We start from the raw sequence: 57223 nt of genomic DNA, 5'->3' as shown, positions 1-57223 counted from the left end.
CGCCCCGGTGCGGACGGCGGACCCGACGAGATCTGGGGGCGTGGCACGGTCGACATGAAGGGAGGCGTCGCGGTCCAGCTCGCGCTCGCGGCGCGGGTCACGGCCCCCACGCGCGACGTCACCTGGGTGTTCTACGACCAGGAGGAGGTCGAGGCCGAGCGCAACGGCCTGGGCCGCCTCGTGCGCACCCGGCCGGAGTGGGTGCGCGCCGACTTCGCCGTGCTGTGCGAGCCCACGCGGGCCGGGATCGAGGGCGGCTGCAACGGGACGCTGCGGGCCGAGGTGCGCACGTCCGGGGTCGCGGCGCACTCGGGGCGGGCATGGCTCGGGGTCAACGCGATCCACGCCGCGGCTCCCGTGCTCGAGCGGCTCGCGCGCTACGAGCCCCGCACGGTCGACGTCGACGGTCTGACCTACCGCGAGGGTCTCAACGCCGTCGGCATCCGTGGTGGGATCGCCGGGAACGTCATCCCGGACGAGTGCGTGGTGACCGTGAACTACCGGTTCGCCCCCGAGCTCACCCCCGAGCAGGCCGAGGCCCACGTGCGCGAGGTGTTCGCCGGTCACGACGTGCGCATCACGGACCTCGCGCCCGGGGCCCGCCCGGGCCTGGACCACCCGGCCGCGGCCGCGTTCGCCGCGGCGGTCGGGGGCGCGGGTGGGCCTGCTCCCGTCGCCAAGGAGGGGTGGACCGACGTCGCGCGGTTCTCGGCCCTCGGGGTGCCCGCGGTCAACTACGGCCCGGGCGACCCGAGCCTCGCGCACGCGGACGACGAACGGTGCCCCGTGGACCAGGTGGCGGCGTGCTTCGCCGGGCTCGAGGCGTGGTTGACCTCCTAGGCTCGCCCCATGAGTGACGAGCGAGAGACCTCCGTGCCCGCAGGCGGCGCGACCGAGCGGGCGGGCTCGGACCCGAACGGCTACCGGCGAGGGCCCGTGCTGCTGCGCCGCACGCAGGTGCCCACGACCACGAGCGACCAGCGCCTGCTCGCCAAGGACGGCACGGCGGACTGGCTGCACGCCGACCCGTGGCGGGTCATGCGCATCCAGAGCGAGTTCGTCGAGGGCTTCGGCGCGCTGGCCGAGGTCGGCCCGGCCGTGAGCGTGTTCGGCTCGGCCCGCACGAAGCCGGGCACGCCCGGCTACCGGCTGGGCGAGCAGGTGGGACGCGGTCTCGTGGAGCAGGGCTACGCGGTGATCACGGGCGGCGGCCCGGGGATCATGGAGGCGGCGAACAAGGGTGCCAACGAGGCGGGCGGGCTCTCCGTCGGCCTGGGCATCGAGCTGCCGTTCGAGCAGGGTATGAACCAGTGGGTCGACCTGGGCGTCAACTTCCGCTACTTCTTCGCGCGCAAGACGTGCTTCGTGAAGTACTCGCAGGGTTTCGTGGTGCTGCCGGGCGGGTTCGGGACCTTCGACGAGCTGTTCGAGTCGCTGACGCTGGTGCAGACCCACAAGGTCACCGAGTTCCCGATCGTCCTGGTGGGCAGCGACTACTGGCGCGGCCTGCTCGACTGGCTCGCGGGCCCGGTGGTCGACGCGGGGACCATCAGCGCACGTGACCTCGACCTCGTCGAGGTCGTCGACGACCCGGCCGAGGCCGTGCGCCTCGTGTGCGAGCGCGACGCCGAGCTGCGCGCCGAGGAGGAGGCCGCCGTCGCGGCCAACGCCGCGGCCGAGCAGGAGGCCGAGCGCGCCTCGCGACGGCGGTGATCCCGCCCGCGGGGGTGCCGCTGCGGCTGCGCGGGCGGACGGTCGCGCACGGGCGTCCGGCTGTCATGGCCGTGGTCAACCGGACGACCGACTCGTTCTGGTCGGGTGCCCGGGCGGCCGACGACGACGCCGCGCTCGCGGCCGTGGCGCGCGCGGTCGCCGAGGGTGCGGACCTCGTGGACATCGGCGGGGTGCGGGCCGGTCGCGGCCCCGCGGTCGAGGTGGACGAGGAGATCGACCGGGTCGTGCCGCTCGTGCGCGCCGTGCGCGCGGAGTTCGCCGACCTCCCGCTGAGCGTCGACACGTGGCGTGCCGAGGTCGCCGAGGAGGTCGCCCGCGCCGGGGCGGACCTGCTCAACGACACCTGGGCGGGGCACGACCCCCGGCTGGTCGAGGTCGCCGCGCGCCACGGACTGGGCGTCGTGTGCTCGCACACCGGCGGCCTGGGCCCACGCACCGACCCGCTGCGTCCCGAGTACCTGCCCCCCGCCGAGGGCGACCCTCGCGACGGCGTCCTGCACGACGTGCTCGCGACCGTCGGGGCCGCGGCCCGTCGCGCCGTCGACCTGGGCATCGACCCGGGCTCGGTGCTCGTGGACCCCACGCACGACTTCGGCAAGAGCACCTGGCACTCCCTGCACCTCACGCGGCGCACCGAGGCGCTCGTCGGCCTCGGGTTCCCCGTGCTCATGGCCCTGAGCCGCAAGGACTTCGTGGGCGAGTCGCTCGACCTGCCCGTCGACGAGCGGCTCGAGGGCACGCTCGCCGCCACCGCCGTCGCGGCGTGGCAGGGTGCGTCGGTGTTCCGGGCGCACGACGTGCGTGCCACGCGCCGCGTCGTCGAGATGGTCGCCGTCGTGCGCGGTGACCTGCCGCCCGCACGCGCGGTGCGAGGGCTCGTGTGACGTCCCCGGCCCGCTGGCCCTGGTGGGTGCAGGTGCTCGCGGTCCACGCGCTGGCGCGCCTGTTCTCGGCCGTGGTGCTGGTGGTCGTGGCCCGGAGCCAGGCGGCCACACCGTGGACCCCCGCAGGCCCCGGGTACCTCGAGTACACGGGCCTCATGTGGGACGCCAGCTGGTACCGGCAGGTGGCGGAGGTCGGGTACCCGTCGGACCTGCCGACCGGGGCGGACGGCGCGGTGGTGCAGAACGCGTGGGCGTTCCTGCCGCTCTTCCCGCTGCTGGTCCGGGCGATCATGGCGGCGACAGGTGCGCCCTGGGCGGTCGCGGGGCCGCTGACGGCGACCGTCCTGGGCGCGCTCGCGATGCTCGTGCTGCACCGTCTCGTCGTGGTCGCGACGGAGCGCGCAGGCCGGCCCCCGCGCGACGCCCGACGGCTCGCGCTCGCGACCGTCGGCCTGGTCACGACGTCGGCCGCCGCCCCTGTGCTCCAGGTGGCCTACAGCGAGTCGCTCGCGCTGCTGCTGCTCGCCGCCGTGCTGCTGTGCCTCGTGCGTGAGCGCTACCTCGCCGCCTCCGGGCTCGTGCTGCTGCTCGGACTGACCCGCCCGGTCGCGCTCGCGGTCGGCGCGGCCGTGCTCGCGCACCTCGTGGCACGCCTGCGCACACGTGCGGTCGACGCGCGTGCGTGGTCCGTGGCCGCCCCCGTGCTCGGTCTCGGCGCGGTGACGGCGGTGTCCGGTGTGCTCTGGCTGGCGGTCGCGGCCGCCGCCACCGGTGTCCCCGACGCCTACACGCGCACCCAGGCGGCCTGGCGGGGGACCGGGCAGGTGGTGCCGGTGCGTCCGTGGCTCGACGTCGCGCAGTGGCTGCTCGGCAGCTGGGGTCTCCCCGTCCTCGCCCTCCTCGTGGCCCTGGCGGTCGCCGCGGTGCTCTCGTCTCCGGTGCGACGGCTCGGCCCCGAGCTGCAGGGCTGGGCCGCGGGGTACCTCGCCTACCTGCTCGCCGTCGTCGAGCCGGGGACGAGCCTGGTGCGCTTCGGGCTGCTCGCGTTCCCGCTCGCGGCCGGCCTCGCGGCGTGGGCGCTGACGAGCCCGCGGTGGCCCGCTGCGAGGCTCGGCGCGCTGCTGGTGATCGGGCTGGTCACCCAGGTGGTCTGGGTCGCACAGCTCTGGCGACTGGTACCGCCGTCCGGGTGGCCGCCGTGAGACCGCAGGTCCGCCGGGTGAACTAGACTGATCTCGGACATCCGCTCACCTCTGCCCGGACGGCCGCAGGCCTGTGCCTGCGTCCCCCGGCCGAGAGAGCGGTTCGCGACGGACGTGGGAGGAACCCCCCGATGGCTGCGATGAAGCCGAGGACCGGTGACGGACCGCTCGAGGTCACCAAGGAGGGCCGCGGGATCGTCATGCGCGTGCCGCTCGAGGGCGGAGGGCGTCTGGTCGTCGAGCTCAACGCGACCGAGGCGAGCGAGCTCGGCGAGGCCCTGACCTCGGTCGTCAGCTGACGCCGCCGTGCCCGGGGGCAACCCACGCGGACGTGCGCTGACCGGGCGCACGAGCAGCACGGCACGGGGCCGTTCGCGCGCACAGGCGCGGCGACCCGCCCGCGACGGCCGTCCGACCGAGACGTCGGACGCGCCGTTCCTGGCCGTGCCGCCGACGAGCTTCTCCGTGGTGCGCGGCAGCGTCGCGGCCACGGCCCTGCTCGAGGACGACGGCGTGGACGCGCTCGCGGTCGCGCTGGCCCCCGCGGGTGAGGGGGACGACGGCGCGCAGCCGCGCGCCGGCGCCACCGACGCCGCGGTCCGGTACGGGATCGACCTCCCCGACCTCGCCGACCGGCACGACGCGACGGGTGCGGCGGGCGAGGTCCGCACGGTCCACCTGCCGCGCGCGCTCGCGGGCGGCGGCGCGCTGCCCTGGGCTGGGCTGCCGTCGCGGCTGCTGCTGGTGGGCATCGGCTCGGGCGGTCCCGAGGACCTGCGGCGCAGCGGCGCCGCGCTCGCACGAGCCACGCAGGGGCTGCGACGCGTGGTGACCACCGTGGGCTCGGATGCGGGGCCGGACGGTGTGCGGGCGCTGGTCGAGGGCTTCGTGCTCGGCGCCTACCGCCACCCGAGCCGCGCGACGGCTCCCTCCCCGCCCGCCCCACCGGCCGAGGTGGTGCTGCTGGGCCGCCATGCCGAGGCGGCCGTGACCGCCGCGGTCACGGCCGCGCACGCCACGTGCACGGCGCGGGCGCTCACCGTCGAGCCGTCCGACACCAAGACACCCGCGTGGCTCGCCGACCGAGCGGTCGCGCTCGCCCGCGCTGCTGGGCTCGAGACCGAGGTGCTCGACGAGGACGCGCTGCGTGCCGGGGGCTTCGGGGGCGTCCTCGCCGTCGGCGGCGGCTCGGCGAGCCCCCCACGGCTCGTGACGGTGCGATACACCCCGGCGGAGACCTCGCGGACCGCACGGCACGTCGTCGTCGTGGGCAAGGGCATCACCTACGACACGGGCGGCATCTCGATCAAGCCGCGCGAGTCGATGGTCGCGATGAAGACCGACATGGCGGGCGCCGCGGTCGCTCTCGCGACGGTGCTCGGGGCCGCCGCGGCCGGAGTGCGGCACCGCGTCACCGCCGTGCTCCCGCTCGCGGAGAACGCGGTCGGTGCCTCGGCCTACCGCCCGGGTGACGTGCTGCGCCTGTACGACGGCACGACCGTCGAGATCGGCAACACCGACGCCGAGGGGCGGATCGTCCTGGCGGACGCGCTGGCGTACGCCGACGCCCGGCTGGAGCCCGACGTGCTGGTCGACGTCGCGACGCTCACGGGCGCCGCGACCCTCGGGCTCGGCCGCCAGCACGGCGCGCTCTACACGAGCGACGACAGGCTCGCCCGTGGGCTCGAGGCCGCCGGGCTCGAGGCAGGCGAGCGCCTGTGGCGCATGCCGCTGGTGCCCGAGTACGCCGAGGCCATCCGGTCGCAGGTGGCCGACGTACGACAGGTGCCCGTCGACGGCTGGACGGGGGGTGGCTCGATCACCGCGGCCCTGTTCCTGCAGCGCTTCGCCGGTGCCCGGCGGTGGGCCCACCTCGACATCGCGGGGCCCGCACGAGCGACCGCGGCAGCGCACGAGGTTCCCGAGGGGGCCACCGGCTTCGGCGTGCGTGTGCTGATGCGCTGGCTGGGTCAGCTGCGCTGAACCCGGCCGGTACCGCGCGGTAGTCGGCCGGCGGCACGGGCCGCGGGAGACGGTCAGCGCCGAGCGGCGAGCAGCAGGCCGTCGCCCGTGGGGAGCATCGCCGGGACCAGACGCTCGTCGTCGCGCAGGCCCCGGATGACCTCGCGCACCGTCGTCGTCGTCTCGTCGCGGCGCGCCGGGTCCGGCAGCCGGTCGTGGTGCAGCGCGTGCGCGACGGCGAGCACACCGCCCGGGCGCAGCAGGCGAACGGCCTGCTCGACGTGCTGCGGGAGCTCGAGCGGGTCGCCGTCGGCGAGCACCAGGTCGTAGCCACCGTCGGTGAGGCGGGGAAGCACGTCGAGCGCCCTGCCCGTGATCGCACGCACGCGTGTGGGCCGCACGCCGTCGTCGGCGAAGGCGGTGCGGGCCGCGCGCTGGTGCTCGGCCTCGGTGTCGATCGTGGTCAGCACGCCGTCGGGCGCCATGCCGCGCAGCAGCCACAGGCCCGAGACCCCCGCACCCGTCCCGATCTCCACCACGGCCGCGGCACGCAGGGCGGCGGCCGTGGTGCGCAGCGCAGCGCCGGTCCCCGGGGAGACCGGCGGGCACCCCAGCTGCGCGGCGCGGTCGGTGGCCCGCAGCACGACGTCGTCGAGGGTCAGGAAGTCCTCGCTGTAGGCCCAGCTCGCGGACTTGTCGGTGGAGATGATGGCTCCTCGTCAGGCGTGGTGCGGTGCGTCCCACGGGGCCGGGTGCGGTGCGCCCCGGCGGTGCGTGTGCGGTGGACCGATGCTAGCGCGGCCCCCGCGGAACACAGCGGCCGCGACGTACGTTCCTCGGTGGGGAAGAATGGTCACCGACACCCCGGTGGCCGTCACCGGACAGGAGGACGACGTGACCGACGCGCCCTACCAGCCGCCTGGCTGGGAGCAGATCGTCACCGAGCACTCCGCGCGCGTGTACCGCCTCGCCTACCGCCTGACGGGCAACCGCTACGACGCCGAGGACCTCACGCAGGAGACCTTCGTCCGCGTCTTCCGCTCGCTGTCGACGTACACCCCCGGGACCTTCGAGGGCTGGCTGCACCGCATCACGACGAACCTCTTCCTCGACATGGTGCGTCGCCGCAACCGCATCCGCATGGACGCCCTCGGCGACAACGCCGAGCAGATCCCGGGGCGCGAGGGCCCGGGCAGCCCTGAGCGCGGCTTCGAGCACGCGAACCTGGACCACGACGTCCAGCGGGCCCTCGACGCCCTCTCGCCCGAGTTCCGTGCCGCCGTCGTGCTGTGCGACATCGAGGGCCTGTCCTACGAGGAGATCGCCGTCACGCTCGGCATCAAGCTCGGGACGGTGCGCTCACGCATCCACCGCGCGCGCGCCCAGCTGCGCGACGCGCTCGCCCACCGCGCTCCCGGTGAGAGCGCAGGTGAGGGCGTCACGGAGCCGGTCACCCACGCGGACGCGTCGGTGGGTGCCCGGTGACCCACCTCGGCACGCAGGTCAGCGCCCTCGCCGACGGCCAGCTGTCCCCCGCGGCCGCCGAACGGGCGCTCGCCCACGTCGCCGTCTGCCCCGAGTGCGAGGCCGAGCTCCGCGCGGCCCGCGCCGCCCACCGCGCCCTCAGGGCGGCGATGGACGTGCCCGCCGCGGACCCTGACCTCACGGCGCGGCTCCTCGCGATCGGTTGCCCGCCGCCCGGCGGCGCGGCGCGCCCGGCCGCCGAACCGTTCTCGCTCGACGGCTCCGTCCCGCTCCCGGGCACGCGCGAGCGCGTCCCTGCCGACTGCCTCGACGGGACGCTCGGACGGGGGCGCTCGGTGTCGTCGCGGGCGCTCGTCCTCACGGGCGCCGGCCTGGGCGTGGTGGTCGCAGCCCTCGTCTCGCTCGGCGACGAGCCGCTCGTCGTCCCTTCGGGGCACCCCGCCCAGGCGATGTCGGTGCTGGGCGCCGTTCCCACGGCGGCGCCGGCGGGCACCACGGCCGAGCTGGGCGACGACGAGCTGCCGCTCGACGACGACGACGGCGACGCGCTCCTCGCGTGGATGTCCGACGAGGGCTGGGCGTGCCCGACCGACCTGCCCGACGGTCTCGAGGTGACGGCGCTGCGGCTGCACGCCGACGGTGCTCTCGAGATCGACCTCGTGGGCGAGGACGCGACGCTCGTCGTCACCGAGAGGCGTGGCCGTCTCCACGCCCCCGGGCTCGAGGGCGCGACTCCGGTCGAGCTGGGCGGCCGGACCGTCCACGTGCTCTCGAGCGCCCCGTGGCACGGCGTGTGGCAGTCGGGTGACACCGTGGTCGGCGTGGTCGCGCAGGGTGAGGCCGACGCGGTCGAGGAGCTCGTCGCGGCCTATCCTGACGACCCCTACGACGACGGCCTGCCTGCCCGCCTCTCGCGCGGATGGGCCGAGCTGGCAGGAAGCTGGAGCCCGTGAGCGACTCGAACCCCTTCGCCCCGCCGTCGGTGCCACGCGCCCCCGAGCCCGTGCGGTCGCCCGACGGCGACCAGGACGGTGCCAGGGCCGCACGGCCCACGCACGAGGGTCCCGGGGCCACGTCGTCGGCGCACGAGCGCGGGCCAGGGGGCGGTTCCGAGCCGGGCGACGGGGCCGCGCAGGCCGGTGCTGCGCCCGTGGGCGGGCCGTACGCGCCCCCGCCCGCCGCCGGTGGTGCGCACGCGCCCGCGTGGGGGGCGGCTGCGGGTGGAGCGGCGTCGGCCTCGCCGACGCCTGCGGCCGAGGCGGGTGCCGCTCCACCACCCGAGGGCGCGGTCGACAGCTGGGGTCGGCCGGTGCCCGGACGTCCGTTGCGTGCCGGCATGAGCAAGGCGTGGATCGCGCCGCTCGTCGTGCTCTCCCTCGTCGCGGGCGCCGTCGGAGGCTGGGGCGTCGAGGAGCTGCTCGACGGGCGACGCCCGACGAGTGCCGACCTGCCCGCCTCGGCCGGCGGGACGTCGGGCTCGGGCGAGCCCCTCGAGGGCGTCTCGGCGATCGCCGCCGAGGTGCTTCCCTCGGTCGTGTCGATCGAGGTGCGCGGCGCCGACGGGCAGGGCACCGGCTCGGGCTTCGTGCTGCGCGAGGACGGCTACATCCTCACCAACAACCACGTGGTCTCGATGGCCGCCGACGGTGCCGCGGACGTCGCGGTGCTGTTCTCCGACGGCACCGAGGAGCCCGCAGAGCTGGTCGGTCGCACCGTGGACTACGACCTCGCGGTGCTCAAGGTCGACCGCGACGGGCTCCGGCCGCTCCCGCTCGCCGACTCCGACGCGGTCGTCGTGGGCGACACGGTGGTGGCCGTGGGCGCGCCCCTCGGCCTCCAGGGCACCGTGACGACGGGGATCGTCAGCGCCCTCAACCGTCCCGTCGCCGCCGGGGACGCGGAGCAGACGGCCTTCATCAACGCGATCCAGACCGACGCCGCGATCAACCCCGGCAACTCCGGTGGCCCGCTCGTCGACCTGTCCGGTGAGGTCGTCGGCATCAACTCGGCGATCGCCCAGCCGCCCGGGTACTCGCAGGCTGGCGGCAGCATCGGTCTCGGCTTCGCGATCCCGGCGAACCAGGCCCGCCGCACCGCCGAGGAGCTCATCGAGACCGGGACCGCGACGTACCCGGTGATCGGCGTGCTGCTCGACCAGCGCTACACCGGCGAGGGCGTGCAGGTCTCGACCGAGGCGCAGGAGGGAACGCCGGCCGTCACGCCGGGCGGACCCGCCGCGCAGGCGGGCATCGAGCCGGGCGACGTGATCACGGCGATCGACGGGCGTCCCGTCACCGAGGCCGACGAGCTCATCGTCGCGATCCGGGCCAAGGCCCCGGGGGACGCCGTCGTGCTCACGGTGCGCCGCGGCGACGCCGACCCGCGCGACGTGCGCGTCGTGCTCGACGAGCTCCCGAGCCAGTGACGCGGGCCGGCCGCGGGGCACCGGGCCGCGGATAGTCTGGACACGTGTTCGGGATCAACGGCGCCGAGGTGCTCGTGCTCCTGCTCGTCGCCCTCGTGGTGGTCGGGCCCGAGCGCCTGCCCGCGTACGCCGAGCAGCTCGGCGCCTGGACCCGCCGTCTGCGTGAGCTCGTCGGCACGGCGAAGCAGCGCGTGTCGGCCGAGCTGGGCGAGGACTCCGACGTCGACTGGGCGTCGCTCGACCCGCGACGGTACGACCCGCGCCGGATCGTGCGCGAGGCGCTCCTCGAGGAGGTCACGGCACCTCCGGTGACGGGCCGCAGCTACACCACGCGCTCGGCTGCTGCGGCCACGGGCGCGGCTGGGGCGGGCACGGCCGCTGCCGCGGCGGCGGCCTCGGGCGACGCGCGCGGCGCGGGGGTCGGGGCCCCGTTCGACGACGAGGCGACCTGAGGCCACGCGCGCCACGCGGGAACCGGTCGGCGGAGGACGTCGTCGGGCGCCGTCGTCGGGGAGGCCGCCACGGTCGCGGTCGAGCCCACCCCCTCGGGCCTGCCAGAATGCTCGTCATGTCGCCTGCGACCGCGAACCACGGACGTCCCCGCATCCTCTCGGGGATGCAGCCCACCTCCGACTCCCTGCACCTGGGGAACTACCTGGGGGCCCTGACGAGCTGGGTCGCGCTGCAGGACGACTACGACGCCCTGTACACGGTGGTCGACCTGCACGCCCTCACGGTGGCGCCCGAGCCGGCAGCGCTGCGCGAGCGCACGCGTCGCACGGCGGCCCAGTACCTCGCGGCCGGGGTCGACCCGGAGCGCTCGCTGCTCTTCGTCCAGAGCCACGTGCCCGAGCACACCGAGCTGGCGTGGGTGCTCGCGTGCCACACCGGTTTCGGTGAGGCGTCGCGCATGACCCAGTTCAAGGACAAGTCGGCCAAGCTGGGTGCGGAGGGCACGACGGTCGGTCTGTTCACGTACCCGGTGCTGATGGCGGCGGACATCCTGCTCTACGACGCCGCGTTGGTGCCCGTGGGCGAGGACCAGCGTCAGCACCTCGAGATCACGCGGGACCTCGCGCAGCGGCTCAACGCGCGGTTCGGCGACATGGTCGTGGTGCCGAAGGCGCACATCGTGCGCGAGACCGCGAAGATCTACGACCTGCAGGAGCCCACGGCGAAGATGAGCAAGAGCTCGTCGTCGCCCAACGGCCTCATCGAGCTGCTGGACGACCCGAAGGTGGTCGCCAAGCGCATCCGCTCGGCGGTGACCGACGCCGGGTCCGAGATCCGGTTCGACCCCGAGCACAAGCCGGGCGTCTCGAACCTGCTGAGCATCTACTCGGCCCTGAGCGGACGCACGATCGCCGAGCTCGAGCGGGACTACGAGGGCAAGGGCTACGGCCATCTCAAGGTCGACCTCGCCGACGTCGTGCTCGAGGTGCTGACCCCGTTCCAGGAGCGCGTGCGTGGCTACCTGGACGACCCGACGACGCTCGACGACGTGCTCGCCGACGGCGCCGAGCGTGCGCGTGAGATCGCCTCGGCCACGCTCGCGCGGGTGTACGACCGGATCGGCTTGCTGCCGCCGCGCGCGCGGGCGGGACTGCTGCGGTGAGGCTGCCGGAGCGGGTGGGCGACCAGGTGCGGATCGGGGTGGCCCTCCAGGTGCCCGCACCCTGGGGCCCGACGCTCCAGCAGGCCCGCGCCGGATTCGGGGACCCGCTCGCGCAGGACATCCCCCCGCACGTGACGCTGCTCGGCCCCACCGTGGTCGAGCCCGCGGAGCTCGAGGCCGTCGGCGACCACCTCACGGCGGTCGGCAGGTCGCACGGGCCGTTCACGCTGCACCTGCGGGGGACGGGCACGTTCCGCCCGGTCTCGGCCGTGGTGTTCGTCCAGGTGGTGCAGGGCATCGCCGAGTGCGAGCTGCTCGAGCGCGCCGTGCGCTCCGGGCCGCTCGCGCAGGACGTGCGGTTCAACTACCACCCGCACGTGACCGTCGCGCACGACGTGCCCGACGAGGACCTCGACCGCGCGTTCGACGAGCTCGCCGACTTCGAGGCCCAGTTCCTGGTCGACAGCATCCAGGTCTTCGAGCACGGCGACGACGGCGTGTGGCGCCCCGTGCGGAGCTTCCCGCTCACCGCCTCCTGACCGCCTGTCCTGGCGGCCTGCTCGGTGCCGGTGTGGAGCGTTCCCGGCCCATGTGGAGCCTTCCCGGCCCATGTGGAGCGTTCGCGGCCCATGTGGAGCCTTCCCGGCCCGTGTGGAGCGTTCCCGGCCTATGTGGAGCGTTCCCGGCCGCTTCACCGGCGTGTCGCACCCGACAACGCTCCACACCAAGCGCCACGGGCGCTCCGGAGCAGGTCTCCACAGCACGCGACAGGCGGATGCGGTCCACAGCGGCTCACGTGATCGCCACCGGCCGGAGCCGCGCGCACGGATCCTGACGCCATGATGCGTCCCTCGTCAGCGCTCATCGTGCGTGCCCGCGAGGCCGCCGCTCGCGGGGTCTCCGAGGGCGCGTGGCGCGGACCGGGGATGGTCGCCGTGCGGCGCGGCGTCCGTGTGGACTCCCTGACGGACCCGCTCAACCCGGACGTGCGCATCGCAGCCGTGGCGGGAGACCTGCCGGAGCACGCGGTGGTCGGTGGATGGGGCGCCGCACGGTTGCTCGAGGCGCGGGACGCCACGGACGACCTCGAGGTGTTCGACGGGCGTCGACGATGGGACGACGGGCAGCTCGTCCGGCAGGACTTCGCCCACGGTCAGGCGCGGGTGCTCGTCGTCGCGGCGCGCGAGAGCAGGCTGACTCTCAGGCCCGACGTGCGCGTGCTCCGCAGCGAGGCCCGGGCGCACGAACGCGTCGAGGTGGACGGGATCCGGATCACGTCCCCGGTGCGCACGGCGCTGGATCTCGCCCGCTTGCTCCCGTTGACGACCGCCGTGATCGGCCTCGACCGTCTGATCCACGTCGGTGCGGTCACGCCTGTCGAGGTGGCCGACGCGCTCGACGCATGGCCCCGAGCGCGTGGCGCGTTCGCCGCGCGTCGTGCGCTCTCGATGGTCGACGGCGCCGCCGAGTCACCGCAGGAGTCGCTGCTGCGGCTTGCCTGGGTGCAGGCAGGCCTGCCGCGCCCACGGGCGAACGCCGTCGTGCTCGATGGCGTCGGGAGGTTCGTCGCGCGGGTGGACCTGTTCGACGAGCAGGCCGGTGTGGTGGGGGAGTACGACGGCGCCTACCACGCGAGTGCCGAGCGACGAGCGCAGGACGCGGAGCGGCAGGAATGGCTCGAGGACCTGGGCCTCACGGTTGTCCGGGCGACCGCTGTCGATCTTCGCGACGGTGCCGCCGTGGCGCGGTGGCAGGGACGGCTGCGTGCGGGCTACCGACGTGCCCGGTCCCGACGTCCCGAGGAGCGACGCTGGACGACCCCACGAACGTGACGCCCGTTCCGCCGGCGCGGCGTGTGGAGCGTTCTCGGGCCGACACGCGGCGAGAAGGGTCAGCTTCGCTCCACACCGGCTGGGAATGCTCCACACGAGCTCGGAACGCTCCACGCGGGTCCGGAACGCTCCAGGCGGGTCCGGAACGCTCCGCACGTGCCCGGAGCGCTGCGCGTGGGCGGGGGAGAGGGTGGTCGGGTCAGAACGCGCGGGTGATCATCGCGCGCTTGACCTCCTGGATCGCCTTGGTGACCTCGATGCCGCGCGGGCACGCCTCGGTGCAGTTGAAGACCGTGCGGCAGCGCCACACGCCCTCCTTGTCGTTGAGGATCTCGAGGCGCTGGGCCCCGCCCTCGTCGCGGCTGTCGAAGATGAACCGGTGCGCGTTGACGATCGCGGCGGGGCCGAAGTACTGGCCGTCGGTCCAGAACACCGGGCACGACGACGTGCAGGCGGCGCACAGGATGCACTTCGTCGTGTCGTCGTAGCGCTCGCGCTGCTCGGGGGACTGGATCCGCTCGGCCGACGGCGCGTTCCCGCCCGTGATGAGGAACGGCATGATCTCCCGGTAGGACGCGAAGAACGGCTCCATGTCCACGACCAGGTCCTTGATCACGGGCAGGCCCTTGATCGGTTCGATCGTGATCGGCTTGCTCGGGTCGAGGTCCTTGAGGAGCGTCTTGCAGGCGAGCCGGTTGCGACCGTTGATGCGCATCGCATCCGAGCCGCAGATCCCGTGCGCGCACGAGCGACGGAAGGTCAGCGAGCCGTCGACCTCCCACTTGACCTTGTGCATCGCGTCGAGCACGCGGTCCGTACCGTACGCCGTGACCGTGAACTCCTCCCAGTACGCCTCGGGCTCGTCGGCGTCCGGGTCGAAGCGGCGGATCCGCAGGGTCACGTCGAAGCTGGGCACGGCGCCCGCGCCGCCGCTCGCGTCAGCGGCCTGCGGCTCGCGCTCGTCGGTGCCTCCGGGCGTGCCCTCGGCCGAGCCCGTCTCGGGTGCGATCTCGTTCGTCTGCGCCATCAGTACTTGCGCTCCATGGGCTCGTAGCGGGTCATGGTCACCGGCTTGGTGCCGAGCTCGATCGTCGTCGAGCCGTCCGCACCCCGGCGCGCGTACGCCAGGGTGTGCTGGAGGAACCTCTCGTCGTCGCGCGTCGGGAAGTCCTCACGGAAGTGCCCGCCCCGCGACTCCTCGCGCGCGAGAGCGCCCTCGACCACGACCTCGGCGAGGTCGAGCAGGAACCCGAGCTCGACCGCCTCGAGCAGGTCGGTGTTGAAGCGCCGGCCCTTGTCCTGGACGCTCACGGCCGCGTAGCGCTTCTTGAGCTCGGCGATGTCGGCGCGCGCCTGCTCGAGCGAGGTCGCGGTGCGGAACACCTGCGCGTTCGCGTCCATCGTCTCCTGCAGCGCGCGCCGTACGTCGGCCACGCGCTCGCCCGCCGCGCGATCGCGCATCCGCTCGATCTCGCCGACGACGTACGCCTCGGGCTCCTCCGGCAGGTCGACCCACTCGGCCGTGGTCGCGTAGGCCGCCGCCGCGATGCCCGCACGCTTGCCGAAGACGTTGATGTCGAGCAGCGAGTTGGTGCCGAGGCGGTTGGCGCCGTGCACCGACACGCAGGCGACCTCGCCCGCCGCGAAGAGCCCGCCGACGACGTCCGTCGCGTTGCGCAGCACCTCGGCGTCGATCGTGGTGGGCACCCCACCCATCGCGTAGTGCGCGGTGGGGTACACGGGCACGGGCTCCGTGTAGGGCTCCACACCCAGGTAGGTGCGCGCGAACTCGGTGATGTCCGGCAGCTTCGCGTCGATGTGCGCCGGCTCGAGGTGCGTGAGGTCGAGCAGCACGTAGTCCTTGTCGGGACCGCAGCCGCGGCCCTCGCGCACCTCGTTGGCCATGGCCCGCGCGACCATGTCGCGTGGAGCGAGGTCCTTGATCGTGGGCGCGTACCGCTCCATGAAGCGCTCGCCCTCGCTGTTGCGCAGGATCCCGCCCTCGCCGCGGGCGGCCTCGGACAGCAGGATCCCCAGGCCGGCGAGACCTGTCGGGTGGAACTGGAAGAACTCCATGTCCTCGAGCGGGATGCCGCGGCGCAGCGCGAGGGCCATCCCGTCACCGGTGAGGGTGTGCGCGTTCGACGTCGTCTTGAAGATCTTGCCTGCACCGCCGGTCGCGAAGACGACCGACTTGGCGCGGAACACGTGGATCTCGCCGGTCGCGAGCTCGTACGCCACGACCCCGCTCACCTTGACCTCCTCACCTGCGGGCACGTCGCCGCCGGCGAGGTCGTGGGTGAGCAGCACGTCGAGCACGTAGAACTCGTTGAAGAACGCGACGTCCTGCTTGACGCACTGCTGGTACAGGGTCTGCAGGATCATGTGGCCCGTGCGGTCGGCCGCGTAGCACGAGCGGCGTACGGCGGCCTCGCCGTGGTTGCGCGTGTGGCCACCGAACCGGCGCTGGTCGATCCGCCCCTCGGGGGTGCGGTTGAAGGGCAGGCCCATGCGCTCGAGGTCGAGGACCGCGTCGATGGCCTCCTTGGCCATGACCTCGGCGGCGTCCTGGTCGACCAGGTAGTCACCGCCCTTGACGGTGTCGAACGTGTGCCACTCCCAGTTGTCCTCCTCGACGTTGGCGAGGGCCGCGCACATGCCGCCCTGCGCCGCGCCGGTGTGCGACCGCGTCGGGTAGAGCTTGCTGATCACCGCGGTGCGGGCCCGCGTCGAGGACTCGAGCGCGGCACGCATGCCTGCGCCACCCGCGCCGACGATGACGACGTCGTACTGGTGGGTCTGCATCAGGTCTTCGTTCCTTGTCGTCGTGCGGCGTGGGGTGGTCAGGCCTCGCAGAACGAGGGCAGCAGGTCGGCGGGGGAACCCGCGGGGCACGGGTCGAAGGTGAAGATCACCAGGGTGCCGAGCACCACGACCACGACGAAGGAGAGGTACAGCGCGGACTTGAGCACCACGCGCGTGCCGGTGCGCTCGGCGTAGTCGTTGATGATCGTCCGCACGCCGTTGGTCCCGTGGATCATCGCGAGCCACAGCATCAGCAGGTCCCAGACCTGCCACAGCGGCGAGGCCCACTTGCCCGCGACGAAGCCGAAGTCGATGGCGTTGATGCCCTCGCCGTCGATGAGGTTCATGAACAGGTGGCCGAAGATCAGCACGAGCAGGACGACGCCCGAGGCGCGCATGAACACCCAGCCGTACAGCTCGTAGTTCGTGCGCGTGGTGCGGCGTGAGCGCGGGCTGCGCGGAGCCGCGACCGCGGGGGCCTGCGTGGCGAGCTGGGACATCAGTGCCCACCTCCGAAGACGTTCATGAGGTGGCGCGGGAGGAACCCGGCCATGGTCACGACGAAGAGGCCGATGACGACCCACAGCATCACGCGCTGGTAGCGCGGGCCCTGGGACCAGAAGTCGACGAGCATCACGCGGACGCCGTTGAACGCGTGGAACACGATCGCCGCGACGAGCCCCGCCTCACCGATGCCCATGATCGGGTTCTTGTACGTGCCGATGACGGCGTTGTACGCCTCCGGGGAGACCCGCACGAGGGACGTGTCGAGCACGTGGACCAGGAGGAAGAAGAAGATGAGGAAGCCGGTCACCCGGTGGGCGACCCACGACCACATCCCCTCGCGGCCGCGGTAGAGCGTGCCGGCCGGTGCCTTGGACACTTGGTGATCCTCCCGCCACGTCGACGACGACCGCCGTCGACCTCCGGCGGGTCGTCCCGGGCTCAGGCTCCGGGGACCGGCCGCGTCGCACGGTCTGTCTCACTGTACGGTCCGACTCTAGCCGCGGCCCCGGCCGTGATCGGGTCCGCGCAAGGGTCCTGGGTCCCCGTGACCGGCCCTTTGTGACCAACGCCACAGGCCCGCCACGAGCATCGGGAGGGGCTGGCAGGATCGCGGCATGAGCCGTTCCGCGCCGCCCCGACCGATCCCCGGTTTCCGTGCCGTGGTGCCGGCCGGAGGTGCCGGCACCCGTCTGTGGCCCCTCTCGCGCGCGGGTGCACCCAAGTTCCTGCACGACCTCACGGGCACGGGCCGCAGCCTGCTCCAGGCGACCGTCGACCGGCTCACCCCGCTCGCGGGGCCCGACGGCGTGCTCGTGGTCACCGGTGAGCCGCACGTCGCGGCGGTGCGTGCCCAGCTGCCCGGGGTCGCGCCCGCGGCCCTGCTCGCCGAGCCGTCGCCGCGCGACTCGATGGCGGCGATCGGCCTCGCCGCGGCCGTGCTCGCCGAGCGCGAGGGCGACGTCGTGCTCGGGTCCTTCGCGGCCGACCACGTGATCTCGGGGGACGGCTTCGCCGGCGCGGTGCGCGAGGCCGTCGAGGCCGCGCGCGCGGGAGACGTCGTCACGGTCGGGATCCGGGCGACCGGCCCCTCGACGGCCTTCGGGTACGTACGGGCGGGTGCGCCCCTCGGCCGTGCGGGCGCGCCGTCGGCGCACCGGTGCGCGGGATTCACGGAGAAGCCCGACGCGCGCACGGCCGCCGAGTACCTCGCGACGGGCGAGTACCGCTGGAACGCCGGCATGTTCGTGGTCCGCACGGACGTGCTGCTCGGCCACCTGGCGCGGCTGCAGCCGACGCTGCACGACGGTCTGCGTGAGGTCGCCGCCGCATGGGACGGGCCGCACCGCGGCGAGGTGCTCGCGCGCGTCTGGCCGGGCCTGACGCGGATCGCGATCGACCACGCGATCGCCGAGCCCGTCGCGGCGTCGGGCGGTGTCGCCGTGGTGCCGGGGGACTTCGCGTGGGACGACGTGGGTGACTTCGACGCGCTCGCGCGCCTGCTCGAGCCGGGGGACGACGGGGTGCGCGTGCTCGGCGCCGGGGCCGCCGTGCTCGCGCGGGAGTCCGACGGGGCGCTCGCCGTGCCCGGGGAGCGGACGGTGGCGCTGCTCGGCGTCCCGGACGTCGTGGTGGTCGACACACCCGACGCCCTGCTCGTGACGACGCGCGCCCGCGCGCAGCAGGTCAAGGAGGTCGTCGACGCGCTGCGTTCGCGGGGGCGGGACGACCTGCTCTGACGTGCCGACCCGGTCCTGGGCGCTCGCGCGTGCCAAGGCCGGGCGTCGGACAGGCTGCGCCTGCCGGGGTGCACGGCCGCAACTAGGCTCGGCCCGTGCCCGATCCCCTCGCGACCCCTGAACGGATCAACCAGCTGGTCGAGGAGCTCGTCCCTGAGCTCGTCGAGCTGCGCCGCGACCTGCACGCCCACCCCGAGGTGGGACGCACCGAGCGGCGCACCACCGACCTCGTGGCGGAGCGGCTGCGCGCCGCCGGCCTGAGCCCTCACCCGCTGCCGGGCACGGGGCTGGTGTGCGACCTCGGTCCCGGACCCGTCGAGACCGGACGCCGGCGGATCGCGCTGCGGGCCGACCTGGACGCGCTGCCCGTCGCCGACTCGTGCGGCGAGCCGTGGCAGGCGACGTCGGGCAAGGCCCACGCGTGCGGGCACGACGTCCACACCGCCGTCGTGCTGGGTGCGGGACTGGTGCTCGCGCGCCTGGCCGACGACGGCGCGCTGCGCACGGGCGTGCGGCTCGTGTTCCAGGCGGCCGAGGAGCTCCAGCCCGGGGGCGCCCTCGACGCCTTGGACGCGGGGGCCATGGACGGGGTCGCGCAGGTCTACGCGGTGCACTGCGACCCCAAGCTCGACGTCGGTCACGTCGGCACGCGCATCGGCCCCATCACGTCGGCCTCGGACGCGGTCACGGTCGCGGTCACCTCGCAGGGCGGCCACACCTCGCGCCCCCACCTGACCGGCGACGTCGTCTTCGCGCTCGGCCAGGTCATCACGCAGGTGCCGGCGGTGCTCGGTCGCCGCCTCGACCCGCGGGCCGGGGTCAACCTGACCTGGGGGCAGGTCCAGGCGGGCTCGGCGCACAACGCGATCCCCGCGACCGGCGCCGTGCGCGGCACGCTGCGCTGCCTCGAGGCCCGCGCGTGGGAAGAGGCTGCCAAGGTGCTGCGCGAGGCGGTCGAGCACGCGGTCGCCCCCTACCGGGTCGAGGTGGACGTCCAGCACCACCGCGGCGTCCCTCCCGTCGAGAACGACGCCGTCGCGACGCGCCTGCTCGACGCGGCCGCGCGCGACGTGCTGGGCGGCGACGCGGTCGCCCTGACGGAGCAGTCGCTGGGCGGCGAGGACTTCGCGTGGCTGCTCACCCGTGCGCCGGGGGCGATGGCGCGGCTCGGCACGCGGCGGCCGGGGGGTCGCACGTACGACCTCCATCAGGGTGACTTCCGCGTCGACGAGCGCGCGATCGGCGTGGGGGCCCGGGTCCTGGCGCGGACGGCGGTGCTCGCGGGCAGCGCCGACCGGGAGGGGCACGCCGCCCCCGCCTGACCACGCGTGGACGCTTCTCACCCGTGACCTCGGTCCCGATGACGTCGCGGGGGCCCGGGCATGATTCCGGTTGCGTAACAACCGCTCGTGACGTACCCGCGGGTAACACCGACGACACCGCACGGGGATTACTGTGCGGGTACACCGAGCCGACCACCGGCGACGTACCCCGAGCCGGCACCCGGCGCACGACTCAACAGGAGTGACGACGTGAACAGAGTGACTCGAGCAGCGGCTCTCGCCGCGGCGACCGCGCTGGCCCTGGCCGCGTGTGCTGCGGCCCCCGACGAGGAGTCGGAGGAATCGCCCGAGGCCGGTGGCGAGTCCACCGGTGAGATGGTCGACTACACCGCCTGCATGATCTCGGACGAGGGCGGCTGGGACGACGCGTCGTTCAACGAGTCGGGCTTCGAGGGTCTGCAGCGTGCCGGCGACGAGCTGGGCATCGAGACCAAGGACGCCGAGTCGACCGACCCGGGCCAGTACGCGAGCAACGTCGACGCGATGGTCCAGGAGGGCTGCGACCTCATCATCGGCGTCGGCTTCGCGCTCGAGGACGCCATCGAGGCGGGTGCCCAGGCGAACCCCGACATCAACTTCGCGCTCATCGACTCCGCGTTCAGCGACACCGAGTTCAACCCGGTGACGTACGACAACGCCAAGCCGCTCCTGTTCAACACGCAGGAGGCCGCGTACCTCGCCGGCTACATGGCCGCAGGTGTCTCCGAGACGGGCACCGTCGCGACCTACGGCGGTCAGCCGTTCCCGTCGGTCACCATCTTCATGGACGGCTTCGCCGACGGCGTGGCGCGCTACAACGAGGACAACGGCACGAACGTCCAGGTGCTGGGCTGGGACAAGGAGGCCCAGAACGGCTCGATGATCGGCAACTTCTCCGACACCGAGGCCGGCCGCACCACCACCGAGCAGTTCATCGCCTCGGGTGCGGACGTCATCCTTCCCGTCGCGGGCCCCGTCGGTGCCGGCACGCTCAACGCCGCGTCGCAGGCCGAGGGCGTCAAGGTGATCTGGGTCGACTCCGACGGCTACCTCCAGCCGGCCAACGAGGAGAACAAGGACCTGATCCTCACGTCGGTCATGAAGCTGATCGGCAACGCCGTCTTCGACACGATCGAGAACGCCGTCAACGGCGAGTTCGACGCGACGCCGTACGTCGGCACGCTCGAGAACGGTGGCGTGGACCTCGCCCCGCTGCACGACTTCGAGGGCCAGGTGGACGAGGAGCTCGTCGCCGCCGTCGACGACCTCAAGCAGCAGATCATCTCCGGTGAGCTCGTGGTCGAGTCCCCCTCGGCCACGCCCACCGAGTGATCGCAGGTCGCAGGACCTCGGTCCGATGACCGCCCCGGTGGCCCGGGTGCGTGCTCCACGCACCCGGGCCACCGGCCTGCACGACCCCCGACGGCCGGGCCGCCGCCGGGCCGCACCGCACGTGGAGGCGACGACGCCGTGAAGCTGGAACTGAGAGGGATCACCAAGCGGTTCGGTCCGCTGGTGGCCAACGACCACATCGACCTCACCTTCGAGCAGGGCGAGATCCACGCCCTCCTGGGTGAGAACGGTGCGGGCAAGTCGACCCTCATGAACGTCCTGTACGGGCTCTACGACCCGGACGGCGGCGAGATCCTCGTCGACGACGCCCCCGTGCGCTTCGAGGGGCCGGGCGACGCGATGGCGGCCGGCATCGGCATGGTGCACCAGCACTTCATGCTCATCCCGGTCTTCACGGTGGCCGAGAACGTCGTGCTCGGCCACGAGCCCACCAAGGGCGGCGCGGGGATCATCGACCTCGCCGAGGCCCGGCGCCTGGTGCGCGAGATCTCGGACCGGTTCGGCTTCGACGTGGACCCGGACGCGCTCGTCGAGGACCTCCCGGTGGGCGTGCAGCAGCGCGTCGAGATCATCAAGGCCCTGTCGCGCGACGCCAAGGTGCTCATCCTCGACGAGCCCACGGCCGTGCTGACGCCGCAGGAGACCGACGAGCTCATCGGCATCATGCGCCAGCTGCGCGCCGCGGGGACCTCGATCGTCTTCATCACCCACAAGCTCCGCGAGGTCAAGGCCGTCGCGGACAAGATCACCGTCATCCGGCGCGGCAAGGTGGTCGGCACCGCGAGCCCGAAGGACTCCGAGGCCGAGCTCGCCTCGCTCATGGTGGGGCGCTCGGTGGTGCTGGGCGTCGACAAGGCGCCCGCCCGCCCGGCCGACGTGGGCCTCGCGGTCCGGGGCCTGACGGTGATCGACGAGCGCGGCGCGCGCGTGGTCGACGACATCAGCTTCGAGGTGCACCGCGGCGAGATCGTGGCGCTCGCGGGCGTCCAGGGCAACGGTCAGTCCGAGCTCGCCGAGACCCTGCTGGGCCTCATGCCCGCGACCGGCGGCTCGATCACCCTCGACGGCGCCGAGCTGCTGGGCCGCTCGGTCGACGACGTGCTGCGTGCGGGTGTCGGCTTCGTGCCCGAGGACCGCAGCACCGACGGCCTGATCTCGACCTTCTCGATCGCGGAGAACCTCATCCTCGACCTGCACGACCAGGCGCCCTACGCGCGTGCCGGCTCGCTGAGCCCGTCCAGGGTCGCGGCGAACGCCGAGCAGCGCGTGGGCGAGTTCGACATCCGCCTGACCTCGGTGCAGGACCCGATCAGCACGCTCTCGGGCGGCAACCAGCAGAAGGTCGTCCTCGCGCGCGAGATGTCGCGGCCGCTGCGCCTCCTCGTCGCGTCACAGCCCACGCGCGGCCTCGACGTGGGATCGATCGAGTTCGTGCACAAGCGGATCGTCGCCGAGCGCGACAAGGGCACCCCGGTGCTCATCGTGTCCACCGAGCTCGACGAGGTGCTCGCGCTCGCCGACCGGATCGCCGTGATGTACCGCGGCCGCATCATCGGCGTGGTCCCGGGCGGCACCGACCGCGACGTGCTCGGGCTCATGATGGCCGGCGTCCCCGCGGAGACCGCGCACAAGGACGCCGCCGCGCACCACACCACGCTCGGTGCGGCAGACCTGGAGGAGCAGCAGTGAGCAGCACCGGAACCGTCGTCACGCCGCCGGCCGAGCCCTCGCGGGCTCCCGAGGACGAGCGACCCAGCTACCTCCAGCAGGTGCTCGACTCCTCCTGGATGATCATCCTGTCCGCGATCGTCATCGCGCTCGTCGCGTCGTCGGTGCTCATCGCCGCCGCGAACGCGGAGGTCCAGGAGGCCGCGACCTACCTGTTCGCGCGCCCCGGGGACTTCTTCGGCGCGGCATGGGACGCGATCTACTCGGCCTACTCGGCGCTGTTCCGCGGCGCGATCTTCGACTACCAGGCCGACGGGCTGCGCAGGATCCGCCCGATCACCGAGACGATGCTCGCGTCGACGCCGCTGATCCTCGCGGGCCTCGGCCTCGCCATCGGCTTCCGCTCGGGCCTGTTCAACATCGGTGCGCAGGGCCAGGTGCTCATGGGCGGGGCCGCCGCGACCTGGATCGCGATCACGTTCCAGGCGCCGGTCGTCGTGCACGTGGTGCTGGCGTGCCTCGCCGCCGTCGTGGTCGGTGGGCTCTGGGCCGGCATCGCCGGCTTCCTCAAGGCCAGGACCGGCGCGAACGAGGTGATCGTCACGATCATGCTCAACTCGATCGCCGTCTTCCTCGTCTCCTACCTGCTCACCACGAGCGTCCTCGCCGGTGGCGGCTCACGGCCCATCTCGCCGCCGGTGGGCCCCAACGCGCAGCTCCCGTTGGTGCTCGGTCCGCCGTTCCGCCTGCACTGGGGCTTCATCGTCGCGCTCCTCGCCGCGGTGGGCGTGTGGTGGCTGCTCGAGCGCTCGGTGCTCGGCTTCCGCTTCCGCGCGGTGGGCGCCAACCAGGAGGCCGCGCGCACCGCGGGCATCCGCGTCAACCTCATGTTCGTCCTGGTCATGATCACGGCCGGGGCCCTCGCGGGCCTCGGTGGTGCGACCCAGATCCTGGGGACCGACAAGACGCTCCAGGCCAGCAGTGCGGGCTCGATCGGGTTCGACGCGATCACCGTGGCGCTGCTGGGCCGCTCGACGCCGCTCGGCACCGTGCTGGCCGCGCTGCTCTTCGGGGCGCTGCGCGCCGGGTCACCGCTCATGCAGACCTCGGCGAACACCCCGATCGACATCGTGCTGGTCATCCAGGCGTCGATCGTCCTCCTCATCGCGGCACCGCCGCTCGTGAGGTCGCTGTCCCTCGTCCACGGCATCGCGAAGTGGACCGGCCGGTCCGGCAAGGAGGCCCGCGCATGAGCACCCAGACCACGACCCTGGACGCCCCGGGCGCCCAGCTCGTCCAGCAGCGGATCGCCTGGCGCACGCCGGTCATCTACCTCGTCGTGGGCGCGCTCGCCTTCGTCTTCTTCGGGCTGCTCACCTCGGCCGACGAGGTCACCCGGTTCACCGTCTCCACGAGCCGCGACTTCGTCACCATCAGCCCGTTCGCCGTCCCCTCCAAGCTCGTCGGTCTGGTGCTCTCGGTCGCGGCCCTCGGCCTCGCGGGGTGGGCCACCTACCTGACGCGCGAGCGGCGCAAGGTGCCCACCTGGGTGCCGATCACGTTCGGCGGCCTCGTCCTGCTCGCCTTCCTCGTGTGGGTGATGGCAGGCAACGGCAACGCGCTGCCGCTGACCCTGCTGCTCACCGGAGCACTCGTGCTCTCGGCGCCGCTCGTGTTCGGCGCACTCGCCGGTCTGCTGTGCGAGCGCTCGGGCATCATCAACATCGCGATCGAGGGGCAGCTGCTCGCGGGCGCGTTCCTCGCCGTCGTCGTGGCCAGCATCACCGGCAACCCGTACGCGGGGCTCGTCGCGGCGCCGGTCGCGGGGGCGCTCGTGGGCGGCGTCCTGGTCATGTTCGCGGTGCGCTACTGGGTGGACCAGATCATCGTCGGCGTCGTGCTCAACGTGCTCGTCATCGGCGTGACGAACTACCTGTTCTCGACGGTGCTGACGCAGAACCCGCAGGCCCTCAACAACCCGCCGCGCCTGCCCACGTTGCCCATCCCGGTGCTGTCGCAGATCCCGGTGATCGGGCCGGTCCTCTTCAACCACTCGCTCGTCATCTACCTCATGTACGCGGCGGTGGCCGTGCTCCAGGTCATGGTGTTCCGCAGCCGGTGGGGCCTGCGCATGCGGTCCGTCGGCGAGCACCCGAAGGCGGCCGACACGGTGGGTATCAAGGTCAACCTCACGCGCGTGAAGAACACCGTGCTGGGTGGCGCCGTCGCCGGCCTGGGCGGCGCGGCCCTCGTGGCGGCTGGTCTGGCCTTCACCAAGGAGCTCACGTCGGGCAAGGGCTACATCGCCCTCGCCGCGATGATCCTCGGGCGGTGGAGCCCGAAGGGCGCCCTCGCGGCCGCCCTGCTGTTCGGCTTCGCCGACTCGCTGCGGCAGGTGCTCGGGAACCTGGGCTCGCCCGTGCCGAGCCAGTTCCTGTCGATGCTGCCCTACCTCGCGACGATCTTCGCCGTCGCGGGCCTCGTCGGCCGGGTGCGTCCGCCCGCCGCCGAGGGCAAGCCCTACGTCAAGTGAGCAGGTCATGACCACACCCGAGATCGACTGGGACGCCCTGCGTGCGGCCGCGCGCGACGTGATGCGCACGGCGTACGCCCCGTACTCGAACTTCCCCGTCGGCGCCGCGGCCCTCGTGGACGACGGCCGCGTGGTCGTCGGTTCGAACGTCGAGAACGCGTCGTACGGCGTGGGCCTCTGCGCCGAGTGCTCCCTCGTGGGCGCGCTGCACACCTCGGGCGGTGGTCGTCTGGTCGCGTTCGCGTGCGTCGACCGGCACGGCAACGCCCTGATGCCGTGCGGGCGGTGCCGTCAGCTGCTCTGGGAGCACGGCGGCGCGCCGCTGCTCGTGGACACCGTGAGTGGCATCAAGCCGATGACCGAGGTGCTGCCCGACGCCTTCGGACCCGACGACCTGGTGGAGCGCGCATGAGCACGCACGAGGCGCACGACGCCGTCGACGTCATCCGGACCAAGCGGGACGGTGGTCGGCTGAGCGACGCCCAGGTGGACTGGGTGGTCGACGCCTACACCCGCGGCGTGGTCGCCGACGAGCAGATGTCGGCGCTCGCGATGGCGATCCTCCTCAACGGGATGGACCGGGCGGAGATCTCGCGCTGGACCGCGGCCATGATCGCGTCCGGTGAGCGGATGGACTTCTCGTCGCTGTCCCGCCCCACCGCGGACAAGCACTCGACGGGCGGCGTGGGTGACAAGATCACCCTCCCGCTCGCGCCGCTGGTCGCCGCGTGCGGCGTGGCCGTGCCCCAGCTCTCGGGACGCGGCCTCGGCCACACGGGTGGGACCCTCGACAAGCTCGAGGCGATCCCTGGCTGGCGCGCCGCGCTGAGCAACGACGAGATGATGCGGCAGCTCGAGGACGTCGGGGCCGTGATCTGCCAGGCGGGCTCGGGCCTCGCCCCCGCCGATCGCAAGCTCTACGCGCTGCGTGACGTCACCGGGACGGTCGAGGCCATCCCGCTCATCGCGAGCTCGATCATGAGCAAGAAGATCGCCGAGGGCACGGGTGCCCTCGTGCTGGACGTCAAGGTGGGCTCGGGTGCCTTCATGAAGGACGCCGAGCGCGCGGGTGAGCTCGCACGCACCATGGTGGCGCTCGGCACCGACGCGGGTGTCCACACCGTCGCGCTCCTCACGGACATGTCGACCCCGCTCGGCCTCACGGCGGGCAACGCGCTCGAGGTGCGCGAGTCCGTCGAGGTGCTCGCGGGCGGCGGCCCGCAGGACGTCGTGGACCTCACCCTCGCGCTCGCACGCGAGATGCTCGCGGGTGCCGGCAGGGGAGACGTCGACCCGGCCGACGCGCTGCGGGACGGACGCGCCATGGACGCGTGGCGGCGCATGATCGCCGCCCAGGGAGGGGACCCGGACGCGCCCCTGCCTGTCGCGCGCGAGACCGAGCACGTGCTCGCCCCGGCCGACGGCGTGCTCCTCGAGCTCGACGCGCTCGCCGTCGGGGTCGCCGCCTGGCGCCTCGGCGCCGGCCGTGCCCGCAAGGAGGACCCGGTGCAGGCCGGTGCAGGCGTCGAGCTGCACGCCAAGCCGGGGACCGTGGTGCGCGCCGGGGAGCCGCTCATGACGCTGCACACCGACACGCCCGAGCGCTTCGCGCGGGCGCGCGAGGCTCTCGCCGACGCCGTCGCGATCGCCCCCGAGGGTTCGCGCCCGGCCGACCGTCCGCTCGTCATCGACAGGGTCGCCGCCGGCTGAGACACTCACGGGCATGGCTCAGGGGGCGGGCAGCGCGCACCGTGCGTCGCTGCAGCTGACGACGGTCCTGCGCCGGCTCGGCCACGGCCCCGGCGTCGCGGACCCGCCGGCCGTGCGCGCCGCGGCCGAGCCCGAGCCGCACGTGGTGCGTGCCACGGCCGCACGTGCGCTGACCCTGCTGCCGACGGGCGCCCGCGACCGCGTCGAAGCGCTGACGGAGGCCTCAGCCGCGGCGGGTGACACCCGCGGCTCCGAGGTGCTCGCGCGCACGCTCGCGGCGACGTGGTCGCTCACGGCGGTCGCCGAGCTCGCCGGCCGCTGGGCGGGGCTCGACGGCCCGACCCGCCGCGCGGTGCACGACCCGGTGGCCGCTCTCGCGCACCACGGGCGTCAGAGCGACGGGACGACGTGCGGCCCGGCGGTCCTGACGATGCTCGCGGCCGCGGGCGACCCCGCGCTCGCGCTCTGGCTCGCCACGGGTGAGCTCGTGCGCAGCGGTCGGCCTCCCGAGCTCGCCGGCGCCCCGCAGGCACGGCTCGACACCCTGCGCGAGGCGCCGCCCGCGCGACGTTTCGCGCCCGTCCAGCGCGTGCTGCACCGTCGCAGCTGCGCACGGTCGCTGCTCGGCCTCACGTGGCCCGGGGCGCTCGGCACGCCGCCGTGGGGGGCGGCGCGCGAGGCCAGGTTCGCCGGGGTCGCCTTCACGCACGTCGCGGTCGCCGACACGGACGTCGTCCACCTGCGGGCCGTGCTGGACGCGGTGGTGGCCGCGGTCGACCGCGGGGTCCCGGTGCCGCTCTACAGCGGCGGCGACCTGCGAGACGGTCCGTGGGGCGCGGTGCCCCGGCACGTCGTGCTCGTGGTGGGTCGCGACGGCGACACCCTCGTGGTCTGGGAGCCCTCGGCGGGACGCGTGCTCAGGGTCCGCCGCGCGGCGCTCGAGCGCCCCACCGTGCCGTCGCCCGCCCTCGGCCGCTGGCGGCACGTGACGTGGGCGGTCCTGCCCGTCCTGTGATCCCCGGGAACGGTCCCGGTGGCCTCCACCCTCGGCTGGCGGCGCCTCCCCGACGGCGACACGATGGGGCCGGGCCCGTGGGACGCAGGCACGGGCGCCGTGAGGAGAGAGGAGCGACCATGAGCACCACACCGGGTGACGACACGTGGGCCGACGCAGGGCTCGTGCCGCCGGACAGCAGCGAGGTGCAGGACCCGAGCCGCTCGACCGTGCCCGTCGAGGCGGAGCACCAGCCCGCCGCCCCTCGTCCCGACCTGCGCGACGAGGCCGCGGAGCCGGACGTCGTCGAGCAGGCGCAGACCCTGCCGGAGGACGAGACCGACGACTACCCCTCGGGCGAGTGAGCCCCGGGGGCCCCGGGCCGCTAGCGTGTGCGCCATGAGTCGTGCGCTGCCGTTGAGCCCCGAGACGATCGCCGACCTGCCGAAGGTCGTGCTGCACGACCACCTGGACGGCGGGCTGCGGCCGGCGACGATCGTCGAGCTCGCCGCCGAGGTGGGCCACGAGCTGCCCAGCACCGACGCGGACGAGCTCGGCCGCTGGTTCGTCGAGGCCGCGAGCTCGGGCTCGCTCGAGCGCTACCTCGAGACGTTCGACCACACGATCGCGGTGATGCAGACCGCCGATCACCTGCGTCGCGTCGCCCGCGAGTCCGTCGTGGACCTCGCGGCCGACGGCGTCGTGTACGCCGAGCAGCGCTATGCGCCCGAGCAGCACCAGCAGCGCGGGCTCGAGCTGCAGGAGGTCGTCGACGCGGTCCAGGCGGGGCTCGACGAGGGTGTCGCCGAGGCCGCCGCGCAGGGCCGCTCCATCCGTGTCGGTCAGCTCGTGACCGCGATGCGGCACGCCGATCGTGGTCACGAGATCGCCCGCCTCGCGCTCGCGAACCGTGACCGCGGCGTGCTCGGCTTCGACATCGCCGGTGCTGAGGCAGGTTTCCCGCCGTCACGTCACCACCGGGCGTTCGCGACGCTCCGCCGCGCGAGCTTCCCGGTGACCGTGCACGCCGGCGAGGCCGCGGGGGTCGAGTCGATCGAGGAGGCCCTCCACGTGGGCGGCGCGCTGCGTCTCGGTCACGGCGTGCGCATCGTGGAGGACATCACGTTCGGCGAGCCCACCGAGGCGGATCCGGACGGCCTCGAGCACGCGCGCCTGGGCGTGGTCGCCCACTGGGTCCGCGACCAGCAGGTGCCGCTCGAGGTCTGCCCGTCGTCGAACGTCCAGACGGGTGCGGCCGAGTCCGTCGCGCGGCACCCGATCTCGCTGCTCGCACGCCTCGGCTTCGCGGTCACCGTCAACACCGACAACCGGCTGATGTCCGGCACGTCGATGACCACGGAGATGACGCGCCTGGTCGAGGAGGCGGGGTGGACCCTCGCGGACCTGCGCGAGGCCACGGTCACCGCGGCACGTGCCGCGTTCCTGCACCACGACGAGCGCGAGGTCCTCGTCGCCGAGCAGGTCCTGCCAGGCTGGACGGCACCCGGCTCGGGTCGCCACCGCGCCTGAGCCCGGCGCCATGGCCTACCTGGACCACCCCGGTCCGGTCGCGCTCGCCCACCGCGGCTTCTCGGCCGAGCACCCCGAGAACTCGATGGCCGCGTTCGAGGCGGCCGTACGCCTCGGCTTCACCTACGTCGAGACGGACGTCCACGGCACGGCCGACGGTGTCGCCGTCGCCTTCCACGACACGACGCTCGACCGCGTGACGGACGCGCGCGGCGCCGTGGCCGAGCTGCCGTGGTCGCGGGTCCGCACGGCCCGCATCGCGGGTACCGAGCCCGTGCCACGGCTCGACGAGCTCCTCGACGCGTGGCCCGACCTGCGCGTCAACATCGACGTGAAGGCCGCGTCGGCCGTCCGGCCCACGATCGAGGTGGTCGAGCGCACGCGCGCGCACGACCGCGTGTGCATCGCGTCCTTCTCGGACGCACGGCGCCGCGCCGTCGTCGGTGCGCTCTCCCGTCCCGTGGCGACCTCGGCGGGCAACCGGGTGACAGCGACGTTCCTCGCGCTCGCGCGGACGGGCGTGACACCCGGGGTGCGTCGCGCCCTGCGGGACGTGGCGTGCCTGCAGGTGCCAGAGAGCGCCGGGCGGGTACGCGTCGTCTCGGAGCGCACCGTCGAGGCCGCGCACCGCGCGGGCGTGCAGGTGCACGTGTGGACGGTCAACGAGGCCGCGGACATGCGCCGCCTGCTCGACCTCGGGGTCGACGGGCTCGTGAGCGACCGCGCCGACGTGCTCCGTGAGGTGCTCCGCGAGCGCGGGCAGTGGCCTTCCGAGTCCGCCTAGAGGCCGAGGGCGCCCGCGACGTCGGCGCGCACCGCGTCGAGGCGCTCGCGGGCAGCGCGCCGCGCGGCCCCCACCCGATCGCCGTCGTCGGCGGAGGCCGGCACGTCCACGACCACCTCGAGGTAGCACTTGACCTTGGGCTCGGTCCCGCTCGGGCGCACGACGACGCGCGTGTCGTCCTCGGCGAGCAGGAGCAGGCCGTCCGTCGGTGGCAGCCCGTCGGGCTCGTCGAGGTTCCCGACGGACAGGTCCCGGACCTCGACGACGTGTGACCCGGCGAGCGTCTGCGGGGGCGAGGTCCGCACCCGGTCCATCGTGGCCGGGATCTGGCCGAGGTCGGTGAACCGTGCCGAGAGCTGGTCCGTCAGGTGCAGCCCGTGCTCGAGCGCGAGGTCGTCGAGCAGGTCGACCAGCGTGCGGCCCTCGGCCTTGACGCGTGCCGCGAGCCCCGCGAGCAGCAGGGCGGCGCTCAGACCGTCCTTGTCACGGACCGTCGCCGGGTCGACGCAGTAGCCGAGGGCCTCCTCGTACCCGAAGACGAGACCCTCGACGCGCGAGATCCACTTGAACCCGGTGAGTGTCGCGCGGTGGCGGAGCCCGTGCGCTGCGGCGATCCGCCCCAGCAGGCGCGACGAGACGATCGAGCTCGCGAGCACGCCGTCGGGCCGTGCCTGCGCGACGCGTCGGGCGACGTCCTCGCCCAGCAGGGCGCCCACCTCGTCACCGTGGAGCATGCGCCAGCCGCCCGCGGCGGCCGACCCCTCGCCCCGGTACGAGGCCGAGCGCGGGTCGCGCACCGCGACGGCGCAGCGGTCGGCATCCGGGTCGTTCGCGAGCACCAGGTCCGCGTCGACCTCCTCCGCGAGCGCGAGCGCCAGGTCGATCGCGCCCGGCTCCTCGGGGTTCGGGAAGGCGACGGTGGGGAATCGCGGGTCGGGCAGGGCCTGCTCGGCGACGAAGTGCAGGTCGGTGAAGCCCGCACCGCGCAGCACGAGCTCGGCGACGTGACCACCCACGCCGTGCAGCGGCGTCACGACCACACGCAGGTCGCGCGGTGCGCCGGGCTCCGCGAGCGCGCCGACCGCGGTGAGGTAGGCGTCGAGGACCTCCTCGCCGAGCACGGTCCAGCCGCCCTCGGAGCGGGGGACGGACGCGACGGACTCGACGGCGGCGATGCGCTCGGCGATCTCGGCGTCGTACGGCGGCACGATCTGCGCGCCCTGACCGCCGTCGGTCACCACGCGGCCGCCGAGGTAGACCTTGTAGCCGTTGTCCTGCGGCGGGTTGTGGCTCGCGGTGACCATCACGCCCGCGTCCGCACCCAGGTGACGCACCGCGAACGCGAGCACCGGGGTGGGCAGGGGAGAGGGGAGCAGGAGGGCGTGGCCGCCCGCCGCGGTGACGACCGCCGCGGTGTCGGCCGCGAACACGTCGGAGTTGAAGCGGGCGTCGTAGCCGATCACGACGCGCGGGCCCTCGACGTCGATCCCGCCGTCCGCGCGGACGGCGCTCAGCGCGTCCCGCAGGTAGTGCACGAGTCCGGCGGCCGCGCGGATCACCACGGCCCGGTTCATGCGGTGCGGACCTCCGCCCAGCGCGCCGCGCAGGCCGGCGGTGCCGAACTCGAGCGGGCCCGAGAACCGGTCCGCGAGCTCGTCCTGCGCCGCACGGGCGAGGCCCTCGTCGTCGTCCTCGGCCGTCGCGAGCAGCATGCGAAGATGCTCGGCGGTCTGCGGGTCGGGGTCGTCGTCGGCCCACGCGCGGACCTGGGCCGCCAGGGTCGGGTCGAGCGCCATCAGATCCGCCCCACGATCTCGGCGAGCAGCCGGCTGATCCGGCCCGCGGCCGCCTGCCCGGCCTCGATGACCTCGGCGTGCGACAGCGCCTCGTCGCCCACGCCCGCGGCGAGGTTCGTGACCAGCGAGATGCCGAGCACCTCGAGCCCCACGTGGCGGGCCGCGATCGCCTCGAGGGTCGTCGACATGCCGACGAGGTCGGCGCCCATGCGGCCCGCCATCGCGACCTCCGCCGGCGTCTCGTAGTGGGGCCCGGGGAACTGCGCGTAGACGCCCTCGGCGAGGGTCGGGTCGACCTCGTGCGCGATCGCGCGCAGCCGCGCCGCGTACAGGTCCGTGAGGTCGACGAACGTCGCGCCCTCGAGCGGTGAGGTGGCGGTCAGGTTGAGGTGGTCCCGGATCAGGACGGGCGTGCCCGGTGCCCAGCTCGGGTCGAGCCCGCCGCACCCGTTGGTCAGCACGATCGCGCGTGCTCCCGCCGCCGCTGCGGTCCGCACGCCGTGGACGACGCGTCGCACGCCACGCCCCTCGTACAGGTGCGTGCGCGAGCCGAGCACGAGCGCGTGACGCTCGCCGTCGTGCAGGCGGACCGAGCGCATGGTCCCGACGTGACCCTCGACCGCGGGCGCGCTGAACCCGGGGATCTCGTGGCTCGGCACCTCGGCGACCGTCTCGCCCAGGAGCTCGGCCGCACCGCCCCAGCCCGAGCCGAGCACGAGCGCGAGGTCGTGCCGTGCGACACCCGTCCGCGCGGCGATCGCCTCGGCCGCCGCGCGGGCGACCTCGAGCGGGTCGGTGGTGGGGTCGTCCAGGTCAGGGGCGTGCGTGGTCATGGGGCGAGGTTAACCGGGCGCGCACCCCGACGCAGGTACGTTGGGCCCGACGGGCGCCGCCGCCGTCGTGCTTGGCACAATGTCCAGGTGACCTCCACGACCCCCGGCCTCGCCGAACCCGCGCCCGAGCCCACCCCGCGCCCCCGCTCGGGCGGCCCGCACGTCGTCGTCGTCGGCGGAGGGCCGGGCGGGTACGAGGCCGCGCTCGTCGCCCGGAGGTCGGGCGCGCGCGTCTCGCTGGTCGAGCGCAGCGGCGTCGGTGGCGCAGCGGTGCTCACCGACGTGGTTCCGTCCAAGACCCTCATCGCGACGGCCGAGTGGATGACGATCGCGGACCGCGCCCCCGAGCTCGGGATCCGGACGGCGGGGCTGCCGACCGACGGCCCCGCGCGCGGGCACCAGGTGCTGCTGGACGAGGTCAACGCGCGTGTCCGGCGCCTCGCCGAGGCCCAGTCCCAGGACATCCGCACGCGGCTCGAGAACGAGGGCGTCGACGTGATCGAGGGCACGGGCCGGCTCGACGGGCCCGAGCGCGTGGTTGTCGCCGCGGACGAGCGCGAGCGGACCCTCGACGCCGACGTCGTCCTCGTGGCGACGGGCGCGACGCCGCGCGTGCTACCCGAGGCGCAGCCCGACGGCGAGCGGATCCTCACGTGGACGCAGCTCTACCACCTCGACCGGCTGCCCGAGCGGCTCGTCGTCGTGGGCTCGGGGGTCACAGGGGCCGAGTTCGCCGGGGCGTACCGCTCGCTCGGGTCGGACGTCGTGCTCGTCTCCTCGCGGGAGCGCGTGCTCCCCGGAGAGGACGCCGACGCGGCGCAGGTGATCGAGGACGTCTTCACCGACCGGGGGATGACGGTGCTCAGCAGGTCGCGCGCGGCCTCGGCGCGGCGCACGGCCGACGGCGTGGCCGTGACCCTGTCCGACGGGCGCGTGGTCGAGGGGTCGCACTGCCTCATGGCCGTGGGCTCGGTGCCCAGCACCGCCGGGATCGGCCTCGAGGAGGCCGGCGTGCACCTGGGCCCCGGGGGTCACGTCGAGGTGGACCGGGTGTCACGCACGAGCGCCCGCGGCGTGTACGCGGCGGGCGACTGCACGGGGGTGCTGCCGCTGGCCTCGGTCGCGGCGATGCAGGGCCGGATCGCGATGGCGCACGCGCTCGGCGACGCGGTGCAGCCGCTCGACCTGAGCGAGGTCGCAGCCAACATCTTCACGGCCCCGGAGATCGCGACAGTGGGGCGCTCGCAGCGCGCGCTCGACGAGGCCGGTGTGCGTTACGTCACGAGCACTCTCGCCCTCGCCCGCAACCCGCGGGCCAAGATGCTCGGGATGAAGGACGGCTTCGTGAAGCTGTTCGCGCACGCGGCGACGGGCACGGTGCTCGGCGGCGTCGTGGTCGCCCCCCGTGCGGGCGAGCTGATCTTCCCGCTCACCATCGCCGTGAGCCACCGCCTCACGTCCGACGACGTCGCGCGCTCCTTCACGGTCTACCCGTCGCTCTCGGGCTCGATCGCGGAGGTCGCGCGCGTGCTGCACGCGCGCGAGCCCTGACGCCGGGTCACGGGCCCCGGGGCCCTGGCCGTGCGGCCCCGGGCGTCGGCCCGCGTGCGTGGTGCCGGGATCAGCCGGGCAGCCGAGCGCGAAGCGTGGGCCAGGCGGCCGCGAAGGCGGGCAGCAGGGGCAGGCCTGGCACGCGGCTCGCGGCGACCCATGCGATCTCGAGGCTCTCAGGATCGGTGGGCCGCGGGTGCTGGGGGCCGGTCGCGTGCGCGACCACCGTCGTGTAGGACCACGGTCCGTGGTCGAGCACGTGCGTCGACCGGACCTCGAGAGCCTCGGGATCGATCCCCGCCTCCTCGGCCGCCTCGCGCAGCGCGCCGTCGACGGCGCTCTCACCCGGGGCGAGCGCACCACCGGGGATGCCCCACGTGCCGCCGTGGTCGCTCCACTCGGCACGGTGCTGCAGGACGACCTCGGGCTCGTCGTCCGTGTCGCCCGTGCGCACGGTGCGCGTGAGCAGCAGGCCGGCTGCTCCGTGGAGCCCCCAGTGCCGGGTGCCGCACGTGCACTCGAGCCAGCCGTCGCCCGGCTGCCGGTGGATGCCGGCCCCGCCCGTCACGACCTGCCCGTCACGAGCGCACCCTCAGCCCACGATCTCGCAGATCGCCGTGCCCGCGCTCACGCTCGCGCCGACGCCCGCGGTGAGCCCGCGCACCGTGCCCGCACGGTGGGCGACGAGCGGCTGCTCCATCTTCATCGCCTCGAGGACCACCACGAGGTCACCCTCGGCCACCTGCGCGCCGTCGTCGACCGCGACCTTGACGATGGTGCCCTGCATGGGGGAGGCGAGCGTGGTGCCGTTCGACCCGCCGGAGCGCGCCTGCGTCGTGCGGCGCGGCCGCGCCTGCCGCGCGGGGCCGCGGCCGCGGGCTCCCAGCCCGCCCAGGCCGGCCGGGAGCACGACCTCGATGCGCTTGCCGCCCACCTCGACGACGACGCGCTCGGTCTCGGGCTCTGCCGGGACGTCGTCCGCCTCGGTCGTGGACGGTCCGCCGAGGGTGCCGAGCCTCTCGGCGAAGCCCGTCTCGATCCAGCGCGTGTGCACGCTGAACGGGGTCAGGGGATCCGCCGGCACGAACTCGGGTGCCTCGAGGACGGCGCGGTGGAAGGGCACGACCGTCGGGATGCCGACGACCTCGAGCTCCCGCAGCGCGCGCCGTGCGCGCTCGACCGCCTGGGTACGGGTCGCGCCCGTGACGACGAGCTTGGCGATCATCGAGTCGAAGGCACCCGACACGGTGTCACCCTCGACGACGCCCGAGTCGACGCGCACACCCGGGCCGCTGGGCAGCACCAGGCGGGTGATGCGGCCGGGAGCCGGGAGGAAGCCCGCGGCAGGGTCCTCGCCGTTGATCCGGAACTCGATCGAGTGCCCGCGCGTCGGGACGTCGTCGTAGCCCAGGGGCTCGCCCGCGGCGATCCGTAGCTGCTCGCGCACCAGGTCGATCCCCGTGACCTCCTCGGTGACGGGGTGCTCGACCTGCAGGCGCGTGTTGACCTCGAGGAAGGAGACGGTGCCGTCCGCCGCGACCAGGAACTCGCACGTGCCCGCCCCCACGTACCCCGCCTCGCGCAGGATCGCGATCGAGGACTCCCGCAGCAGCTGCTCCTGCGCGGGCGTCAGGAACGGTGCGGGCGCCTCCTCCACGAGCTTCTGGTGGCGACGCTGGAGCGAGCAGTCGCGCGTGGAGACCACGACCACGCCACCGTGGGCGTCGGCCAGGCACTGGGTCTCCACGTGGCGTGGGGCGTCGAGGTAGCGCTCGACGAAGCACTCGCCGCGGCCGAAGGCTGCGGTCGCCTCGCGCACCGCGGAGTCGTACATCTCGCGGATCTCGTCGTGGCTGCGTGCCACCTTGAGCCCGCGCCCACCGCCGCCGAAGGCAGCCTTGATCGCGACCGGGAGGCCGTGCTCGGCGGCGAACCGCTCGACCTCGGTGGCGTCGGCCACGGGATCGGCCGTGCCCGCGACCAGGGGGGCACCCGCGCGCTGCGCGATGTGCCGCGCGCTGACCTTGTCGCCGAGCGACTCGATCGCCGAGGGCGGCGGCCCCACCCACGTGAGGCCCTCGTCGATGACGGCCTGCGCGAAGCGGGCGTCCTCCGCGAGGAACCCGTAGCCGGGGTGCACCGCGTCCGCCCCGCTGCGACGTGCGACGTCGAGCAGCTTGCCGATGTCCAGGTACGTGTCGGCCGCGCGCGCGCCGGCGAGGGCGAACGCCTCGTCGGCCAGGCGCACGTGCAGCGACTCGCGGTCCGGGTCGGCGTAGACGGCGACGCTCGCGATCTGCGCGTCGGCGCACGCGCGGGCGATGCGGACGGCGATCTCACCACGGTTGGCGATGAGGACCTTGCGGATCTCGGGCACGGCTCACCGTAACGTCCGGCGGCGCGGATCGATCCTCGGCGGCGGCTTGCCGCTCTACCTTTGGTGGAATCGGCAAAGGCCCCGGCGGGGGCTTTGTGCCGGACCACCATCGCACCCGGTCACGAGGCTCGGGCCCGGCCCGTGCGGGCCGGGGACTGTGGCGGCCCGACAGGCTCGCTCAGTGCGCGGTGGAGGAGGCCCACAGGTCGGGCACCGTCAGGTCCACCTCGGCGAGCAGGTCGCGCAGCAGCGGCAGGCTCAGCCCGACGACGCCGTGGTGGTCGCCCTCGATGCGGGTCACGAAGGGTCCGCCGAGGCCGTCGACGGTGAAGGCCCCCGCGACCGCGAGCGGTTCGCCGGTCGCGACGTACGCCTCGACCTCGGCGTCGCTGAGGTCGGCGAAGTGCACCACGGTCGACGAGGTCGCGCCCACCTGGGGGACCGGGCGGCCCGGGCGCAGGTCGACCAGCCAGTGACCCGTGTGGAGCACACCCGCGCGCCCGCGCATGCGGTGCCAGCGCCGCACGGCCTCGGCGGGCTCGTGCGGCTTGCCGAGCACCTCGCCGTCCAGCTCGAGCAGCGAGTCGCAGCCCAGGACGAGCGTGTCACCCGGTGCGAGCCCCTCGGCGACCTCCTGCGCCTTGGCCGCGGCCAGCACGAGGACGGCCTGTGCGGGGGCAGGGGTCCCGTCGGCAGCGGCCGCCGCGGCGAGCACGGCGTCCTCGTCGACGCCCGAGACGCGCACCGACGGCTCGATGCCCGCGGCTCGCAGGGTCGCGAGGCGGGCGGGGGACGCGGAGGCGAGGACGAGGGAGGCCACCGCCGCAGGGTAGCGGCGGTGGCCTCCGGGTGCCCCTGCGGACGGTCGGTCAGGCGCGTGCCGGCGCGCGGTCGGCGTTCTCGCCCGCGGCGGGCTCGGTCGTCGCCGCGTCCGCGGGCCGCGTCGGCTCGACGTCGTCCGCGAACGGGTCCGCGGCGTCGGTCGCGTCGTAGACCGCGCGGTCGAGGATGCCCGCACGGCGCGCGACGATCGTCGGCACCAGCGTCTGCCCCGCGACGTTGACCGCGGTGCGGCCCATGTCGAGGATCGGGTCGATCGCGAGCAGCAGGCCCACGCCCTCGAGCGGCAGGCCCAGCGTGGACAGGGTGAGCGTGAGCATCACGAGCGCGCCGGTGAGGCCGGCGGTCGCGGCCGAGCCGACGACCGAGACGAATGCGATGAGCAGGTAGTCCCACACCGAGAGCTGCACCCCGAACACCTGCGCGACGAAGATCGCCGCGAGCGCGGGGTAGATCGCGGCGCAGCCGTCCATCTTGGTGGTGGCGCCGAAGGGCACCGCGAAGGACGCGTACTCGCGCGGGACGCCCAGGTTGCGCACGGTCACGCGCTCGGTCACCGGCAGGGTCCCGAACGAGGAGCGTGACACGAACGCGAGCTGGATCGCGGGCCAGGCGCCGGCGTACCAGCGCAGCGGTGAGAGCCCGTGGGCCCGGAGCAGCAGCGGGTACAGCGCGAAGAGCACGAGCGCGAGCCCCACGTAGACGGCCACCGTGAAGGTCCCGAGCGGGGCGAGGAGCTCCCAGCCGTACGTCGCGACGGCGTTGCCGAGCAGGCCGAGCGTGCCGAGCGGGGCGAGCCGGATGACCCACCACAGGACCTTCTGGACGATCGCGAGGAGCGACCGGTTGAACGCGAGGAAGGGCTCGGCCGCGTCGCCGACCTTGAGCGCCGCGATGCCCACCGCGAGCGCGATGACCACGAGCTGCAGGGCGTTGAAGCTCAAGGAGGTCGAGGCGCCCGTGACCACGCCCTCGTCGGTCTGGAGGTTCGTCCCCGCGCTCAGGCCCAGGAAGTTCACCGGCAGCAGCCCGGTGAGGAAGTCGAGCCACGAGCCCGTGCGGGACGGAGCCGTGCCGTTGTCGGGCGTGAGGGTCGTGCTCAGGCCGGGCCGGAAGACGAGGCCCAGGACGATGCCGATGGTGACCGACGCGAGCGCAGTGACGGCGAACCACAGCAGCGTGCGACCCGCGAGCCGCGCGGCGTCGGTGACCTGCCGCAGGTTGGTGACCGACGCGATGATCGCGGTCACGATGAGGGGCGGCACGAGGGCCTTGAGCAGCGTGACGAATGTGCTGCCCAGGGTCGCGAGCGTGACGGTGAGACCGTTGGGGCTCTCGTCGGGCCCTTCGCCGATCGCGAGGGCGAGCAGGCCCAGGCCGATGCCGAGGACGAGTGCGGCGAGGATCTGGGTGCCGAAGGACGGCAGGCGGAGACGTGGCGTGGTCGCCATGGGGGTACCTCTCAGGAGTCAGGACGTGGGCGCGTACGCGCCGGCGTCGGCCTCAGCGGGCCGACGCGGCGCTCGAGGCGCCACGACATGACGAGCTGGCCTGACGTCGCAGGTCGACGTGCAGGCGCTCGGAGAGGTTCCAGGGGTTGGTCATGGCCGCACCACCGTACGGGTCATGGGATGTCACGTCGACGCGGCGGGCCGTGACGTCGGTCACGGGCCCGCCGCGTCGAGGTCTCAGGCGAGCGCGTCGGTCAGGACGTCGAGACCCACGGAACCGAGCCGCAGGGCGCGGGCGTGGAACTGCGCGAGGTCGGGCTGGTCGCCGCGCGCACGCGCGGCCGCCAGGGCCGTGTCACGCGCCTGCTCCCACAGCCGCTGGCCGACCTTGTACGACGGCGCCTGGCCCGGCCAGCCGAGGTACCGCGACAGCTCGAAGCGCAGGAAGCCCTCGTCCATGTTGACGTTGGCCCGCAGGAACTCCCACGCCTTGTCGGCGTCCCAGGTGCCGCCACCCCAGCGCTCGGGACAGGGCAGGCCGAGGTGCACGCCGAGGTCGAGCACGACGCGCGCGGCCCGCATGCGCTGGCCGTCGAGCATGCCGAGCCGGTCGCCCGGGTCGTCGAGGAAGCCCAGGTCGGCCATCAGACGCTCGGCGTAGAGCGCCCAGCCCTCGCCGTGGCCACTGACCCAGCACGCCAGGCGGCGCCAGCTGTTGAGCGTCGCGCGCTCGTGCACCGCCTGCGCGATCTGCAGGTGATGGCCGGGGACGCCCTCGTGGTAGACGGTCGTCTTCTCGCGCCACGTCGTGAAGGTCTCGACGCCCGGCGGGACCGACCACCACATGCGTCCCGGACGCGAGAAGTCGTCCGAGGGGCCGGTGTAGTAGATGCCGCCGTTCTGCGTGGGCGCGATCCGGCACTCGAGCCGGAGCAGCGGCTCGGCGATCTCGAAGTGCGTGCCGTCGAGGGCGGCGATCGCGGCGTCCGACGTCTCCTGCATCCAGGCGCGCAGCGCCTCGGTGCCGCGCAGCACGCGGGTCTCGTCGGCGTCGAGCACCGCGATCGCCTGGGCGACGCTCGCGCCGGGCCCCGCGATCTGGGCCGCCACGGCCTCCTGCTCGGCGATGACGCGGTCGAGCTCGGCCAGGCCCCACGCGTAGGTCTCGTCGAGGTCCACGGCAGCGCCGAGGAAGTACCTCGACCAGCGCGCGTACCGCTCGCGCCCGACGGCGTCCTGCGCGGGAGCCTGTGCGAGCAGCTCCTCGCGCAGGAAGGTCGCGAGGTCGGCGTACGCGCCGCGTGCGGCGGCGGCGCCCTCCTCGAGCTGCTTGCGGATCGCGGCGCACGCGGCCGAGCCGTCGAGCGCGGCCTCGGCCTCGGGTCCCGTCACGAGCCGCTCGAAGAACGAGCCGGGCGCCGCGAGCTCCTCGGCCTGGGCGGCGCACTCGAGCACCTGGCGCTGCGCGGCGACCCGCCCGCGCGACGCCGCGAGCCGGAGCGACTCCACGACGCCGGCCACGGCCGTCGGGAGCGCGGTGAGGCGCAGCGCGACGTTCTCCCAGTGCTCGGGCGTCGAGGTGGGCATCAGGTCGAACACGTCGCGCAGGTACTGCACGGGGGACGCGATGTTGTTGAGCATGCCCAGCAGCTCGTCGGCCTCGTGGAGCTCGAGCTCGAGCCCGATGCGCTCGCGCATGGCCGCGAGGGTGACGTGGTCGACCTCGTCCACGGGCTCGGCCGCGGCGAGCTCCTCGAGCACCGCGCGGGCTGCGGCGGCCCGAGCCGCCCAGCCTCCCGGGGAGAGGTCGGTCATCCGGTGGTCGTAGCCCGTCAGGCCCATCTCGGTGGCCGAGAGCGGGTCGAGGTCCGCGACGGTCCGGACGTAGCGCTCGGCGATCTCGTCGATCGCGCTGGGGGTGCGGCTGCGGCCCGTCGTCGGGCCGGAGGTCGTGTCGGTCATGGCAGGCAGACTATGCGCCCGCGTCAGGTGCAGGGGGCGTCGGGACGGTGCCGGTCAGCGTCGGGGACCCTCGCGCAGGACGGCGGCGACCTGGTCCAGGAGCTGGTCCACCTCGCGCTGGTCGTAGCCGTGGTCGAGCGTCATGCGGAACAGGACGCGCTCGACCATCTGCGCGGTCATCTCGGGGGCTACGCCCTGGCCCAGGAGCTCGAGCGCGACGGCCGCGTGCTCGAGGAACGCGTCGACCTCGTGGACGTCGTAGCCCAGGCCCCGGGAGATGAGCGTGAGCCCGCTCGGTGCGACCTGGCGCCCGTGCGGCGCCTGCGCGGGCGCCTCCCGCACGAACGGCCAGCCGTCGAGCACCGGAGGGCGCTCCCCCGCGAGGCCGGGGGCGTGCTGCTCCCAGCGGCGCAGCGTCGCCTCCACCTGGTCCAGGAAGTCGTCGACGTCGGCCTGGGCGTAGCCCACGTCACCGACGGTGCGGAAGCGTGCGCGCCGCACCTCGTCGGCCGTCACGTCGCCCACGCGCGCCCGGCCCGGCACCCAGCCGTTGTCGGGATCCCGCGTGGGGTCGTACACGTCGTCGACGAGGGGCCCGGGCGCGACGGCGGGCGGGCGGTACGGCGCCGTCCCCGGCTCGGGCGCGGGCAGCACCGTCGGGTCGAGGGTTCCGGACGCCTGTGGTGCGAGGGGGACCATGACCGGAGGGTAGGACAAATACGGACACAACGGGAGGGGGTGTCGCCGTCGCCACCCGATCGAGGGCTCAGCCGCGCGGGTGCAGGCTCCAGCGCCACGCGTCGGGGCCCGGGGCCGGCACGCGGGCCGCGGGGTGGAGCGCGCCGCGCCAGCGTCGCCCGGCGCGCGGGCCCGGCTCGTCCGAGCGGTCCGCGCCCGGAGGGTGGGAGCCGCGTGCCGCGAGTCCGGCCACCAGGGCGGCGAGCTCGACCTCGTCGGGCTCTCCGCGCACGACCCGTACGTCGGGGGTCACAGCGGGATGTTCCCGTGCTTCTTGGCGGGCAGCGCCGCGCGCTTGGTGCGCAGCGCCCGCAGCGCGCGCACCACCTCGAGCCGCGTCTCGGACGGGGCGATCACGGCGTCGACGTAGCCGCGGTCGGCCGCCTCGTAGGGGTTGACCAGCGCCTCGGTGTACTCGTCGGTGAGCCGTGCGCGCTCGGCCTCGACGTCGCCGCCGGCCTCGGCCACCTTCGCGAGCGCGCCGCGCTGGAGGATGTTGACGGCCCCGCCGGCGCCCATGACGGCCACCTGGGCGGTGGGCCACGCGAGGTTGACGTCGGCCCCGAGCTGCTTGGAGCCCATGACGATGTACGCACCGCCGTAGGCCTTGCGGGTGATGATCGTGACGAGCGGGACGGTCGCCTCGGCGTAGGCGTAGATGAGCTTCGCGCCGCGCCGGATGATGCCGTTCCACTCCTGGTCCGTCCCCGGCAGGAAGCCCGGCACGTCGACGAACGTCAGCACCGGCAGGTTGAACGCGTCGCACGTCCGCACGAACCGCGCCGCCTTCTCGGCCGCGGCGATGTCGAGGGTGCCGGCCATCTGCAGGGGCTGGTTGGCGACGACGCCCACCGGTCGCCCCTCGACGTGGGCGAACCCGACGAGCACGTTCCGCGCGTAGAGGGGCTGCACCTCGAGCAGCTCGCCGTGGTCGACGACGTGCTCGACCACCGTGCGCATGTCGTAGGGCTGGGAGTCGGAGTCCGGTACGAGGGCGTCGAGCTCGAGGTCGACCTCCGTGACCTCGAGCTCGGCGCCGTCGACGTCGTCCTCCCACACGGGCGGGTCGCTCAGGTTGTTCGACGGCAGGTACCCGAGCAGGGCCTTGACGTAGTCGATCGCGTCGTCCTCGTCGGCGCCCAGGTAGTGCGCGACGCCTGACCGGGTGTTGTGGGTCTGGCCGCCGCCCAGCTCCTCGAAGCCCACGTCCTCGCCGGTCACGGCCCGGATCACGTCGGGGCCCGTGATGAACATGTTCGAGGTGCCGTCGGCCATCACCACGAAGTCGGTGAGGGCGGGGGAGTAGACGGCTCCGCCCGCGCTCGGGCCGAGGATGAGCGAGATCTGCGGGATCACGCCCGAGGCCGCGACGTTGCGCCGGAAGATCTCGGCGAACTGGGTCAGCGCCGCCACGCCCTCCTGGATGCGTGCCCCACCGCCGTCGAGGATCCCGATGAGCGGCACCCCCGTGCGCAGTGCGAGGTCCATGACTTTGGTGATCTTCTGCCCGTGGGCCTCGCCCAGGGAGCCGCCGAAGGTCGTGAAGTCCTGGCTGTACACCGCGACCTGACGGCCGTCGACGGTGCCGTGGCCCGTGACCACCCCGTCGCCCGGGACGCGACGCTTGTCGAGCCCGAACGCCGTCGAGCGGTGGCGGACGAAGGCGTCGAGCTCGACGAAGCTGCCCTCGTCGAGCAGCGTCTCGATGCGCTCGCGCGCGGTCTTCTTGCCGCGTGCGTGCTGCTTGGTGCGTGCGGCGGCCTCGGCCTCGTCCACCGCCTCGCTGCGGCGGCGGGCGAGGTCGGCGAGCTTGGCGGCGGTCGTGTCGGTCGTCACGGCTCCGAGAGTAGTTGTCGCCTCCCGACATCCCGGATGCGGGTTCCGACCGTGTCGCGTGCGGCGGATGTGCGGATCTGCACAAACGCCCGCCGACCCGTGGGCCTGCGGCCCGCGGCTACCGTGGGGCGCGTGACGGATCCAGCCGACCGACGGCCCCTCGACGCCGCGCGGGTGCGTGCGCAGCTCGGCGCCGTGCCGGGCGTCGGGCGGGTCGAGGTGGTCGCGACGACGCCGTCGACCTCGGCCGACCTGGTCGCGGCGCTCGGCCGCGAGCCCGGGAAGTGGCCCGACCGGTCGGTGCTGGTGACCGACCACCAGAGCGCCGGGCGGGGCCGGGCCGGGCGCGCGTGGCAGACGCCGGCGGGCGTCGCCCTGACCGCGTCGTGGGTGCTGCGGCCCGCCGTGCCCGTCGAGTGCCTCGGGTGGGTCCCCCTGCTCGGCGGCCTCGCCGTCGTGCGTGCGCTCGCCGACGTCGGCGTGCGGGCGACGGTCAAGTGGCCCAACGACGTGCTCGTCGACCATCCCGGGCGCGTCGAGCTCGCGGGCTGGGGGGTGCGGCGCAAGGTCGCGGGCGTCCTCGCGGACCTCGTGCCCACGTCCGCCGGACCTGCCGTGGTGCTCGGCATCGGCGTCAACGTGCACCAGGCGGCGGCCGAGCTCCCCGTCGAGAGCGCGACGTCCTTGCGGGGGGTCGGGGTGGAGGTGGACAGGGCCGTGCTGCTCGCGGGACTCACGGGGCACCTGGTCGACCTGGACACCCGGTGGCGCGCCGCGTCGGGGGACGCCGAGGCGAGCGGGCTCGCGCGAGCGTGCGCCACGTCGAGCGCGACCCTGGGGGCGCGCGTCGAGGTCGAGCTGCCGGGCGGGGGCACGCTGCGCGGCGTCGCCTCCGGCCTGGGACCCGACGGCGCGCTCGTGGTCACCGAGGCGTCGGGACGCACCCGGACCGTGCTCGCGGGCGACGTGCGCCTGCGCCTCGAGGGAACCCGCACGGCGTGAACTAGCCTGACCGGGTGGGTGAGGGAACGGCGGACGAGGGCGGCCACGCCTCGACGCTCGCCGACCTCGAGGACCGTCTGCTCGGTGGCCCGCGTGAGCTCAGCCTCGTCGAGCTCGCGGAGCGCGCGGGGGGCGACGTCGAGGAGGTCAGGCTCTACTGGCACGCCCTGGGCCTGCCGACGCGCGGGGACGACGAGCCCGCGTACACCGCGACGGACGCGGACGTGCTGCACGAGCTGCTCGGGGCCGCCCACCGGTTCCACCTCTCCGCGCGCACCGCGGTCTCGCTGGTGCGCTCGGTGGGCCACACGACCGACCGACTGGTGCTGTGGCAGGTCGAGGCGCTCGTCGAGCAGGTCGCGGAGCGGTACGGGCTCGACGACGTGAGCGCGCGCCTGACCGTGCTCGACCGGCTCGCGGAGCTCAGCCCGGTGCTCGAGCGGCAGCTGGTGCACGCATGGCGGCGGCAGCTCGCGGCCATCGCGCGGCGCTTCGCCGACGAGCTCGCCGACGCTCGGGACCCGGGGTCCGGGGGTGACGAGCTCCCGCTCGCCCGTGCGGTCGGCTTCGCCGACGTGGTCGGTTTCACGAGGCGTACCGCGGACCTGGGGCCCCACGAGCTCGCAGACTTCGTGCAGGGCTTCGAGGCGCGGGCGCGCGACGTGGTGACGGCCGCGGGCGGGCGGGTGGTGAAGACCATCGGCGACGCGGTGCTGTTCGTCGCGGACGACGTCGCCCGGGGATCCGCGGTCGCCCTGGGGCTCGCCGCGACGTTCGGGACGCACGCCGCGACGCCCGTGCGCGTCAGCCTCGTGTGGGGACGCGTGCTGTCGCGCTTCGGCGACGTCTTCGGTCCGTCGGTCAACCTCGCGGCCCGGCTCACGGACGTCGCCGAGCCCGGCACCGTGCTGGTCGACTCGTCGACCGCCGCGCTCCTTCCGACGCGCCTGGCGACCGCGGACACGGGCGACGTCTCACCGGGTCCGGTGGTCGAGCGCGTGCTCCCCGGCCTGGGCCCCGTGCGGACAGTGACGCTCAGCCCTCGAGCGGGAGACCCGGAGGTGCCTGGGCGGCCTCGGGCAGGCTGATCGGCTCGACGAGCTCGGGCCCGTCGGTGCCGACGCGGTTGACCGCCGTCGACACGGGCGTCGCGACGAGTCGCGGCGCGGGCCCGTGCAGCAGCCCGACGGCGTCCGTGGCCTGGTCGCGGGCCGGGTCGAGCCACGCGTCCCAGCGATCGGCGGGGAGCACGACGGGACGGCGGTCGTGGATCGCGGCCAGCTCGGGGTGGTCGGGCGGTGCCGCGCCCGTCACGACGGTCGTGCTCACGAGCCAGCGGTCCGGGTCGTCGTCGGCCCTCGTCGGGTCCCGCCAGAACTCGTAGAGACCCGCGAACGCGAGCGGGCCGCCGTCGGGGTCGTGGATCCAGAACGGCTGCTTGGGCGCGCGGGCCCCGCCGTCGGGGGCCGGCTGCCACTCGAAGTAGCCCTCGGCCGGCACCAGGCAGCGTCGCGCCGTGAGGGCGCGCCGGAACGCCGGCTTGTCGGCGAGCGACTCGGCGCGTGCGTTGATCATGCGCGCGCCGATGCGCGGGTCCTTGGCCCACGAGGGCACGAGCCCCCAGCGTGCGAGCCGCAGGGCCCGCGCCGCGGGCGCGCCGCGGGGAGCGTCGCGCGGCACGCGCTCGACCACGAGGCGCACCGCGTCCGTCGGCGCGACGTTCCACGACGGCGGGAGCAGGGCGGCGTCCCCGGCGACCTCCTCGACCGCGAAGTGGTCGGCCAGGTCCTGGGCCTCCCGGAACGAGGCGTAGCGTCCGCACACAGGACCAGCATGCCCCTGGCCGCCGACATCGGCGGCTCCGCCGGCCCCGCCCGCCGGGAATGCCCGTGAGCCTCGAATCGTTACGATGCTTCGGTGCAGGTCACAGGCCCGCCGCACCGTCCGACCGACCGTCCCGAAGCCCGAGAGCGCACCACATGACCTCCGCACCACCGCCCGCCCCCACGCACCACGGTCGTGCCCACGCGGCACCCACGGCGGGCTTCGTCGTGCTCATCGGGATGCTCACCCTGCTGCCCGCCGTGACGACGGACATGTACCTGCCCTCGCTCCCCGAGGTCGCGAGCGACCTGCGCGCGGACGAGGCCGGCGCGCAGCTGACCATCACGGGCATGCTCATCGGCGGTGCGCTGGGCCAGCTCGTGGTGGGTCCCTTCTCCGACCGGGTCGGCCGTCGTCGCCCCGTGCTCATCGGCGTGGGTCTGCACGCCCTGCTGTCGCTGCTGTGCGTCGTCGCGGCGACCATCGAGCAGCTCGTCGCGCTCCGGATCGCGCAGGGGGCCGCGAGCGCGGGGGCCACCGTCGTGGCGATGGCGGTCATCCGGGACCGCTACGCGGGCTCGGAGGCCGCGCGCCTGATGTCGCGGCTCATGCTCGTGATCGCGGTCGCGCCGCTGCTCGCGCCCACCGTCGGCGGCGTGATCGCGGACGCCTGGGGCTGGCGCGCGGTGTTCGTCGCCCTCGCGCTCTTCGCCGTGGTGATGTGGCTGGTCGTGGCGCGGTTCCTGCCCGAGACGCTGCCTGTCGGGCGTCGCAGCACCCACGGGCTGGGCACGTCGCTGCGCGGCTACGTGGGCCTGCTGCGCGACGGCCGGTTCGTCGCGCTCGCGGTGATCCCGGGGCTCGGCATGTCGGTGATCATGAGCTACGTCGCCGGCAGCCCGTTCGTCCTCCAGCAGGGCTACGGGCTCAGCCCCCAGCAGTTCGCGCTCGTCTTCGCGATCGGCGGCACGTCGCTCGTCGTCGGCTCCCAGACGAACGCGGCGCTCGTGCGACGCGTCGGCCCGTTGCGGCTGCTCCGCGTCGGGCTGCCCGCGGCCGCGGTCGCGACGGCCGCGCTCGTGGTGGTCGCCGTCGGCCGGGTGGGCGGGATCGTCGCCTTCGTCGCGGCGGTGTGGCTCGCGTTCACCCTGCTCGGCTTCGTCATGTCGAACGCCTCGGCGCTGGCCCTCACGAGGCACGGTGAGCGCGCCGGCACGGCGGCCGCGGTCATCGGCTTCCTCCAGGCGGGCCTCGCGGGTCTGGTGAGCCCGCTCGTCGGCCTCGTGGGCGGCGACGCCCGCGCGATGACGGGCGTGATGCTCGCGAGCCTGCTCACCGCGCTCGCGGTGCTGACGTTCGGGGTCCGGGCGTACCGCCCGGGGGCGTGGCTCGACCAGGGCGTCGACGAGCCCGCCGTGGCAGCCGCGCACTGAGCCGGTCGCGCGACCTAGCCTGGCCCGATGGCCACGCCCTCCTCGTCCCCTGAACCGCGCTGGCGGGCCGTGGCGCGGGGCGCCGGCCTCGTCGACGCGGACGGCGGCCTGCGCCGCACCGTCTTCGCGGAGATGTCCGACCTCGCGGGTCGCACCGGTGCGCTGAACCTCGGTCAGGGGTTCCCCGACGTCGACGGCCCCGCGCACGTCGCCCGCGCGGCCGAGCGAGCGATCCGCGAGGGTCGCAACCAGTACGCGCCAGGCTCGGGAGCACCCGAGCTGCGTCGTGCCGTCGCGGCTCACGCCCGACGCCACTACGGGCTCGAGGTCGACCCCGCGGACGAGGTGCTCGTGACGACCGGCGCGACCGAGGCGATCGCCGCGGCGATCCTCGCCCTGGTGGGCCCGGACGACGAGGTCGTCGTGCTCGAGCCCTACTACGACTCCTACGCGGGTGCGGTCGCGATGGCGGGTGCGCGCCTGGTGCCGGTGGGCCTGCGCCCCGGTCCCGAGGGGTTCCGTCTCGACGGCCCGGCGCTCGAGCGGGCCGTCACGTCGCGCACCCGCATGATCCTGCTCAACAGCCCGCACAACCCCACCGGGGCGGTCCTCGACGAGGACGAGCTCGTGGTCGTGGCGGACGTCGCGAGGGCCCACGACCTGCTTGTCGTGACCGACGAGGTCTACGAGCACCTGACGTTCGACGGCGTCCGGCACGTGCCGGTCGCGACCCTGCCCGGCATGGCCGAGCGCACGCTGCGCATCTCGTCGGCGGGCAAGTCGCTGTCGTTCACGGGCTGGAAGGTCGGCTGGCTCACGGGGCCGGCTGACCTGGTGGCGGCCGTGCGCACGGTCCAGCAGTACCTCACCTACACCTCGGGGGCGCCCTTCCAACCCGCGGTGGCCGAGGCGCTCGCGGACGAGGACGGGCGTGTCGCGCGTCATCTCGCCGAGCTCGCGGACGGGCTCGCGCGGCGCCGCGACCTGCTCTGCGCGGGGCTCGAGCGGCTGGGGCTGGGAGTCGTCGTCCCGCGCGGCACGTACTTCGTGGTGACCGACGCGGCACCGCTCGGCCTGCACGACGGCGTCGCGCTGTGCCGGCGGATGCCCGAGGAGCTGGGCGTGGCCGCGGTCCCGGTCGCGGCCTTCTGCGCGGACGGCTCGCCCACGGCTCGTGCGCTGCGCAGCCACGTGCGGCTGACCTTCGTCAAGCGCGCCGAGGTGCTCGAGGAGGCGCTCGTCCGCCTCGAGGGGCTCGCGGGGCTTGCCGGTGAGGCGGGTCCGACGGACGGTCGCGTGATCAACTGACGGCTGACCAGCCGTGACGCGAGCGACTGTCCCCAGGTTTGTCCACGATGTGTGGATTGTCCGATCTTGGTGTACGGCAGCGTCGCGCGGCGCGTGTCAGCGGGGAGGCTCGACGAGGGCGGCGAGCCGCCGGGCGTCGAACGGTGCGTGCACCTTGGCGTCGTTGTCGAAGTACACGAGCACGTCGAGGCCGTCGGCGGCCCACGCCCGCACGCGCCCGGCCCAGGCCTCGAGCGCGTCGTCGTCGTACCCGCTCACGTACAGCTCCTCGGCGCCGTGCAGGCGCACGTAGACGAGGTCGGTCGTGACGTCGAACAGCTGCGGGAACCGCCCCGCGGTGTCGGCCACCACCAGGCCGAGGTCCAGCGCCCGCAGCTGCGTGACCACCTCGGGCGCCGCGAAGCTGGGGTGTCGCACCTCGAGCACGTGCCGCAGGCGACGCTCGGCGCCGGCCTCGGTCCACGCCCGGCCGTCGAGCCGCGCGTCGTGCCCCCGGGCGATCTCGGCGGCGGCGCTGGTCGAGCGCGGCAGCAGCTCGGCGAACCGCGCGAGCACCTCGGCGTCGTACGCGAGCGTGGGCGGCAGCTGCCACAGCACGGGACCCAGCTTGGGCCCGAGCGCGAGCACGCCCGAGGCGAAGAAGTTGGCGAGCGCCTGCTCGACCCCGCGCAGGCGCAGCATGTGCGTGAGGTAGCGCCCGCCCTTGACCGAGAACAGCACGTCGTCGGGCGTCTCGGCGGCCCAGCGCCGGTAGCTCTCGGGCCGCTGGAGGGCGTAGAACGAGCCGTTGACCTCGATCGTGCTGAGCTGCTCGGTCGCGTAGGCGAGCTCGGCGCGCTGGGGGAGGCCGCGCGGGTAGAACGTGCCGCGCCACGGTGCGTACCGCCAGCCCGAGATGCCCACACGCACGTGGCCCGTGCCCGACGGCGAGGGGTGCGTGGCCATGGTGAGCACGCTAGGAGGGTCGCGCGGCCGGCGCGCGCCGGGCTGCTCGGGCTACTCCCCGGTCTGCCCGTCGACCGCCTCGCGCAGCAGGTCCGCGTGCCCGTTGTGCCGCGCGTACTCCTCGACCATGTGGCACAGGATCCAGCGCAGGCTCGGCACGCGTCCGTCGGAGGTCGTGCCACGCGCGGGCTGGTCGAGCCCGCCCCCGGCGAGGGCCTCGGCGGTCGCGGTGCGCGACCGTTCCACCGCGTCGCGCCACAGCCGGTGCAGCTCGACCGGCGGGTCCTGCGCGGCCGAGTGCCAGTCCCAGTCCTCGTCCGCGGCCCAGTCCACGGTGTCCCACGGCGGCGCGGACGGGGCGCCGCGCAGCCGACGCACGAACCAGTGGTCCTCGACGTACGCGAGGTGCTTGAGCATGCCGCCGAGCGTCATCGTCGACGCGGCCGTGGTGGCCGCGAGCCCGGCGGCGTCGAGGCCGTCCACCTTCCACGCGAGCGTCGCGCGCTGGAACTCGAGGAAGCCGAGCAGCGTCCCGGCCTCGTCCGCGGCGAGCGGTGGCTCGGGGCGCCCCTGGGGGTCGACGACGACGGAGTCCTGCGGCTGGTCACCCATGCGGGGACGGTAAGCGCGGCGGCGCGTGTGCGGCTACGTGATTCCGACGGAGTCGCTGCGCCGCTCGATGAGCGTGACGTCGCGCCACACGCCGTCGAGCCGGCCCACGCGTGCACGCGTGCCGACCACGCGGAAGCCGTGCCGCGCGTGCAGCGCGAGGCTCGCGACGTTCTCGGGGAAGACGCCGGCCTGCAGCGTCCAGACCCCCGCGTCCTCGGTCGAGGTGATGAGGTGTCGCAGCAGGGCCGAGCCGACGCCGCGCCCGCGTGCGGCGCGGGCCACGTACACGCTGTGCTCGAGCACGCCCGCGTACACGCACCTGCTGCTCACGGGCGAGCACGCGACCCAGCCCAGCAGGGCGCCGTCGACCGTCGCGACCCACCGGTGCTCGTCGCTGTGGCCCGCATCCCACGTCTCCCACGTGGGGACGGTGGTCTCGAACGTCGCCGAGCGGTCCTCGAGGCCCTCGGCGAAGACGGCGGCCACGGCCGGCCAGTCGTGCGACGTCATCGCGCGCACGACGACCTCGCTCGGTCGCTCGACGGCAGGTGTCGCCGGGTGGTCGCTCGTCACGACGGCATCGTGCCACGCGCACGGACGGTGGGTGCGCCTGCGCCCCGCCCGGTCCGCCCGGCCCGCCCACCCGGGCTACGGTCGTCGGGTGGTGCGAGGGGTGCGGGGCGGCGTCCGGGGAGCGGAGCGCCTCGACCGGCTCGAGGAGGCCGCCACCGGTCGACTGCTCCTGGGCACGGTCGACGCGGGGCTGCTCGCCGTGCGCAGCGCACGCCGGGTGGTCGAGGTGCGGGTCACGGGTCTCGCGGCCGAGATGACCTACTACGCGCTCATCTCGCTGCTCCCGCTGCTCACGGCCACGGGCGCCGCGCTGGGGTTCCTCGAGCGCTTCGTGGGTGCCGAGCGGGTGCAGCGGGTCGAGGACGGCCTGGTCCAGGGCCTCGGCCGGGTGTTCGACCCCGAGGTGACCCGCGACGTCCTCGCGCCGCTCGTGCGGGGCCTGCTCGAGCAGGAGCGCACGGGCGTCGCCGTCGGCTCCGTGCTCGTCGCGCTCTGGCTCGCGAGCCGCATGTTCCGCGCGGCGATCCGCGCCCTCGACGACGCCTACTCGGTCCCCGAGCGGCGCTCCCTCGTGCTCCAGGTGGTGCTCGGTCTCGGGTTCGCGCTGGGGGCCGTCGTCACCCTCGTCGTGGTGCTCGCGATGGTCGTGGTCGGCCCCCTGCTGGGCGGGGGTGCCGCGCTCGCCGAGCGATGGGGCACCGGTGAGGCCTATCTCGCCGCGTGGTCGGTGGGGCGCTGGGCGCTGGTGGGCGGGGTGAGCACCGCGTTCCTCACGCTGCTCTACCGCTACGGCCCGGCCCTCGACCACACGTGGCGGCGCTGCCTGCCCGGCGCGCTGCTCGGCACGGTCGGGCTCGTGCTCGTCGCGTGGGCCTTCGCGACCTACCTCGACGTGGTCGGGTCGTCGGGCCCCGACGTCGCCCAGGCGACCGCCGCCGTGCGGGCCGCGGCCCAGGCGGTCGGGGCCGTGCTCGCCGGCGTGCTGTGGCTCTGGCTGTCCAGCATCGTGATCCTGGCAGGTGGTGTGGTCAACGCCGAGCTCGAGCGGCTGCCCGGACGTCCCGCACCGGCAGGTGCCGGAGGTCACTACGGTGGTGCCGAGCACCCATCCGCAGGAGGAGACGCGTGAGCGACGCAGCCATCGAGGCGCCCATCGACCCGACGACGACGAGCGCGTGGGCCGCGCTCGGACGCCACCGCGAGGCCCTCGAGCCCGACCTCCGCGGCTGGTTCGCGGCCGACCCGGCGCGCGCGGAGCGCCTCACCCGCACGGTGGGCGACCTGCACGTCGACCTGTCGAAGAACCTCGTCACCGACGAGACGCTCGAGCTGCTGACCCGCCTGGCCGAGGAGGTCGGGCTGCGCGGTCGCATCGAGGCCATGCTCCGCGGCGACCGGATCAACGTCACGGAGGACCGTGCGGTGCTGCACACCGCGCTCCGGCGGCCACCGGGTGCGCAGCCGCGGCTCGTGGTCGACGGGCAGGACGTCGACGCCGACGTCCAGACCGAGCTCGACAAGGTCTTCGCGTTCGCCGACAAGGTGCGGTCGGGTGAGTGGACGGGCATCACCGGCGAGCGCATCCGCACCGTGGTGAACATCGGGATCGGGGGCTCCGACCTCGGCCCGGTCATGGCGTACGAGGCGCTGCAGCCGTACGCGAGCCGCGACGTCGCGCTGCGCTTCGTGTCCAACATCGACCCGACCGACGTCGCCGAGACCCTCGCGGACCTCGACCCGCGCACCACGCTCTTCGTCGTCGCGTCGAAGACCTTTGGCACGCTCGAGACGCTCACCAACGCACGGCTCGCGCGCACCTGGCTCTGGGAGGGACTCGACGCCGGTGGGGCGATCGACGCGGGCGACGAGGCCGCACGCGGGCAGGCGGTGGCGCGGCACTTCGTCGCGGTCTCGACGGCGCTCGACAAGGTCGCGGCGTTCGGCATCGACCCGGCGAACGCGTTCGGCTTCTGGGACTGGGTGGGCGGCCGCTACTCGCTCGACTCGGCGATCGGCACCTCGCTCGCCGTCGCGATCGGCCCCGACGCGTTCCGCGAGCTTCTCGCGGGCTTCCACGCGGTCGACGAGCACCTGCGCACGGCGCCGCTCGAGCGCAACGTGCCCGTGCTCATGGGCCTGCTCAACGTCTGGTACGTCAACTTCCTCGACGCCCACACGCACGCCGTCCTGCCCTACGCCCAGCACCTGCACCGGTTCCCGGCCTACCTGCAGCAGCTCACCATGGAGTCCAACGGCAAGTCCGTGCGCTGGGACGGCTCCGCGGTGACCACGCAGACCGGCGAGGTGTTCTGGGGCGAGCCCGGCACCAACGGCCAGCACGCGTTCTACCAGCTCATCCACCAGGGCACGCGCCTCGTCCCGGCGGACCTCCTCGCGTTCGCGACCCCGGCGCACCCGCTGCGCGACGGCGAGACCGACGTGCACGAGCTCTTCCTCGCCAACTTCTTCGCCCAGTCCAAGGCGCTCGCGTTCGGCAAGACGGCCGACGAGGTGCGCGCCGAGGGGACGCCCGAGCACATCGTGCCCGCACGCGTGTTCAGCGGGAACCGCCCGACGACGTCGATCCTCGCGCCCGCCCTGACCCCGGCCGTGCTCGGGCAGCTCATCGCGCTGTACGAGCACATCACCTTCGTCCAGGGCGTGGTGTGGGGCATCGACTCGTTCGACCAGTGGGGCGTCGAGCTCGGCAAGGTCCTCGCGACCGAGGTCGCGCCCGCGGTCGCGGGTGACACCGCTGCGCTCGAGGCGCAGGACCCGTCGACCCGCGCGCTGATCACGTACTACCTGGCGCACCGGGAGCGGTGATGGACAGGTCCGGGCGGGCGCGTGTGGACGCCTGGACCTGGGCCGTCCGGCTGTTCAAGACCCGTTCGGCGGCGGCCGTGGCGTGCCGCGCAGGCCATGTCAGGGTCAACGGCGAGCGTGCCAAGCCCGCGACACCCGTGGGCGTGGGCGACGAGGTTCGCGTGCGGGGCGTCGGTCCCGAGCGCGTGGTGGTGGTGCGCGGCGTGCTGGTCAAGCGTGTGTCGGCCGCGCTCGCGGCCGAGGCGTTCGAGGACCTCACCCCGCCCCCGCCCCCGCCGGCCGAGCGGCCGGCCGTGGTCGCCCAGCGGGACCGCGGGGCAGGGCGGCCGACCAAGCGCGAACGGCGCGAGATCGACCGGCTGCGCGGGAGGGCCTGAGGGCTCCGCCCCCCGGCTCAGGCGACCCCGGCGAGCAGCTGCTCCAGGAGCGGGCCGGCCGTGGTCGAGCCGTAGTCGCCGTCCTCGACGAAGACGGCGAACGCGAGGTCGCCCCGGGCGGCGATCATCCACGCGTGGTTGTGGGCGTCGTCGCCCGCGCCGGTCTGGGCGGTGCCCGTCTTGGCGAGCACGTCGCCGTCGTCGGCGAGGAACGTCGCGCCGCCGTCGGTCACGACCGCGCGCATGAGCTCGCGCAGCTGCGTCGCCTCGTCGGGCGTGAGCACCGCGGCCGGTGCCACGGGCTCGGGCGGCTCGGCGCCGACGAGCCACGGGGTCACCGTGGTACCCGCAGCCACCGATGCGGCGACGGTGGCCATCGCGAGCGGCGACGCCTGCACGCGGCCCTGGCCGATCATCGAGGCCGCGTGGTCGGTGCCCGTCGAGTCGGTGGGCACCGACCCGAGGAACACGGGGTAGCCGAGCGTCGCGCCCACCTCACCGGCCCCGATCCCGAGCGAGGCCGCCGCGTCGGCGAGGGCCTCGGGTGGTGCGTCGCCGCGCGCTCCGATGAAGGCCGTGTTGCACGAGTGCGCGACGGCCGTCCGCAGGTCGATCGCGCCCGTCGCGGCGTCCGGGTACCCCGGGAAGTTCTCGAACGTGCGGCCGTCCACCTCGATCGAGGTGGGGCACTCGACAGGGGAGTCCGGTGTGAGGCCCGCGCGCAGCAGCGCGAGCGAGCTCACGACCTTGAACACCGAGCCAGGCGCGAACGTGCCCACGGTCGCCGTCGCGAGGCCTTCGCTGCCCGGGCCGTCAGCCACGGCCCGCACCGCCCCGGTGGTGGTGTCGACGACCACGATCGCCGCCGCCGGCGTGACGTCCGCGAGCACCGCCTCGGCTGCGGTCTGCACGGCCGGGTCGAGCGTGGTCCGCAGCGGCTCGCCGGCCTCCGGCTCGCGCTCGAAGAGCAGCCGGGTGCCGCTCCCGTCGGGCTGCGCGGCCGTGATCGTGAGCCCGGGCGTGCCGCGCAGCTGGTCGTCGTACTGCCGCTGGAGGCCGGACAGCCCGGCGAGGTCGCCCGCGACGACCTCACCCTGCGAGGCCTCGACGATCTCCGCCGTGGCCGGGCCCGCGGTGCCGAGCACGGCGCGCGCGAACGTGCGGCTCGGGGCGAGGGGGAGCTCGTCGTCGACCGCGCGCACGCCCTCGATCTCGAGCGCCTCGGCGACGTCGTACCCCGGGTCGCCGACGCGCACGACCATGGCCTCGACGAAGGCCTTCTCGCCCGCCGCGGCGACGCGCTCGGCGTAGGCGTCGGCGTCGAGCCCGAGCTGCTCGGCGAGCGCGCGGGCGGCCCTGGTCGCGCCGTCGGCGTCGACCCACGTCTTGTCGACGCCCAGCCGCTGCACCGGTCGGGGCTCGACGATCGCGACGTCGCCCGCGCCCAGCACCGGGGCCCGCTCGGCCCGGGTGCGGGTCGACGTCAGGACCTCGCCCTCGCTCAGGTCGGGTGCGACGACGGCGGGGGACCACGCGACCTGCCAGCTCGGCTCGTCGTCCGTTTCGACGAGCGTGAGCCGCGCCGTCGTCGTGTACGTCCAGTCGACGGGGCTGTCGTCGAGGTCCCACGTGTGCGCGAGGGTCGCGGTCGCGGTACGCGGCGTCGCGTCGTCGTCCTGGACGACCTCGGTGACCTCGACCGCGGGGCGCAGGCCGAGCGGTTCGACGGCCGCCGTGAGCTCGGCGGTCGCGCGGCCCGGGTCGTCGAGCGGCACGTCGCTCAGGTCGCCCGAGGAGAGGCCCGCGGCGAGCGCCCGCGCGGCGTCGTCGGGCGCGGGATCGGGTGCCGAGCACGCCGTGAGCGTCGCGACTCCCAGCGCCAGGACGACGGTGGCGGCCGCGAGGTGACGTCCGGTGCGCGGACGCGGGTGGTGGAGCACGGTCACGGAACCCCCTGCACGTCGGACCGGATCTGGCCCAGGCTAGCCCGACGCGCGCCCTGCCCGGGGCCGGGTTAGCGTCCGTGCGATGGGACGTCGTGAGGCCGGGGCCGTGGTGGTGACGGGCGCCTCGAGCGGGATCGGGCGGGCGACCGCCGTGCGGCTCGCGCGCCCCGGGGCGAGGCTCGTGCTCGCAGCGCGCGGGGAGAGCGGTCTGCGCGACGTCGAGCGGGTGTGCGCCGACCGCGGCGCGCACGTGCTCGTGGTGCCGACCGACGTCACGGACGCCGCGTCCGTCGCGCGACTCGTCGACGCGGCCGTGGCGCGGTTCGGCGGGATCGACGTGTTCGTCGGGGCGGCCGCCGTGTGGAGCTACGGCCGATTCGAGCAGACGCCGCCCGACGTGGTGCGCCAGGTGATCGAGACGACGCTGCTCGGCCAGCTCACGTGTGCGCGCGCGGTGCTGCCCGCCCTGCGGGCACGCCGCGGCACGCTCGTGCTCGTCGCGTCGATGTACGGCCGGCTCGCGTCACCGCTCGTGTCGCCCTACGTCGCCGCCAAGTGGGGGCTCGTCGGGTTCGCCGAGGCGCTGCGTCAGGAGCTGCACGGCTCGGGGGTCGACGTCGTCACCGTCCTGCCGGCCGCGGTCGACACCCCGATCTACCGGCACGCGGCCAACTACACGGGCCGGCCCCTGCGGCCGCTCCCGCTCATGGTGGGCCCGGGGCGCGTCGCCCGCGCGGTCGAGCGGAGCCTGCGGCGGCCGCGGCGGCAGGTGCTCGTCGGTCGCGCGCACCGCGTGGGTGTGCTGCTCCACGACCTCGCCCCGGGCGTGTACGAGCGCCTCGCGAGGGCCGCCGTGCCGCGGCTCGTGCTGCGCGACGGTGACGTGCCTGCGCACGACGGGACCGTGCACCG

The 57223-nt window shown here is 74.4% G+C and carries 54 protein-coding genes (1 of these 54 cut by a window edge); 34 read left to right on the top strand and 20 right to left on the bottom strand.

Annotated elements, in window-relative coordinates:
- The 6 genes from dapE to GXB85_RS09190 form a co-directional block, all read left to right on the top strand.
- A protein-coding gene (gene dapE, locus GXB85_RS09215; protein WP_161917355.1) for a succinyl-diaminopimelate desuccinylase crosses the window boundary here: on the top strand, positions 1-840 show its 3' portion. 261 nt of this gene lie to the left of the window's left edge; the window shows 840 of its 1101 coding nt (coding positions 262-1101); its start codon lies beyond the left edge, outside the window; it ends in the stop codon at positions 838-840.
- A 9-nt stretch (positions 841-849) separates the two neighbouring features.
- Positions 850-1713: a TIGR00730 family Rossman fold protein gene (locus GXB85_RS09210; protein ID WP_161917354.1), complete on the top strand. Its 864-nt coding sequence runs from the start codon at positions 850-852 to the stop codon at positions 1711-1713.
- Positions 1710-2618, top strand: a complete 909-nt coding sequence (gene folP / locus GXB85_RS09205) for a dihydropteroate synthase (protein ID WP_370524116.1) — start codon at positions 1710-1712, stop codon at positions 2616-2618. Before GXB85_RS09210 ends, folP begins: the two co-directional genes overlap by 4 nt.
- Positions 2615-3820, top strand: coding sequence for a hypothetical protein (locus tag GXB85_RS09200; RefSeq protein WP_161917353.1), 1206 nt, complete (start codon positions 2615-2617; stop codon positions 3818-3820). The genes folP and GXB85_RS09200 overlap by 4 nt, the downstream gene beginning before the upstream one ends.
- 131 nt (positions 3821-3951) lie before the next feature.
- Positions 3952-4119 (top strand): DUF3117 domain-containing protein, encoded by a 168-nt coding sequence (locus tag GXB85_RS09195; RefSeq protein ID WP_081802811.1) that lies wholly within the window; start codon positions 3952-3954, stop codon positions 4117-4119.
- Positions 4120-4264: 145 nt separating this feature from the next.
- On the top strand, positions 4265-5803 hold the full coding sequence (locus tag GXB85_RS09190; RefSeq protein WP_370524115.1) for a M17 family metallopeptidase: 1539 nt from the start codon (positions 4265-4267) through the stop codon (positions 5801-5803).
- 53 nt (positions 5804-5856) lie between these two features.
- On the opposite strand, the gene GXB85_RS09185 is transcribed toward GXB85_RS09190, so the two are convergent.
- Positions 5857-6489: an O-methyltransferase gene (locus GXB85_RS09185; protein ID WP_161917421.1), complete on the bottom strand. Its 633-nt coding sequence runs from the start codon at positions 6487-6489 to the stop codon at positions 5857-5859.
- Positions 6490-6631: 142 nt separating this feature from the next.
- Here GXB85_RS09185 and sigE point away from each other — a divergent pair, with 142 nt between their 5' ends.
- From sigE to GXB85_RS09150, 7 genes are all read left to right on the top strand, one after another.
- Entirely contained in the window at positions 6632-7267 is a 636-nt protein-coding gene (sigE, locus tag GXB85_RS09180) for an RNA polymerase sigma factor SigE (protein ID WP_161917352.1), read from the top strand.
- A complete protein-coding gene (locus GXB85_RS09175) occupies positions 7264-8220 on the top strand; it encodes a zf-HC2 domain-containing protein (protein ID WP_161917351.1) in 957 nt (318 codons plus the stop codon). Before sigE ends, GXB85_RS09175 begins: the two co-directional genes overlap by 4 nt.
- Positions 8217-9692: a S1C family serine protease gene (locus GXB85_RS09170; RefSeq protein ID WP_370524114.1), complete on the top strand. Its 1476-nt coding sequence runs from the start codon at positions 8217-8219 to the stop codon at positions 9690-9692. Before GXB85_RS09175 ends, GXB85_RS09170 begins: the two co-directional genes overlap by 4 nt.
- A gap of 44 nt (positions 9693-9736) precedes the next feature.
- On the top strand, positions 9737-10144 hold the full coding sequence (locus tag GXB85_RS09165) for a twin-arginine translocase TatA/TatE family subunit (RefSeq protein WP_161917349.1): 408 nt from the start codon (positions 9737-9739) through the stop codon (positions 10142-10144).
- Positions 10145-10260: 116 nt separating this feature from the next.
- Positions 10261-11307: a tryptophan--tRNA ligase gene (gene trpS / locus GXB85_RS09160; protein ID WP_161917348.1), complete on the top strand. Its 1047-nt coding sequence runs from the start codon at positions 10261-10263 to the stop codon at positions 11305-11307.
- The gene (locus GXB85_RS09155; RefSeq protein ID WP_161917347.1) at positions 11304-11846 is read left to right on the top strand and encodes a 2'-5' RNA ligase family protein; all 543 of its coding nucleotides are present in this window, start codon (positions 11304-11306) and stop codon (positions 11844-11846) included. The genes trpS and GXB85_RS09155 overlap by 4 nt, the downstream gene beginning before the upstream one ends.
- A gap of 300 nt (positions 11847-12146) precedes the next feature.
- On the top strand, positions 12147-13139 hold the full coding sequence (locus GXB85_RS09150) for a DUF559 domain-containing protein (RefSeq protein WP_161917346.1): 993 nt from the start codon (positions 12147-12149) through the stop codon (positions 13137-13139).
- A 199-nt stretch (positions 13140-13338) separates the two neighbouring features.
- Here GXB85_RS09150 and GXB85_RS09145 read toward each other — a convergent pair whose 3' ends face one another.
- From GXB85_RS09145 to sdhC, 4 genes are read right to left on the bottom strand one after another with little or no spacing between them, the layout of a single operon-like run.
- The gene (locus GXB85_RS09145) at positions 13339-14166 is read right to left on the bottom strand and encodes a succinate dehydrogenase iron-sulfur subunit (RefSeq protein ID WP_161917345.1); all 828 of its coding nucleotides are present in this window, start codon (positions 14164-14166) and stop codon (positions 13339-13341) included.
- Positions 14166-15944 (bottom strand): succinate dehydrogenase flavoprotein subunit, encoded by a 1779-nt coding sequence (sdhA, locus tag GXB85_RS09140; protein ID WP_161917344.1) that lies wholly within the window; start codon positions 15942-15944, stop codon positions 14166-14168. Before sdhA ends, GXB85_RS09145 begins: the two co-directional genes overlap by 1 nt.
- A gap of 38 nt (positions 15945-15982) precedes the next feature.
- Entirely contained in the window at positions 15983-16444 is a 462-nt protein-coding gene (locus tag GXB85_RS09135) for a succinate dehydrogenase hydrophobic membrane anchor subunit (protein WP_161917343.1), read from the bottom strand.
- The gene (gene sdhC / locus GXB85_RS09130; RefSeq protein ID WP_161917342.1) at positions 16444-16827 is read right to left on the bottom strand and encodes a succinate dehydrogenase, cytochrome b556 subunit; all 384 of its coding nucleotides are present in this window, start codon (positions 16825-16827) and stop codon (positions 16444-16446) included. Before sdhC ends, GXB85_RS09135 begins: the two co-directional genes overlap by 1 nt.
- 238 nt (positions 16828-17065) lie before the next feature.
- Between sdhC and GXB85_RS09125 the strand changes: the two genes are divergently transcribed.
- The 12 genes from GXB85_RS09125 (at position 17066) to GXB85_RS09070 (ending at position 30081) form a co-directional block, all read left to right on the top strand.
- A complete protein-coding gene (locus GXB85_RS09125) occupies positions 17066-18187 on the top strand; it encodes a mannose-1-phosphate guanylyltransferase (protein ID WP_161917341.1) in 1122 nt (373 codons plus the stop codon).
- Between the two features lie 95 nt (positions 18188-18282).
- Positions 18283-19509: an amidohydrolase gene (locus tag GXB85_RS09120; RefSeq protein WP_161917340.1), complete on the top strand. Its 1227-nt coding sequence runs from the start codon at positions 18283-18285 to the stop codon at positions 19507-19509.
- Positions 19510-19719: 210 nt separating this feature from the next.
- The gene (locus tag GXB85_RS09115) at positions 19720-20841 is read left to right on the top strand and encodes a BMP family ABC transporter substrate-binding protein (protein WP_161917339.1); all 1122 of its coding nucleotides are present in this window, start codon (positions 19720-19722) and stop codon (positions 20839-20841) included.
- 138 nt (positions 20842-20979) lie between these two features.
- The gene (locus tag GXB85_RS09110; protein ID WP_161917338.1) at positions 20980-22551 is read left to right on the top strand and encodes an ABC transporter ATP-binding protein; all 1572 of its coding nucleotides are present in this window, start codon (positions 20980-20982) and stop codon (positions 22549-22551) included.
- Positions 22548-23783, top strand: a complete 1236-nt coding sequence (locus GXB85_RS09105; RefSeq protein WP_370524113.1) for an ABC transporter permease — start codon at positions 22548-22550, stop codon at positions 23781-23783. The genes GXB85_RS09110 and GXB85_RS09105 overlap by 4 nt, the downstream gene beginning before the upstream one ends.
- Positions 23780-25063 carry an ABC transporter permease gene (locus GXB85_RS09100; RefSeq protein ID WP_161917337.1) on the top strand — a complete coding sequence of 428 codons (1284 nt, stop codon included), beginning with the start codon at positions 23780-23782 and terminating at the stop codon, positions 25061-25063. The genes GXB85_RS09105 and GXB85_RS09100 overlap by 4 nt, the downstream gene beginning before the upstream one ends.
- 7 nt (positions 25064-25070) lie before the next feature.
- Positions 25071-25475, top strand: coding sequence for a cytidine deaminase (locus tag GXB85_RS09095; protein ID WP_161917336.1), 405 nt, complete (start codon positions 25071-25073; stop codon positions 25473-25475).
- The gene (locus tag GXB85_RS09090) at positions 25472-26773 is read left to right on the top strand and encodes a thymidine phosphorylase (RefSeq protein ID WP_161917335.1); all 1302 of its coding nucleotides are present in this window, start codon (positions 25472-25474) and stop codon (positions 26771-26773) included. Before GXB85_RS09095 ends, GXB85_RS09090 begins: the two co-directional genes overlap by 4 nt.
- A gap of 13 nt (positions 26774-26786) precedes the next feature.
- On the top strand, positions 26787-27788 hold the full coding sequence (locus GXB85_RS09085; RefSeq protein WP_161917334.1) for a hypothetical protein: 1002 nt from the start codon (positions 26787-26789) through the stop codon (positions 27786-27788).
- A gap of 119 nt (positions 27789-27907) precedes the next feature.
- Positions 27908-28132 carry a hypothetical protein gene (locus GXB85_RS09080; RefSeq protein ID WP_161917333.1) on the top strand — a complete coding sequence of 75 codons (225 nt, stop codon included), beginning with the start codon at positions 27908-27910 and terminating at the stop codon, positions 28130-28132.
- Between the two features lie 34 nt (positions 28133-28166).
- A complete protein-coding gene (locus GXB85_RS09075) occupies positions 28167-29297 on the top strand; it encodes an adenosine deaminase (RefSeq protein WP_161917332.1) in 1131 nt (376 codons plus the stop codon).
- A 10-nt stretch (positions 29298-29307) separates the two neighbouring features.
- Positions 29308-30081 carry a glycerophosphodiester phosphodiesterase gene (locus GXB85_RS09070; protein ID WP_161917331.1) on the top strand — a complete coding sequence of 258 codons (774 nt, stop codon included), beginning with the start codon at positions 29308-29310 and terminating at the stop codon, positions 30079-30081.
- Here the strand turns inward: GXB85_RS09070 and GXB85_RS09065 are convergent.
- A complete protein-coding gene (locus GXB85_RS09065; RefSeq protein WP_161917330.1) occupies positions 30078-31877 on the bottom strand; it encodes a phospho-sugar mutase in 1800 nt (599 codons plus the stop codon). The two genes, GXB85_RS09070 and GXB85_RS09065, sit on opposite strands and share 4 nt — an antisense overlap.
- Positions 31877-32710, bottom strand: coding sequence for a purine-nucleoside phosphorylase (locus GXB85_RS09060; protein ID WP_161917329.1), 834 nt, complete (start codon positions 32708-32710; stop codon positions 31877-31879). Before GXB85_RS09060 ends, GXB85_RS09065 begins: the two co-directional genes overlap by 1 nt.
- Positions 32711-32797: 87 nt before the next feature.
- Here GXB85_RS09060 and GXB85_RS09055 point away from each other — a divergent pair, with 87 nt between their 5' ends.
- Positions 32798-34261: an NAD(P)H-quinone dehydrogenase gene (locus GXB85_RS09055; RefSeq protein ID WP_161917328.1), complete on the top strand. Its 1464-nt coding sequence runs from the start codon at positions 32798-32800 to the stop codon at positions 34259-34261.
- A gap of 70 nt (positions 34262-34331) precedes the next feature.
- Here GXB85_RS09055 and GXB85_RS09050 read toward each other — a convergent pair whose 3' ends face one another.
- The 8 genes from GXB85_RS09050 to GXB85_RS09015 all read right to left on the bottom strand — a co-directional run bounded on the left by GXB85_RS09050 (position 34332) and on the right by GXB85_RS09015 (position 43465).
- On the bottom strand, positions 34332-34829 hold the full coding sequence (locus GXB85_RS09050; protein WP_161917327.1) for an NUDIX hydrolase: 498 nt from the start codon (positions 34827-34829) through the stop codon (positions 34332-34334).
- 24 nt (positions 34830-34853) lie between these two features.
- Positions 34854-36638: a biotin carboxylase N-terminal domain-containing protein gene (locus tag GXB85_RS09045; RefSeq protein WP_161917326.1), complete on the bottom strand. Its 1785-nt coding sequence runs from the start codon at positions 36636-36638 to the stop codon at positions 34854-34856.
- Positions 36639-36816: 178 nt separating this feature from the next.
- Positions 36817-37458 carry a Maf family nucleotide pyrophosphatase gene (locus tag GXB85_RS09040; protein WP_161917325.1) on the bottom strand — a complete coding sequence of 214 codons (642 nt, stop codon included), beginning with the start codon at positions 37456-37458 and terminating at the stop codon, positions 36817-36819.
- A gap of 49 nt (positions 37459-37507) precedes the next feature.
- Positions 37508-38929, bottom strand: coding sequence for a dicarboxylate/amino acid:cation symporter (locus tag GXB85_RS09035; RefSeq protein WP_161917324.1), 1422 nt, complete (start codon positions 38927-38929; stop codon positions 37508-37510).
- Between the two features lie 237 nt (positions 38930-39166).
- Positions 39167-40891 carry a DUF885 domain-containing protein gene (locus tag GXB85_RS09030; protein ID WP_161917323.1) on the bottom strand — a complete coding sequence of 575 codons (1725 nt, stop codon included), beginning with the start codon at positions 40889-40891 and terminating at the stop codon, positions 39167-39169.
- 54 nt (positions 40892-40945) lie between these two features.
- Complete coding sequence (locus tag GXB85_RS09025) at positions 40946-41590, bottom strand: DivIVA domain-containing protein (RefSeq protein WP_161917322.1); 645 nt, start codon at positions 41588-41590, stop codon at positions 40946-40948.
- A 67-nt stretch (positions 41591-41657) separates the two neighbouring features.
- Entirely contained in the window at positions 41658-41882 is a 225-nt protein-coding gene (locus GXB85_RS09020; protein ID WP_161917321.1) for an acyl-CoA carboxylase epsilon subunit, read from the bottom strand.
- On the bottom strand, positions 41879-43465 hold the full coding sequence (locus GXB85_RS09015) for an acyl-CoA carboxylase subunit beta (RefSeq protein ID WP_161917320.1): 1587 nt from the start codon (positions 43463-43465) through the stop codon (positions 41879-41881). Before GXB85_RS09015 ends, GXB85_RS09020 begins: the two co-directional genes overlap by 4 nt.
- A 132-nt stretch (positions 43466-43597) precedes the next feature.
- On the opposite strand from GXB85_RS09015, the gene GXB85_RS09010 reads away from it, so the two are divergent.
- Together GXB85_RS09010 and GXB85_RS09005 are read left to right on the top strand one after the other, a co-directional pair.
- Positions 43598-44467, top strand: coding sequence for a biotin--[acetyl-CoA-carboxylase] ligase (locus GXB85_RS09010; protein WP_370524112.1), 870 nt, complete (start codon positions 43598-43600; stop codon positions 44465-44467).
- 14 nt (positions 44468-44481) lie between these two features.
- Positions 44482-45555 (top strand): adenylate/guanylate cyclase domain-containing protein, encoded by a 1074-nt coding sequence (locus GXB85_RS09005; protein ID WP_161917318.1) that lies wholly within the window; start codon positions 44482-44484, stop codon positions 45553-45555.
- On the opposite strand, the gene GXB85_RS09000 is transcribed toward GXB85_RS09005, so the two are convergent.
- On the bottom strand, positions 45503-46291 hold the full coding sequence (locus tag GXB85_RS09000; RefSeq protein ID WP_161917317.1) for an SOS response-associated peptidase: 789 nt from the start codon (positions 46289-46291) through the stop codon (positions 45503-45505). The two genes, GXB85_RS09005 and GXB85_RS09000, sit on opposite strands and share 53 nt — an antisense overlap.
- Before the next feature lie 155 nt (positions 46292-46446).
- On the opposite strand from GXB85_RS09000, the gene GXB85_RS08995 reads away from it, so the two are divergent.
- Positions 46447-47724: a multidrug effflux MFS transporter gene (locus GXB85_RS08995; protein WP_237728121.1), complete on the top strand. Its 1278-nt coding sequence runs from the start codon at positions 46447-46449 to the stop codon at positions 47722-47724.
- Positions 47725-47751: 27 nt separating this feature from the next.
- Positions 47752-49032: a pyridoxal phosphate-dependent aminotransferase gene (locus GXB85_RS08990; protein ID WP_161917315.1), complete on the top strand. Its 1281-nt coding sequence runs from the start codon at positions 47752-47754 to the stop codon at positions 49030-49032.
- Positions 49033-49128: 96 nt separating this feature from the next.
- On the opposite strand, the gene GXB85_RS08985 is transcribed toward GXB85_RS08990, so the two are convergent.
- From GXB85_RS08985 to GXB85_RS08975, 3 genes are read right to left on the bottom strand one after another with little or no spacing between them, the layout of a single operon-like run.
- Positions 49129-49977, bottom strand: a complete 849-nt coding sequence (locus tag GXB85_RS08985) for a DUF72 domain-containing protein (protein ID WP_161917314.1) — start codon at positions 49975-49977, stop codon at positions 49129-49131.
- Between the two features lie 51 nt (positions 49978-50028).
- Positions 50029-50589: a DinB family protein gene (locus GXB85_RS08980; RefSeq protein ID WP_161917313.1), complete on the bottom strand. Its 561-nt coding sequence runs from the start codon at positions 50587-50589 to the stop codon at positions 50029-50031.
- Between the two features lie 33 nt (positions 50590-50622).
- A complete protein-coding gene (locus GXB85_RS08975; protein ID WP_370524111.1) occupies positions 50623-51162 on the bottom strand; it encodes an N-acetyltransferase family protein in 540 nt (179 codons plus the stop codon).
- Between the two features lie 88 nt (positions 51163-51250).
- Between GXB85_RS08975 and GXB85_RS18180 the strand changes: the two genes are divergently transcribed.
- Genes GXB85_RS18180 through GXB85_RS08960 form a run of 3 tightly spaced genes read left to right on the top strand, consistent with a single transcriptional unit; the run spans position 51251 to position 54365 of the window.
- A complete protein-coding gene (locus tag GXB85_RS18180; RefSeq protein WP_161917312.1) occupies positions 51251-52291 on the top strand; it encodes a YihY/virulence factor BrkB family protein in 1041 nt (346 codons plus the stop codon).
- A gap of 11 nt (positions 52292-52302) precedes the next feature.
- Positions 52303-53988, top strand: coding sequence for a glucose-6-phosphate isomerase (gene pgi, locus GXB85_RS08965; RefSeq protein ID WP_161917418.1), 1686 nt, complete (start codon positions 52303-52305; stop codon positions 53986-53988).
- Positions 53988-54365, top strand: coding sequence for an RNA-binding S4 domain-containing protein (locus GXB85_RS08960; protein ID WP_161917311.1), 378 nt, complete (start codon positions 53988-53990; stop codon positions 54363-54365). Before pgi ends, GXB85_RS08960 begins: the two co-directional genes overlap by 1 nt.
- A gap of 17 nt (positions 54366-54382) precedes the next feature.
- Here the strand turns inward: GXB85_RS08960 and GXB85_RS08955 are convergent, their stop codons facing one another.
- The gene (locus tag GXB85_RS08955; protein ID WP_370524110.1) at positions 54383-56311 is read right to left on the bottom strand and encodes a penicillin-binding transpeptidase domain-containing protein; all 1929 of its coding nucleotides are present in this window, start codon (positions 56309-56311) and stop codon (positions 54383-54385) included.
- A gap of 82 nt (positions 56312-56393) precedes the next feature.
- On the opposite strand from GXB85_RS08955, the gene GXB85_RS08950 reads away from it, so the two are divergent.
- The coding region (locus GXB85_RS08950; protein ID WP_161917310.1) for an SDR family oxidoreductase at positions 56394-57223 on the top strand (830 nt) is incomplete at its 3' end.

It is taken from the genome of Cellulomonas sp. APG4, from assembly GCF_009996735.1.
In the GTDB taxonomy this organism is placed as follows: domain Bacteria; phylum Actinomycetota; class Actinomycetes; order Actinomycetales; family Cellulomonadaceae; genus Actinotalea.
The sequence above is the reverse complement of the archived record's forward strand: the minus strand, read 5'-3'. Positions and strand labels throughout refer to the sequence as shown.

What these genes read in the sequence shown, in the direction of transcription:
- GXB85_RS09210 (WP_161917354.1), top strand. Translation starts at nt 850, where the DNA reads ATGAGTGACGAGCGAGAGACCTCCGTGCCCGCAGGCGGCGCGACCGAG.
- GXB85_RS09195 (WP_081802811.1), top strand. Translation starts at nt 3,952, where the DNA reads ATGGCTGCGATGAAGCCGAGGACCGGTGACGGACCGCTCGAGGTCACC.
- sigE (WP_161917352.1), top strand. Translation starts at nt 6,632, where the DNA reads ATGGTCACCGACACCCCGGTGGCCGTCACCGGACAGGAGGACGACGTG.
- trpS (WP_161917348.1), top strand. Translation starts at nt 10,261, where the DNA reads ATGTCGCCTGCGACCGCGAACCACGGACGTCCCCGCATCCTCTCGGGG.
- GXB85_RS09150 (WP_161917346.1), top strand. Translation starts at nt 12,147, where the DNA reads ATGATGCGTCCCTCGTCAGCGCTCATCGTGCGTGCCCGCGAGGCCGCC.
- GXB85_RS09145 (WP_161917345.1), bottom strand. Translation starts at nt 14,166, where the DNA reads ATGGCGCAGACGAACGAGATCGCACCCGAGACGGGCTCGGCCGAGGGC.
- sdhA (WP_161917344.1), bottom strand. Translation starts at nt 15,944, where the DNA reads ATGCAGACCCACCAGTACGACGTCGTCATCGTCGGCGCGGGTGGCGCA.
- GXB85_RS09135 (WP_161917343.1), bottom strand. Translation starts at nt 16,444, where the DNA reads ATGTCCCAGCTCGCCACGCAGGCCCCCGCGGTCGCGGCTCCGCGCAGC.
- GXB85_RS09125 (WP_161917341.1), top strand. Translation starts at nt 17,066, where the DNA reads ATGAGCCGTTCCGCGCCGCCCCGACCGATCCCCGGTTTCCGTGCCGTG.
- GXB85_RS09100 (WP_161917337.1), top strand. Translation starts at nt 23,780, where the DNA reads ATGAGCACCCAGACCACGACCCTGGACGCCCCGGGCGCCCAGCTCGTC.
- GXB85_RS09095 (WP_161917336.1), top strand. Translation starts at nt 25,071, where the DNA reads ATGACCACACCCGAGATCGACTGGGACGCCCTGCGTGCGGCCGCGCGC.
- GXB85_RS09090 (WP_161917335.1), top strand. Translation starts at nt 25,472, where the DNA reads ATGAGCACGCACGAGGCGCACGACGCCGTCGACGTCATCCGGACCAAG.
- GXB85_RS09085 (WP_161917334.1), top strand. Translation starts at nt 26,787, where the DNA reads ATGGCTCAGGGGGCGGGCAGCGCGCACCGTGCGTCGCTGCAGCTGACG.
- GXB85_RS09080 (WP_161917333.1), top strand. Translation starts at nt 27,908, where the DNA reads ATGAGCACCACACCGGGTGACGACACGTGGGCCGACGCAGGGCTCGTG.
- GXB85_RS09075 (WP_161917332.1), top strand. Translation starts at nt 28,167, where the DNA reads ATGAGTCGTGCGCTGCCGTTGAGCCCCGAGACGATCGCCGACCTGCCG.
- GXB85_RS09070 (WP_161917331.1), top strand. Translation starts at nt 29,308, where the DNA reads ATGGCCTACCTGGACCACCCCGGTCCGGTCGCGCTCGCCCACCGCGGC.
- GXB85_RS09065 (WP_161917330.1), bottom strand. Translation starts at nt 31,877, where the DNA reads ATGGCGCTCGACCCGACCCTGGCGGCCCAGGTCCGCGCGTGGGCCGAC.
- GXB85_RS09060 (WP_161917329.1), bottom strand. Translation starts at nt 32,710, where the DNA reads ATGACCACGCACGCCCCTGACCTGGACGACCCCACCACCGACCCGCTC.
- GXB85_RS09035 (WP_161917324.1), bottom strand. Translation starts at nt 38,929, where the DNA reads ATGGCGACCACGCCACGTCTCCGCCTGCCGTCCTTCGGCACCCAGATC.
- GXB85_RS09030 (WP_161917323.1), bottom strand. Translation starts at nt 40,891, where the DNA reads ATGACCGACACGACCTCCGGCCCGACGACGGGCCGCAGCCGCACCCCC.
- GXB85_RS09025 (WP_161917322.1), bottom strand. Translation starts at nt 41,590, where the DNA reads ATGGTCCCCCTCGCACCACAGGCGTCCGGAACCCTCGACCCGACGGTG.
- GXB85_RS08995 (WP_237728121.1), top strand. Translation starts at nt 46,447, where the DNA reads ATGACCTCCGCACCACCGCCCGCCCCCACGCACCACGGTCGTGCCCAC.
- GXB85_RS08990 (WP_161917315.1), top strand. Translation starts at nt 47,752, where the DNA reads ATGGCCACGCCCTCCTCGTCCCCTGAACCGCGCTGGCGGGCCGTGGCG.
- GXB85_RS08985 (WP_161917314.1), bottom strand. Translation starts at nt 49,977, where the DNA reads ATGGCCACGCACCCCTCGCCGTCGGGCACGGGCCACGTGCGTGTGGGC.
- GXB85_RS08980 (WP_161917313.1), bottom strand. Translation starts at nt 50,589, where the DNA reads ATGGGTGACCAGCCGCAGGACTCCGTCGTCGTCGACCCCCAGGGGCGC.
- GXB85_RS08960 (WP_161917311.1), top strand. Translation starts at nt 53,988, where the DNA reads ATGGACAGGTCCGGGCGGGCGCGTGTGGACGCCTGGACCTGGGCCGTC.